At 64.9% G+C, this 52,302-nt stretch carries 50 protein-coding genes, 1 tRNA gene and 1 rRNA gene (1 of these 52 only partly in view); 19 read left to right on the forward strand and 33 right to left on the reverse strand.

From position 1 onward, the window contains the following. A protein-coding gene (locus KVX96_RS15940; RefSeq protein ID WP_261195712.1) for an SDR family NAD(P)-dependent oxidoreductase crosses the window boundary here: on the forward strand, positions 1 to 256 show its 3' end. It extends 551 nt beyond the left edge of the window; the window shows 256 of its 807 coding nt (coding positions 552–807); the start codon falls outside the window, past its left edge; the stop codon is at positions 254 to 256. A 12-nt stretch (positions 257 to 268) separates the two neighbouring features. On the opposite strand, the gene KVX96_RS15945 is transcribed toward KVX96_RS15940, so the two are convergent. Beyond that, a complete protein-coding gene (locus KVX96_RS15945) occupies positions 269 to 658 on the reverse strand; it encodes a hypothetical protein (protein ID WP_261195713.1) in 390 nt (129 codons plus the stop codon). A gap of 145 nt (positions 659 to 803) precedes the next feature. Between KVX96_RS15945 and hemF the strand changes: the two genes are divergently transcribed. Further along, positions 804 to 1,697, forward strand: coding sequence for an oxygen-dependent coproporphyrinogen oxidase (hemF, locus tag KVX96_RS15950; protein ID WP_261195714.1), 894 nt, complete (start codon positions 804 to 806; stop codon positions 1,695 to 1,697). A gap of 10 nt (positions 1,698 to 1,707) precedes the next feature. Here the strand turns inward: hemF and KVX96_RS15955 are convergent, their stop codons facing one another. From KVX96_RS15955 to KVX96_RS15965, 3 genes are all read right to left on the reverse strand, one after another. After that, a complete protein-coding gene (locus KVX96_RS15955; RefSeq protein WP_261195715.1) occupies positions 1,708 to 2,232 on the reverse strand; it encodes a GNAT family N-acetyltransferase in 525 nt (174 codons plus the stop codon). Further along, entirely contained in the window at positions 2,229 to 2,798 is a 570-nt protein-coding gene (locus tag KVX96_RS15960; RefSeq protein WP_261195717.1) for a helix-turn-helix domain-containing protein, read from the reverse strand. The genes KVX96_RS15955 and KVX96_RS15960 overlap by 4 nt, the downstream gene beginning before the upstream one ends. A gap of 327 nt (positions 2,799 to 3,125) precedes the next feature. Beyond that, a complete protein-coding gene (locus tag KVX96_RS15965; protein ID WP_261195718.1) occupies positions 3,126 to 4,154 on the reverse strand; it encodes a helix-turn-helix transcriptional regulator in 1,029 nt (342 codons plus the stop codon). 196 nt (positions 4,155 to 4,350) lie between these two features. Here KVX96_RS15965 and KVX96_RS15970 point away from each other — a divergent pair, with 196 nt between their 5' ends. After that, positions 4,351 to 5,202, forward strand: coding sequence for a hydroxymethylglutaryl-CoA lyase (locus tag KVX96_RS15970; protein ID WP_261195719.1), 852 nt, complete (start codon positions 4,351 to 4,353; stop codon positions 5,200 to 5,202). 2 nt (positions 5,203 to 5,204) lie between these two features. Then, positions 5,205 to 5,996: a crotonase/enoyl-CoA hydratase family protein gene (locus tag KVX96_RS15975; RefSeq protein WP_261195720.1), complete on the forward strand. Its 792-nt coding sequence runs from the start codon at positions 5,205 to 5,207 to the stop codon at positions 5,994 to 5,996. 164 nt (positions 5,997 to 6,160) lie between these two features. Here the strand turns inward: KVX96_RS15975 and KVX96_RS15980 are convergent, their stop codons facing one another. The 3 genes from KVX96_RS15980 to KVX96_RS15990 are packed head-to-tail and all read right to left on the reverse strand — an operon-like array spanning position 6,161 to position 9,766. Further along, entirely contained in the window at positions 6,161 to 7,126 is a 966-nt protein-coding gene (locus tag KVX96_RS15980; protein ID WP_261195721.1) for a 2-hydroxyacid dehydrogenase, read from the reverse strand. Then, positions 7,119 to 7,967, reverse strand: a complete 849-nt coding sequence (locus tag KVX96_RS15985; RefSeq protein ID WP_261195722.1) for a fumarylacetoacetate hydrolase family protein — start codon at positions 7,965 to 7,967, stop codon at positions 7,119 to 7,121. Before KVX96_RS15985 ends, KVX96_RS15980 begins: the two co-directional genes overlap by 8 nt. Positions 7,968 to 7,975: 8 nt before the next feature. Next, positions 7,976 to 9,766 (reverse strand): IlvD/Edd family dehydratase, encoded by a 1,791-nt coding sequence (locus tag KVX96_RS15990; protein ID WP_261195723.1) that lies wholly within the window; start codon positions 9,764 to 9,766, stop codon positions 7,976 to 7,978. A gap of 321 nt (positions 9,767 to 10,087) precedes the next feature. Here KVX96_RS15990 and KVX96_RS15995 point away from each other — a divergent pair, with 321 nt between their 5' ends. After that, complete coding sequence (locus KVX96_RS15995; RefSeq protein WP_261195724.1) at positions 10,088 to 10,969, forward strand: NAD(P)-dependent oxidoreductase; 882 nt, start codon at positions 10,088 to 10,090, stop codon at positions 10,967 to 10,969. Between the two features lies 1 nt (position 10,970). Next, a complete protein-coding gene (gene denD, locus KVX96_RS16000) occupies positions 10,971 to 11,981 on the forward strand; it encodes a D-erythronate dehydrogenase (RefSeq protein ID WP_261195725.1) in 1,011 nt (336 codons plus the stop codon). Here denD and KVX96_RS16005 read toward each other — a convergent pair. Then, the gene (locus tag KVX96_RS16005; protein ID WP_261195726.1) at positions 11,960 to 12,607 is read right to left on the reverse strand and encodes a GntR family transcriptional regulator; all 648 of its coding nucleotides are present in this window, start codon (positions 12,605 to 12,607) and stop codon (positions 11,960 to 11,962) included. The two genes, denD and KVX96_RS16005, sit on opposite strands and share 22 nt — an antisense overlap. Before the next feature lie 225 nt (positions 12,608 to 12,832). Here KVX96_RS16005 and KVX96_RS16010 point away from each other — a divergent pair, with 225 nt between their 5' ends. From KVX96_RS16010 to KVX96_RS16045, 8 genes are all read left to right on the forward strand, one after another. Continuing rightward, a complete protein-coding gene (locus KVX96_RS16010; RefSeq protein ID WP_261195727.1) occupies positions 12,833 to 13,849 on the forward strand; it encodes a TRAP transporter substrate-binding protein in 1,017 nt (338 codons plus the stop codon). Positions 13,850 to 13,966: 117 nt separating this feature from the next. After that, a complete protein-coding gene (locus KVX96_RS16015; protein ID WP_261195728.1) occupies positions 13,967 to 14,851 on the forward strand; it encodes a TRAP transporter small permease subunit in 885 nt (294 codons plus the stop codon). Further along, the gene (locus KVX96_RS16020; protein WP_261195729.1) at positions 14,851 to 16,476 is read left to right on the forward strand and encodes a TRAP transporter large permease subunit; all 1,626 of its coding nucleotides are present in this window, start codon (positions 14,851 to 14,853) and stop codon (positions 16,474 to 16,476) included. Before KVX96_RS16015 ends, KVX96_RS16020 begins: the two co-directional genes overlap by 1 nt. Before the next feature lie 179 nt (positions 16,477 to 16,655). Beyond that, a complete protein-coding gene (locus tag KVX96_RS16025) occupies positions 16,656 to 18,161 on the forward strand; it encodes a UxaA family hydrolase (RefSeq protein ID WP_261195730.1) in 1,506 nt (501 codons plus the stop codon). A gap of 15 nt (positions 18,162 to 18,176) precedes the next feature. Further along, a complete protein-coding gene (locus KVX96_RS16030; protein ID WP_261195732.1) occupies positions 18,177 to 19,028 on the forward strand; it encodes a shikimate dehydrogenase family protein in 852 nt (283 codons plus the stop codon). A 67-nt stretch (positions 19,029 to 19,095) separates the two neighbouring features. After that, complete coding sequence (locus KVX96_RS16035; protein ID WP_261195733.1) at positions 19,096 to 19,983, forward strand: NAD(P)-dependent oxidoreductase; 888 nt, start codon at positions 19,096 to 19,098, stop codon at positions 19,981 to 19,983. A 9-nt stretch (positions 19,984 to 19,992) separates the two neighbouring features. Next, complete coding sequence (locus KVX96_RS16040) at positions 19,993 to 20,928, forward strand: DMT family transporter (protein ID WP_261195734.1); 936 nt, start codon at positions 19,993 to 19,995, stop codon at positions 20,926 to 20,928. Positions 20,929 to 20,953: 25 nt separating this feature from the next. Next, the gene (locus KVX96_RS16045) at positions 20,954 to 21,547 is read left to right on the forward strand and encodes a LysE family translocator (RefSeq protein ID WP_261195735.1); all 594 of its coding nucleotides are present in this window, start codon (positions 20,954 to 20,956) and stop codon (positions 21,545 to 21,547) included. A gap of 7 nt (positions 21,548 to 21,554) precedes the next feature. Here the strand turns inward: KVX96_RS16045 and KVX96_RS16050 are convergent, their stop codons facing one another. After that, complete coding sequence (locus KVX96_RS16050; RefSeq protein WP_261195736.1) at positions 21,555 to 22,373, reverse strand: hypothetical protein; 819 nt, start codon at positions 22,371 to 22,373, stop codon at positions 21,555 to 21,557. Between the two features lie 248 nt (positions 22,374 to 22,621). Between KVX96_RS16050 and KVX96_RS16055 the strand changes: the two genes are divergently transcribed. Further along, complete coding sequence (locus KVX96_RS16055; protein ID WP_261195737.1) at positions 22,622 to 23,458, forward strand: bifunctional allantoicase/(S)-ureidoglycine aminohydrolase; 837 nt, start codon at positions 22,622 to 22,624, stop codon at positions 23,456 to 23,458. Here the strand turns inward: KVX96_RS16055 and KVX96_RS16060 are convergent. The 4 genes from KVX96_RS16060 to puuE form a co-directional block, all read right to left on the reverse strand. After that, a complete protein-coding gene (locus KVX96_RS16060) occupies positions 23,455 to 24,354 on the reverse strand; it encodes a LysR family transcriptional regulator (protein WP_261195738.1) in 900 nt (299 codons plus the stop codon). The two genes, KVX96_RS16055 and KVX96_RS16060, sit on opposite strands and share 4 nt — an antisense overlap. Before the next feature lie 255 nt (positions 24,355 to 24,609). Continuing rightward, the gene (locus KVX96_RS16065) at positions 24,610 to 26,028 is read right to left on the reverse strand and encodes a uracil-xanthine permease family protein (RefSeq protein ID WP_261195739.1); all 1,419 of its coding nucleotides are present in this window, start codon (positions 26,026 to 26,028) and stop codon (positions 24,610 to 24,612) included. 43 nt (positions 26,029 to 26,071) lie between these two features. Beyond that, on the reverse strand, positions 26,072 to 26,575 hold the full coding sequence (locus tag KVX96_RS16070) for an ureidoglycolate lyase (protein WP_261195740.1): 504 nt from the start codon (positions 26,573 to 26,575) through the stop codon (positions 26,072 to 26,074). Continuing rightward, positions 26,572 to 27,984, reverse strand: a complete 1,413-nt coding sequence (gene puuE / locus KVX96_RS16075; RefSeq protein WP_261195741.1) for an allantoinase PuuE — start codon at positions 27,982 to 27,984, stop codon at positions 26,572 to 26,574. The genes KVX96_RS16070 and puuE overlap by 4 nt, the downstream gene beginning before the upstream one ends. Positions 27,985 to 28,129: 145 nt before the next feature. Here puuE and uraH point away from each other — a divergent pair, with 145 nt between their 5' ends. Then, positions 28,130 to 28,486, forward strand: coding sequence for a hydroxyisourate hydrolase (gene uraH / locus KVX96_RS16080; protein ID WP_261195742.1), 357 nt, complete (start codon positions 28,130 to 28,132; stop codon positions 28,484 to 28,486). Here the strand turns inward: uraH and KVX96_RS16085 are convergent. Further along, positions 28,483 to 29,391, reverse strand: coding sequence for a LysR family transcriptional regulator (locus KVX96_RS16085; RefSeq protein ID WP_261195743.1), 909 nt, complete (start codon positions 29,389 to 29,391; stop codon positions 28,483 to 28,485). The two genes, uraH and KVX96_RS16085, sit on opposite strands and share 4 nt — an antisense overlap. Positions 29,392 to 29,490: 99 nt before the next feature. Here KVX96_RS16085 and KVX96_RS16090 point away from each other — a divergent pair, with 99 nt between their 5' ends. Next, positions 29,491 to 30,723 (forward strand): urate hydroxylase PuuD, encoded by a 1,233-nt coding sequence (locus KVX96_RS16090; RefSeq protein ID WP_261195744.1) that lies wholly within the window; start codon positions 29,491 to 29,493, stop codon positions 30,721 to 30,723. 11 nt (positions 30,724 to 30,734) lie between these two features. Here the strand turns inward: KVX96_RS16090 and acnA are convergent, their stop codons facing one another. The 9 genes from acnA to KVX96_RS16135 all read right to left on the reverse strand — a co-directional run bounded on the left by acnA (position 30,735) and on the right by KVX96_RS16135 (position 40,696). Continuing rightward, positions 30,735 to 33,287 carry an aconitate hydratase AcnA gene (gene acnA / locus KVX96_RS16095; protein WP_261195746.1) on the reverse strand — a complete coding sequence of 851 codons (2,553 nt, stop codon included), beginning with the start codon at positions 33,285 to 33,287 and terminating at the stop codon, positions 30,735 to 30,737. Positions 33,288 to 33,327: 40 nt separating this feature from the next. Beyond that, positions 33,328 to 33,801, reverse strand: a complete 474-nt coding sequence (rraA, locus tag KVX96_RS16100) for a ribonuclease E activity regulator RraA (RefSeq protein ID WP_261195747.1) — start codon at positions 33,799 to 33,801, stop codon at positions 33,328 to 33,330. A gap of 5 nt (positions 33,802 to 33,806) precedes the next feature. Continuing rightward, complete coding sequence (otnC, locus tag KVX96_RS16105) at positions 33,807 to 34,445, reverse strand: 3-oxo-tetronate 4-phosphate decarboxylase (protein WP_261195748.1); 639 nt, start codon at positions 34,443 to 34,445, stop codon at positions 33,807 to 33,809. Continuing rightward, a complete protein-coding gene (gene otnK / locus KVX96_RS16110) occupies positions 34,442 to 35,725 on the reverse strand; it encodes a 3-oxo-tetronate kinase (RefSeq protein ID WP_261195749.1) in 1,284 nt (427 codons plus the stop codon). Before otnK ends, otnC begins: the two co-directional genes overlap by 4 nt. Positions 35,726 to 35,728: 3 nt before the next feature. Beyond that, complete coding sequence (locus KVX96_RS16115) at positions 35,729 to 36,400, reverse strand: aspartate/glutamate racemase family protein (RefSeq protein WP_261195750.1); 672 nt, start codon at positions 36,398 to 36,400, stop codon at positions 35,729 to 35,731. A gap of 123 nt (positions 36,401 to 36,523) precedes the next feature. Then, the gene (locus KVX96_RS16120) at positions 36,524 to 37,609 is read right to left on the reverse strand and encodes an isocitrate/isopropylmalate dehydrogenase family protein (RefSeq protein ID WP_261195751.1); all 1,086 of its coding nucleotides are present in this window, start codon (positions 37,607 to 37,609) and stop codon (positions 36,524 to 36,526) included. A 54-nt stretch (positions 37,610 to 37,663) separates the two neighbouring features. Further along, complete coding sequence (locus KVX96_RS16125; protein WP_261195752.1) at positions 37,664 to 39,208, reverse strand: tripartite tricarboxylate transporter permease; 1,545 nt, start codon at positions 39,206 to 39,208, stop codon at positions 37,664 to 37,666. A gap of 9 nt (positions 39,209 to 39,217) precedes the next feature. Then, a complete protein-coding gene (locus tag KVX96_RS16130) occupies positions 39,218 to 39,649 on the reverse strand; it encodes a tripartite tricarboxylate transporter TctB family protein (protein WP_261195753.1) in 432 nt (143 codons plus the stop codon). A 66-nt stretch (positions 39,650 to 39,715) separates the two neighbouring features. Beyond that, on the reverse strand, positions 39,716 to 40,696 hold the full coding sequence (locus KVX96_RS16135) for a Bug family tripartite tricarboxylate transporter substrate binding protein (RefSeq protein WP_261195754.1): 981 nt from the start codon (positions 40,694 to 40,696) through the stop codon (positions 39,716 to 39,718). Between the two features lie 386 nt (positions 40,697 to 41,082). On the opposite strand from KVX96_RS16135, the gene KVX96_RS16140 reads away from it, so the two are divergent. After that, on the forward strand, positions 41,083 to 42,009 hold the full coding sequence (locus KVX96_RS16140; protein WP_261195756.1) for a GntR family transcriptional regulator: 927 nt from the start codon (positions 41,083 to 41,085) through the stop codon (positions 42,007 to 42,009). On the opposite strand, the gene KVX96_RS16145 is transcribed toward KVX96_RS16140, so the two are convergent. From KVX96_RS16145 to KVX96_RS16180, 8 genes are all read right to left on the reverse strand, one after another. Continuing rightward, entirely contained in the window at positions 42,006 to 42,857 is an 852-nt protein-coding gene (locus KVX96_RS16145) for an ABC transporter permease (RefSeq protein WP_261195758.1), read from the reverse strand. The two genes, KVX96_RS16140 and KVX96_RS16145, sit on opposite strands and share 4 nt — an antisense overlap. A 4-nt stretch (positions 42,858 to 42,861) precedes the next feature. After that, the gene (locus tag KVX96_RS16150) at positions 42,862 to 43,719 is read right to left on the reverse strand and encodes an ABC transporter permease (protein ID WP_261195759.1); all 858 of its coding nucleotides are present in this window, start codon (positions 43,717 to 43,719) and stop codon (positions 42,862 to 42,864) included. Beyond that, entirely contained in the window at positions 43,719 to 44,804 is a 1,086-nt protein-coding gene (locus KVX96_RS16155) for an ABC transporter ATP-binding protein (RefSeq protein ID WP_261195761.1), read from the reverse strand. Before KVX96_RS16155 ends, KVX96_RS16150 begins: the two co-directional genes overlap by 1 nt. A 59-nt stretch (positions 44,805 to 44,863) precedes the next feature. Next, positions 44,864 to 45,925: an extracellular solute-binding protein gene (locus KVX96_RS16160; protein ID WP_261195763.1), complete on the reverse strand. Its 1,062-nt coding sequence runs from the start codon at positions 45,923 to 45,925 to the stop codon at positions 44,864 to 44,866. Between the two features lie 257 nt (positions 45,926 to 46,182). Then, complete coding sequence (locus KVX96_RS16165; RefSeq protein ID WP_261195765.1) at positions 46,183 to 46,959, reverse strand: IclR family transcriptional regulator; 777 nt, start codon at positions 46,957 to 46,959, stop codon at positions 46,183 to 46,185. Between the two features lie 10 nt (positions 46,960 to 46,969). Next, positions 46,970 to 48,328: a TRAP transporter large permease gene (locus KVX96_RS16170; RefSeq protein WP_261195766.1), complete on the reverse strand. Its 1,359-nt coding sequence runs from the start codon at positions 48,326 to 48,328 to the stop codon at positions 46,970 to 46,972. Continuing rightward, on the reverse strand, positions 48,328 to 48,990 hold the full coding sequence (locus KVX96_RS16175) for a TRAP transporter small permease (RefSeq protein ID WP_261195767.1): 663 nt from the start codon (positions 48,988 to 48,990) through the stop codon (positions 48,328 to 48,330). The genes KVX96_RS16170 and KVX96_RS16175 overlap by 1 nt, the downstream gene beginning before the upstream one ends. 111 nt (positions 48,991 to 49,101) lie before the next feature. Next, entirely contained in the window at positions 49,102 to 50,331 is a 1,230-nt protein-coding gene (locus KVX96_RS16180; protein WP_261195768.1) for a TRAP transporter substrate-binding protein, read from the reverse strand. Between the two features lie 108 nt (positions 50,332 to 50,439). Here KVX96_RS16180 and KVX96_RS16185 point away from each other — a divergent pair, with 108 nt between their 5' ends. Beyond that, positions 50,440 to 52,032 carry a GMC family oxidoreductase gene (locus KVX96_RS16185; RefSeq protein ID WP_261195769.1) on the forward strand — a complete coding sequence of 531 codons (1,593 nt, stop codon included), beginning with the start codon at positions 50,440 to 50,442 and terminating at the stop codon, positions 52,030 to 52,032. Positions 52,033 to 52,068: 36 nt separating this feature from the next. Here KVX96_RS16185 and KVX96_RS16190 read toward each other — a convergent pair. Further along, a tRNA-Met gene (locus KVX96_RS16190) sits at positions 52,069 to 52,145 on the reverse strand. A gap of 67 nt (positions 52,146 to 52,212) precedes the next feature. Beyond that, positions 52,213 to 52,302, reverse strand: a 5S ribosomal RNA gene (rrf, locus tag KVX96_RS16195); the annotation flags it as partial.

Below are 52,302 nucleotides of genomic sequence, written 5' to 3' on the forward strand. Positions count from 1 at the left end.
GGACAAGATCCGCGTGAACGGCGTGGCCTTTGGCAGCGTGATGAGCGCGAGCCTGCAATCCACCCTGAAAGACACGCCGGACTACCGGAACACCATCATCGCCTCCACCCCGCTCGAACGCATCGCCTCGGCGAGCGAAGTGGCGGAGGCCGTGCAATTCCTCGCCTCGCCGGCGGCGGATTTCATGACGGGCCAGATCCTGACGGTGGACGGCGGGCGCACGCTTCTTGATCCGGTGGCGGCGGCGGCGCACTAAGCGCTGCGCGGCTTAGCCTTCTGGCGGGAACTGCGCGTTGCAGGCCGCCACGGGGGCCTCGGCCTCTTTCGCTAGGCGGCGGCGCTGCTCCTGCAGGGAGGCAAGCTTGGCCTTCTCCGCATTCACGTCGATCGCGACGGGCCGTGTGACGGGTACGGAGCGCGGCACGGTGCAGGTGTACATGCGCCCGAAGCGGTCATAGCACCAGTCAAACCCGGTGGTGATGCGGTAATCCGTTTCCACACCAAAGCCGCGCTGGATGTTGGCCTCGGTCTGCGCGATCAGCTGCTCCACGGTGCGTAGGTTCTCAGTGGCCGCGTTCAGACACCGCTCGCGCGGCGTGCTGCAGGCGGCGAAGGCCAGCGCGGGAAGCAGAAGAAGGGCGGCGCGTGTACGAGTCATGGCGCCATCCTATCTGACCGCGCTGAAAGGACAATCCCGCGCGCACTGCCACCCGCGTCCTTTGACGCACTGGCCCTTTGCCTTTGATCAGGTTAGGCACAGGGCAAGCAAGCGCCCGGCGCGCCGCAACAGGAAAGGCCCTGCCATGAGTGACAGTTTCGACGATCAGAAAGCCCGCGCCGCCGCCTGGTTCCGGGAGTTGCGTGATCAGATCGTGGCCGCCTTCGAGGCGCTGGAGGACAGCCAGAGCGAAGGCCCCTTCGCCAGCCTGCCTGCGGGGCGTTTCGAAGTGAGCGAGACCCGCCGCGCCGCGCCCGATGGGGGCGATGCCGGTGGCGGGCTGATGAGCGTGATGCGCGGCGGGCGTGTGTTTGAGAAGGTCGGAGTGAATGTCTCCACCGTCTACGGCACGCTCGGCGAGCGGGCGCAGGGCGCGATGGCTGCGCGCAAGGATCTGCCTGGCATCAAGGAAGATCCGCGCTTCTGGGCCTCGGGCATCTCGCTCGTGGCGCATATGCAGAACCCCCACACCCCGGCCGTCCACATGAACACCCGCATGTTCTGGACGCCCCACGGCTGGTGGTTTGGCGGCGGGGCCGATCTGAACCCCTGCATCGAATACGCCGCCGACACAGAGAGCTTCCACGCCACGCTGAAAGCCCACTGCGATCCCCACGGCACCGAGATCTACCCGCGTTTCAAGGCCTGGGCGGATGAGTATTTCTACATCCCGCACCGGGGCCGCGCACGCGGCGTGGGCGGGATCTTCTACGACGATCTGAACACCGGCGACTGGGAAGCCGATTTCGCCTTCACGCAGGACGTGGGCCGCGCCTTCCTGCCCGCTTTCCTGCCGACGGTGGAAGCCCACCGAAACACACCCTTCTCTGAGGCGGACAAGGACACGCAGCTTGTCCACCGTGGGCTCTACGCGGAATACAACCTCGTCTATGATCGCGGCACGAAGTTCGGGCTGGAAACCGGCCATGATGCCAATGCCGTGCTGATGAGCTTGCCGCCTTTTGCGAAATGGGTCTAAAGCAGGGCCGCTAAAGCGCCTTGTACATGTAGGTCGTGCCATCGAGCCTCTCGCTCTCGGGCGCGCGGCAATAGCCGGGGATCACCCCGGCCACCTGAAACCCGAGGCTTGCATAAAGCGGCTCTGCACTGTCGCCGGTGCGGGTGTCGAGCGTCAGCAGCCCCTTGCCACGCGTCCGCGCCTCAGCCTCCGCCGCCGCCATCAGCGCCCGCGCCACGCCCCTGCGGCGGGCTTTGGGATGCACCAGAAGCTTGGAGATCTCGGCCCGATGCGGCTGGTTCGCAGGCGTGTCCACCACGAGCTGAACGGTGCCCAGAACTCGAGAACTGTCCCGCGCCACGAAGAGCACACGCCCGCCCGACGCAACCGCTGGCGCGATGGTGCCGGTGAAGAAGGCCAGCGCCTCGTTCCGCATGAAGGGCAGGATGAAGCCGACGCTCGCGTGATCCTGCACGCAGGCCCAGAGCACCTCGGCCAGCGCCTCCTGCACCTGTGCAAACCGCTCGGCCCCGATCTGTTCCACGGTATAGCTCATGCGCCACCTCCCGGCTGGATGATGGAGAGCACGTATCGCGCGCCGTCCGGCCCCGGCGCCTCAAAGCGGCTGCCCCCGTAAAGCCGATAGCGCAACGCGTCGCCCGCGTTCATCTGATGCGCTGCCTCGCCCAGAGTGACGCGCAACTGCCCTTCCAGCAGATACAGATGATGCTCAAGCCCCGGCGTCGGCGGGCCGTCATAGGCAATATCGGCCCCCGGCTGCAGGGTGCACTCCAGCATCTCCCCCCGAAAGCCCGCCGCCGGAGGCGACACCGCGCGGCGCAGGAACCCCGCGCCCGGATCCTCCCACAGCTTTTGGTTTGCCCGCGGAACATAGGCCTGCGGCTGCTCTTCCACCGCCATCAGCAGGGCCGACATCGGCAGGCCGTAGAGCCGGCACAACCGCCCCAGCGCCTCCGCCGTTGGGCTGGTTTCCGCCGTTTCCATCCGCGAGAGCGTGGCGCGGCTCACGCCGCACTGCGCCGCCGCCGCTTCCAGCGACAGGCCAAGCGCACTGCGCTCCTGCCGCAACCGTGCGGCCAGTCTGGGTCCGAAGTCTTCCATTGCAATATCTCAAATACGGGAATCATTCTCTAAAATGAGATTACCGCCATGCAGCGCGCGCGCAAGGAAAAAGGCCCGGTCACCAAAGGTGATCCGGGCCAATCACATCTTGCGATGCAAAAGTCAGGAGTGTGCTGGCCTTGTTGTTTTAGGTCAGCGCCCGTCTCGACGCCTGTTCTCCCCAGAAACCTGGCGGAGATCGTGGCGCTAAGCCCTTATTGGCGGCCTCTCCTCCATGACGCCCTTCTAGGGGAATCGCAGGCAAGAGGATTTTGCCAAACGGCCAAAAAATTTCGAATAGTCGCCAAAGAGCGTTGGCAGAGCCTGTTATGCTGCGGAAGCCTGAAGCGCGAAAGCCTTGGGCGTCAGCCCCGTCCAGCGCTTGAAGGCCGTGGTGAAGGCTGCCTGATCGGAGTAATCCAGCACATAGGCCACCTCGGAAATCGCCAGCCCGTCGCGCAAATAGCTGCGCGCGATGTCTTCGCGCAGCCCGTCGACGATCTCCCGGAAGGAGATGCCGTTGTCGCTCAGGCGCCGCGCGAAGGTGCGCCGGCTCATGCCGAGGTTCGCCGCAACCTCATCTGCCGATGGCAGCCGCCCGGGCAAACCGTCCAGCAGCAGTTTCTCGATCCGGGCGCGCAGATCCATCTTGCCGCCGCCAGAGCGCGACAGCAGCAGGTTGCCATAATCGGTCAGGTGATCGCGCAGCGCCGGATCAAAGGTCGGGATATCAAGGTTCAACGTGGAAGGAGCGAGGATGATCTCATCCATGCCAGTGGCAAACTCCACGGCACAGCCCGCTTTGCGCTGGATGGCCTCCGCCGAGGCACCGGCAGCGTGGCGAAAGCGGATTTCCAGCGGAAAGAACGAGACCTGCGTGATCTGGCGCATCGTGGCCAGCGCGGAGAACAGCAGGAATTCGCGGTGATGATGCATCCGCGCGATTTCGCCGTCTTCCGCGCGGGTCTGGAAATGCCCGGCGCTGCTCGTGGTCTGCAGCCAGTAAACCGTCGTTGGGTCCACCAGTACGTGATAGCGCGAGGCAGCTTCGATCGCAGTTTTCAGGTCCTTAGAGTATTTGGCGATATAGACCGTCAGCGATTGGGAGTTCTGGAAACAGAGACCGGCGCGCACGGCAAAATCGGCCATGCCTTCCAAGGCACAAGCCATCTGGCAAAACCGTGCTTCACTCAGGGTTTCGACCTGCCCGTCCCGGATGCGCAAGGCCTCACGCTTCACATCAAGCTCATCCAGAATGGCCTGCGCGGCGCGAGGGGAACCGGTGAAATCATCAAGACAGCTGACCAGATGTGCAAGGCGTTGAACCGGGACAGTCGGCTTTGAATTTTGTGCCATAGAAACCACTTACTGAAAACGATGGCGTAATCTTTCCGCGTTGCGGCGAATAAATCAACTCCCCGCGCGCCGATTTGCAACGCTTTGTGAACAATGGATCACAACGCCCGACCCCTTCCCTGCTGCCCCGCTGCCGTGTAGGAATGCGCGCGGGAGGCGCGGCCCCATCGGGGGGTGCGTGGCAAGGGGAGAGGCCATGACAGACACCGCCACGATTTTCGAGGTCGGCCCGCGCGACGGGCTGCAAAACGAGAAGGCGCAGATCGCCACCGCCGACAAGATTGCGCTGGTGGACATGCTTTCGGAAAGCGGGCTGCGCAAGATCGAGGTGACGAGTTTCGTCTCGCCGCGCTGGGTGCCGCAGATGGCCGATGCCGCCGAAGTCATGGCCGGGATCACGCGACAGCCGGGCGTGGATTACGCGGTGCTCACCCCCAACGCCAAGGGGCTTGAGGGCGCACGCGCGGCACAGGCCGACGAGATCGCCGTCTTCGGCTCTGCCTCGGAAGGTTTCAGCCAGAAGAACATCAACTGCTCAATCGCCGAAAGCCTCACGCGGTTTGAGCCGGTGATGATCGCGGCGCTGGAGCATGGGCTGCCGGTGCGGGGCTATGTCTCTTGCATCACCCATTGCCCCTACGATGGTGCTGTTGCACCCGAGGCGGTGCTTGCGGTGGCGCAGAAACTCTTGGCGATGGGCTGCTACGAGGTGAGCCTCGGCGACACCATCGGGGCCGCCACGCCGGAAACGCTTGCGCCGCTGCTTGAGGTTTTGCTGGCGGAGATCCCGGCAGCGAAGCTCGCGGGCCATTTCCATGACACCCACGGGCGGGCGCTGGAGAACATCGGCCTTTGTCTTGACGCCGGCTTGCGCGTCTTTGACGCCGCTGTGGGCGGGCTGGGCGGCTGCCCCTATGCGCCCGGTGCGGCCGGGAACGTGGCCAGCGAGGCCGTTCTGGCGCTGCTCACCGAGCGCGGCTTTGACACCGGCATTGATCCTGACCGCCTCGCGGATGCCGCGCGGTTTGCACGCAGCCTGAGGGCCTGAGAATGACCAAATACCAAACGCTTTCCGTCGCCACCGATGCCCGTGGCGTCGTTTCACTCACCCTGAACCGCCCCGAGGCGCGCAACGCGCTCTCGGCCGAGATGATCGGCGAGCTGACCGATTTTGCCCACACGATCGGGGCCGCGCCCGAGACGCGCGCCGTTGTGCTTTCGGGCGCGGGGAAGGTCTTTTGCGCAGGCGGTGATCTGGGCTGGATGATGGATCAGATCCGCGCCGACCGCGCCACAAGGATGCGCGAGGCGCGCAAGCTCGCCGAGATGCTGCAGGCGCTCAACGAGATGCCGAGCCCGTTGATCGGCAGGATCCACGGCGGGGCCTTTGGCGGTGGCGTGGGGATGGCGAGCGTTTGTGATGTGGCGATTGCCGAGAGCGGCACGAAGTTTGGCCTCACCGAAACGCGGCTGGGGCTGATCCCCGCCACCATAGGGCCCTACGTGATCGCGCGGATGGGCGAGGGCAAGGCGCGGCGGGTGTTCATGTCGGCAAGGCTGTTTGGGGCCGAAGAAGCGCAGGCGCTGGACCTGATCGCGGGCCACGCGGCAGCCGAGGCACTGGACGCCCGCATCGAAACCGAGGTCGCCCCCTATTTGGAGGTCGCCCCCGGCGCGGTGGGGGCCGCCAAGGCGCTGGCGCGGGTACTTGGGCCACGGATCGACGATGTGGTGATCGATGAAACCATCACCCGCCTTGCGGACACGTGGGAAACGCCGGAAGCGCGGGAGGGCATCGAGGCCTTCCTGAACAAGGGCGTGCCCAGCTGGCGGCAGGCTTGATCAGAGCGCCATCGCCGTCCCGCGGGGTGGCGAGCCGAGGTTTGTGCTGAGCAGGTTATCTGGCAACCTCCGCGCATGGCTTGAACGGAGCACCCAGTCCAGCCAAATCGCCAGCCCGTCCGGGCGGGCCGGCGATGGCGCGGCGCCTTCGGCTTGTCCCGCGCCTAACCGTTCAGCGCCTTGCACTCGGGCACCGGCGTAAGCACAGTGCCATCCTTCAGGAACTGGCTGAGGTTGTCGCAGGTGAGATCGCCCATCGCCTGACGGGTTTCCACCGTGCCTGAGCCCACATGCGGCGTGAGCACCACGTTGTCCATGCCTTTGAGCGCATCCGGGATCTTCGGCTCCTGCTCAAACACATCAAGCCCCGCCCCGCCGAGTGCGCCGCTTTCCAAAGCGGCCACCAGCGCGGCCTCATCCACAACAGAGCCGCGCGAGACGTTGACGAGGATGCCCTCAGGCCCCAGCGCCGCAAGCACCTCGGCGTTCACCAGATGCTGCGTGGCCGCGCCGCCGGGCGTGATGCAGACCAGCACATCGCAGCGCTGCGCCATATCCACCAGATCGGCGCAATAGGTGTAATCCACCGGCTTTTCCGAGCGGCTGTGATAGAGGATCTCGGCCCCGAAAGCCTTGGCGCGCTCGGCAATCGTCTGGCCGATGCGGCCCAGCCCGAGGATGCCCACGCGGCGGTTCTGCACCGAGCGGGTGAGCGGGTACGCGCCCTTGGCCTCCCAATCGCCGCTGCGCGCCCAGCGCTCCGAGGGCACCAACTGGCGGGAGACGGCAAGCCAGAGCAGGATCGCCGTGTCGGCCACCTCATCGTTCAGCACATCCGGTGTGTGGGCCACCAGAATGCCTTTCGCCGCCGCGCCATCGGCGTCGATCGCGTCATAGCCAACGCCGTAGCTCGAGATAACCTTCACGTTCGGACAGGCCGCCATCACGTCTTCCGGCACCCCCCAATGGCCATCGGTGGCAATCGCATGCACCGACGGGCCGACTTCGGCCAGAAATTCCGCGCGGTCTTCGCGGCCGAACAGGCGGTGCACGGTGAACTCGGCTTCAAAACGGGCGGTCATGCGCTCCGTCACCTGGCCGACCTGCAGCAGAACCGGTTTCTCAGACATCAGCCTTCACCTCTTGCCGCTGGCGGCCCAGCCCTTCGATCCATACGTCCATCACATCGCCTTCCTTCAGGTATTTCGGTTCGGGTTTCATCCCCATGCCCACGCCCGGAGGCGTGCCGGTGGAGATCACATCGCCCGGGTGCAGGGTAAAAAGCTGGCTCAGATGAGAGATGATCTGCGCCACGGTGAAGATCATCGTCGCCGTATTGCCCGACTGCATCTGTGCGCCATTCACCGCCAGCCCCATGTCGAGCCGCTGCGGATCGCCCACTTCGTCGGCCGTCACGAGCCACGGCCCCGTGGGGCCGAAGGTGTCGCAGCTCTTGCCCTTGGTCCACTGGCCGGTGAGCCCGGTCTGGAATTCACGTTCGGAAACATCATTGCAGATGCAATAGCCCGCCACGTAATCCAGCGCCTCGGCCTCGCTCACGTATTTCGCCGCGCGCCCGATCACCACGCCAAGCTCCACCTCCCAATCGCTGCGCGTGGAGCCGCGCGGCAGGATCACATCGTCATTGGGGCCGGAAATCGCGGAATTGGCCTTCATGAAGAGGATCGGGTGTTCGGGGATCGGCAGGCCGCTTTCGGCGGCATGATCGGAGTAGTTGAGCCCGATGCACATGAACTTGCCGATGCTGCCCACGCAGGGGCCCAGCCGGGTTCCGGGGGCCACTTTGGGCAGCCCCGCGGGATCGAGCGCCCGCAGGCGCGACAGCGTGCGGGCCGACAGGTGCGGCCCGCTGATGTCGGGCACATGGGAGGAGAGATCGCGGATCCCCCCTTCCCGATCGACGATCCCGGGTTTCTCGGCCCCGGGCGCACCGAAACGCACCAGTTTCATGGCAGCTCCTAGTGGTTGTCGCGCGGGAGCGGCCCCTGCGCGAGGCGTTTGTATTTGTCCGCACCTTCCAGCGTCATGCCTTCAGAGAGCGGGCGCACGCGCTCGCGGAAGATCTCCTGCCAGGGGGTTTGGGACTCTGGCGTATAGGGGCGCTCGCCCAGAGTGGCGCGGCGGGCCTCAAGCTCGGCCTCGTCCACCAGCATGTTGGCGGTGCAGGCGTTCAGATCGATGCGGATGCGATCGCCGGTTTTCACCAGCGCCAGCCCGCCACCAGCCGCCGCTTCGGGCGATGCGTTCAGGATCGAGGGTGAGCCGGAGGTGCCGGACTGGCGGCCATCGCCGACGCAGGGCAGCGCGTGGATGCCCTTTTTCAGCAGGTAGGCCGGCGGACGCATGTTCACCACTTCCGCCGCACCCGGATAGCCGATAGGGCCCGCGCCGCGCATGATCAGGATGCAATGCTCATCCACGCCGAGGCTCTCGTCGTCGATCCGCTTGTGGAAATCCTCCGGCCCGTCAAAGACGATGGCACGGCCTTCCCAGGCGTTGGGGCTCTCAGGGTTGGAGAGGTAGCGATCGCGGAACTCGGTGCTGATCACCGAGGTCTTCATGATCGCGGAGTCAAAGAGGTTGCCCGACAGGTTGATGAACCCGGCCGCCGGGACGAGCGGTGCCGAAACGGGCATGATCACGTCATCGTTCTCGGTGCGGCGCTCGGCGCAGTTGTCGCCCATCGTCTTGCCGTTGGCGGTGATCGCATCGGGGTGCGGCAGCAGCCCGGCGGCGATCAACTCGCCCACCACGGCCGGCACGCCGCCTGCGCGGTGGTAATCCTCGCCCAGATATTTGCCCGCCGGCTGCAGGTTCACCAAGAGCGGCACCTTGTGGCCCAGCGCCTGCCAGTCGTCGTTGTTCAGCTCCACGCCCAGATGGCGGGCGATGCCGTTCAGGTGGATCGGCGCATTGGTGGAGCCGCCGATGGCGGAGTTGATCACGATGGCATTCTCAAACGCCTCGCGCGTCATGATGTCGGTCGGCTTCAGATCCTCGCGCACCATGTCCACGATGCGTTTGCCGGTCTCGTAGCTGATCTGGCCGCGCTCGCGGTAGGGCGCGGGGATGGCGGCGGAGCCCGGCAGCTGCATGCCCAGCGCCTCGGCCAGCGAGTTCATCGTGGTGGCGGTGCCCATAGTGTTGCAATAGCCCACGGACGGCGCAGACGAGGCGGCCAGTTCCATGAAACCGTCATCGTCGATCTCGCCGGTGGCCAGCAGTTCGCGGGCCTTCCAGATCACCGTGCCGGAGCCTGCGCGCTCGCCCTTGTACCAGCCGTTCAGCATCGGGCCAACCGAGAGCGCGATGGCGGGAATGTTCACCGTCGCCGCTGCCATCAGCAGGGCCGGGGTTGTCTTGTCGCAGCCGATGTTGAGCACTACGCCGTCGATCGGGTAGCCGTAGAGCGTTTCCACGAGGCTCAGGTAAGCGAGGTTGCGGTCAAGGCTCGCTGTGGGGCGCTTGCCGGTTTCCTGAATCGGATGCACCGGGATCTCGATCACCGTGCCGCCGGCGGCGATGATGCCGTCGCGCACGCGTTTGCTCAGCTCGATATGGTGGCGGTTGCAGGGGCTCAGATCGCTGCCCGTCTGGGCGATGCCGATGATCGGCTTGCCCGATTGCAGCTCTTCGCGGGTCAGCCCGTAGTTCAAATAACGTTCGAGATAGAGCGCGGTCATCTCGTGGTTGTCGGGGTTGTTGAACCATTGCTGGCTGCGCAGCGGGCGTTTGGTGTCTTGCGTCACGCTCAAATTCTCCTGGTCCGGGCCCCGACTCAAAATAGCAGGCACCCGATAAGTGGCACTTGTTTCGATCGTCCCGAAGCCGCGCAACGCCGGGAGGGACGGCGCGGGATCCGAGGTGTCAACTAATTGGGAATGCTTTCCTTTTCCTTCCCTTTCGTCCGGAGCCCCGCCACGCGAACACTCGAGTGCACGCTATTTTGGTGCTGCTCGAAGCTTGGCGAAAATGGGTCTGGCCGCGGGCGAGCCTAGTCTCTAGGCTTCGCCGAAATCAAGGGCGGAACCGCTGCGCAGGCCCCTGCGCCGCGCCAGGAGGGACACATCATGACGAAACCGACAATCGCACTTTTGGGCACCGGGCTGATGGGCGCGCCGATGGCGGCCAACCTCTGCCGGGCCGGATACCCTTTGCGGGTTTGGAACCGCACCCGCACCAAAGCCGAGCCGTTGGCGGCCCAAGGCGCGCAGGTCTGTGACAGCGCAGCTGAGGCCGTTGCCGGGGTCGATATCGTGATCTCGATGATGGCGGACGGACCAACCACCGCTGCCGTGCAGGCCGAGCCCGATCTGCGCGCCGGGCTGAAGGCGGGGGCCCTCTGGATCGAGATGGCCTCGGTCAAACCCGAAGAAGCCCGCGCGCAGGCCGCCGATCTGGCCAAGCTCGGCCTGCGCCACCTCGATGCGCCGGTCTCCGGCGGCACCAAGGGTGCGGAAGGGGCGAAGCTCGCGATCATGGTAGGCGGTGAAGCCGAGGTCTTTGCCGAAGCTGAGCCTGTGCTCTCTGCCATGGGCCGCCCGGTGCATGTGGGGCCGTCGGGCAGCGGAGAGCTGTCCAAACTGGCCAACCAATCCATCGTTGCGATCACCATCGCCGCCGTGGCCGAGGCCATGCTTCTGCTCGAAAAGGGCGGCGCCAACCCGGCTGCCGTGCGCGACGCGCTGAAGGGCGGCTTTGCGGATTCCACGATCCTGCAACAGCACGGCCAGCGGATGACCGAAGGCAATTTCGTGCCCGGCGGGCTGACGAAATTTCAGGTCAAGGATCTGGACAACGTGCTGGCAGAGGCCGCCGGGCTGGGCCTGACCCTGCCCACGACCCATGACGTGAACGAACGCTTCCGCCACCTGTGCGACGCGATGGATGGTGGCGACATGGATCACTCCGCGCTCTACCTCGAACTCAAGCAACGCAACGGGCTGGTGTGAGATGCGTGACATCGAGGAAATCCTGATCATCGGCGGCGGTGGCATGGTGGGCCAGAAGCTCGCCCATGCCCTCGTGCAGGCACCGCTGACGCCCGATACCACCTCCGCCCTCACCCTGATGGACCTCGGCTTCCCGCCCGAAAGCCCAATGGGCGCACGGCAGATCATCGCCAATGTCTCCGATCCTGCGCCACTCAAGGCGGCGCTGGCCGAGCGCCCGGCGGTGATCTTCCATTTCGCCGCCATCGTCTCCGGGCAGGCGGAGGCCGATTTCGATCTGGGCTGGGAGGTCAATCACATGGCCTTCTGGCGTTTCCTCGAAACGGTGCGCCACGAGCATATCGCCAGCGGTGGCAGCTACTGCCCGCGCGTGGTGTTCACCTCCTCCATTGCCGTCTTTGGCGGCCCCTACCCCGAGGTGATCGACGACGGCTTCCCGCCCGCGCCGCTCACCTCCTACGGGGCACAGAAGGCGGCCTGCGAACTGATGCTGGCCGATTTCTCCCGCAAGGGGTTTCTGGACGGGATCGCCATCCGCCTGCCCACGATCTGCGTGCGGCCCGGCAAGCCCAACAAGGCGGCCTCGGGCTTCTTCTCGGGCATCATCCGCGAGCCGCTGAACGGGCAGGACGCGGTGCTGCCCGTCGGCACGGACGTGCGCCACTGGCACGCCTCCCCCGCCTCCGCCGTCGGCTTCCTGCGCCATGCCGCGCGGCTGGATACAGGCCAACTCGGACAGCGCCGCGCGCTGAACCTGCCCGGCGTTTCCTGCACGGTGGAAGAGCAGATCGAAGCCCTGCGCGATGTGGCCGGGAATGATGTGTTGGCACTGATCAAACCGCAGCCTGATCCGACCATTGAGGCTATCGTGGCCGGCTGGCCGCGCAATTTCGCCCCCGAACGGGCGCTGGCGCTTGGCTTCACGGCGGATGCAGACTTCCGCAGCATCATCGAAGCTTACATCCGTGACGATCTCGCGCCTGAACAGGCTCAGAGGTTGCGCTTGAGGTGATCGTGGATCGCCTTGCGGCAGGCGGCTTCATCGCGGCCCAGAGCGGCGTCGAGGATCGTCTGGTGCTCACCGATGATGGCGCGGAAGTAATCGCCGCCGAAATCCCGTTCCAGCGCGAACATCTGCTGGCGGAACTGAAGGTAGATGCTGTCGAAGCTGTGCAGCAGGATCGGCGAGTCACAGGCCGAGATCAGCGTGCGGTGAAAATCATACTCCGCCGAACTCCAGAGCGCGCTGTCCTCGCCCGGCGCTCCTGATTCTCGCGCGATTCGGGTTTCGATATGCACAAGTTTATGATGCGCGGCCGTGAGTTGCGCCTCCCATGCGACGCCGCCAAGCTTCATCGAGCGCGCGGCGCCCTCCTGTTCGAGCATGATTCGAAACCGGGTCACGTCAGCGCGAATCGACTGTGAGCAGGGCTGTGTACGAAAGCCGCGCTGCAACTCGAAGGTGACGAGCCCCATCGATGACAGCCGCAGCAAAACATCCCGGATCGTATTGGCCGAACAGCCGTATGCGCCTTGTAACGTGCCGGGTTTGAGCTTTGCTGCAGCGCCGAAATAGCCGTTGATCAGCTTGTCCTGAAGGTCGCTGTAGATGGCTGCGGTGTCGGCGCTTTTGACCATGATCTGCTCCCAAGGCTTGCCCGCACGCTCCCCCGCGCGGGCCTCAACCTGACCGGAATCCGTAGCATGAGCTTCCGCAAGATTTCCAGAAATTTCAAAATTTTTTTCTTTTTCAAATTATTGTTGGCACATCGAAAAGCCGTTGCTAGGCTCCCCCTGCGTCAATCCGGCACGGCCAGGGAGGAAGGCTTTCGGACGCGCAACGACAACATTGGGAGGAACACCATGAAACTCAGGAAACTGGCTGCGGCCTTGGCCGGTGCGACGGCACTCATCGCGGGCACCGCGATCAGCGCGGACACCACGAAGCTGCGCATCCAGACGCACTACGCCCCGGAAACTGTCTCCGGCAAGCTGGCCGCACAATACATGGAAGACATCCAGGCGATGTCCAACGGCGAGATCGAAGTAGAGATGTTCTACTCGTCCTCCGTTGTGAAATCGGTGGAAACCTTCGACGCTGCCGCTACCGGCATCCTCGATTGCGACATGACCGGCGGTGGCTACCAGACCGGCAAAAACTCCGCCTTCCAGTTCGTGGGCGACATCATGGGCGGCTACGACACCCCCTACCAGCAGCTGTCCTGGCTGTATTTCGGTGGCGGCAAGGAAGCAGCGGCTCCGCTCTACAACAAGTACGGCATGGAGCTGATCGGCTGGTGGGTCTACGGCCAGGAGAGCTTCGCCTCCTCCAAGCCCATCGAGAAAGTGGAAGACTTCAAGGATTGGAAATTCCGCTCCCCTCCGGGCATGCAGACGATCATCTTTGAGAAGCTCGGCGCATCCCCGATCGTGATGGATTTCACCGAGATCTTCACCGCGCTTGAAACCGGTATCATCGACGGTGCAGACGCCTCCGGCCTTGCCAACAACGTTGGCCTTGGTCTCTACGACATCGTGAAATACGCCAACTTCCCCGGCTTCCACTCGATGCCGTCCGACCACCTCGCCTGCAACAAGGCCGTGTTCGACGCGATGCCCGAGCATCACCAGCGCATCATGAAAGTTGCGATGGAAGCTCTGGCCCTGCGCACCGCGCTGACCTTCGAGAAAGCCAACGCCGAAGCCGCCGCCAAACTGCGTGCCGATGGCGTGACTCTGTCTCAGTGGTCCACCGAGGAGCTCAACAAGTTCCGCGGCGCGGCCCAGGCCGCCTGGGGTGAGTTCGCCGATACGCCGGAAGCCAAGGCTCTGGTGGAATCGCACCTTGCCTACCTCGAGCAGCTTGGCTTGAAACAGTAAGCCAACCCACAGACAGACCCCGCCCGCATTGGGCGGGGTCTTTTTTTGTCTTTGCAGCAGGGCAAAGGCAAACACCTCTGGAGACATGGGGACAACATGCCGGAAAAATCAGGGAGCTTGGTCGAGTGGCTTGTGCCGCTGGCCTTCATATTCTGCGCGGGCTGGGTCATCTGGCACATGCCAGCCTTCACGCTCACCTTGGCGACGCCCGAAGATCCTTCGCAATACGACAAGCTTCTGGCTCTGTTCAAACGCGCAGACATCACACCCAATCTGCCCGGCCTCTTCGGCGGCTATGCGGATATCATCGACTGGCTGGCCCTGCTGATGATCCCGGCGCTCGCCTATGTGGGCATGCGCACGGTGCGCCGCGCGCCGATGGAATTTGAAAGCTGGCGCGCGATTGACCGCCTGTCGGTCTTCATCGGCCGTGTCACCATGATGCTGATCGTCGTGCTCTGCTGCGTGATGATCTACGAGGTGATCCTGCGTTACATCTTCGAGGCCCCAACGCTCTGGGCCAACGAGCTTTCGCTCTGGCTTGCAGGCTTCGTTTTTCTTTGCGCCGGGCTCTACGCCATGCAACAGCGCAGCCACATCCGGATTTTCCTGATCTACGACATGCTGCCGCGCAACCTGCAGCGCACCTGCGACGTGATCTCCACTGTCCTGATCGTGACCTTCGCCTTCTTCCTATTCTATGGCGGCTATGGCGAAGCCTTCGACAAGTTCTACCGCTGGGAGACCTTCGGCACCGTTTTTGACCCGCCGATCCCCGCCACCCTGAAACCCATGGTGCTGATCGTGGTGACGCTCGTGGCCTTCCAGGCCATCGTGAACCTGATCTCCGACTGGAACGCCGAGCCGGTGGTACACACCGCCGCCGATGACATCGACGAAGACGAACTCGCGCGCCTGCGCGCCGCTGTCGGCCATGATGGTGTCGGCGAGTTGGACGTCACGCGCGGCTCCATTCAATCCAACGAATACGAGAAACGCTGATGGATATCGGAACGATCTCTCTGGTCCTGATGCTGGGCCTCATCCTGCTTCTGGCCATCGGCATGCCCCTGGGTTTTGCCTCGGCCATCCTTTCGGTGCTCGTCCTCGTGATGAAATTCGAGCCCACCCTGCTGACGGCCCCCTGGACCTTCGGCGACGGCATCCTCACGGGCCGCCCCGGTTCGGGGCCGCTCAACATCCTGGCCCAGCGAATATACGGATTGCTCACGGACTACGTGCTCATATCCATTCCGCTGTTCATCTTCATGGCCGCGCTGCTGGAGCGCTCGGGCATCGCGAAGGACATGTATTCCTCGCTCAACGTCTGGCTCAACCGCACCCGCGGCGGCATCGCCATCGTGACCTCGATCATGGCCGTCATCATGGCGGCGATGTCGGGGATCATCGGCGGCGAAGTCGTGCTGCTGGGCTTGATCGCTCTGCCGCAGATGCTGCGGCTGGGGTATAATCAGAACCTCGCCATCGGCACGATCTGTGCCTCAGGCAGCCTTGGCACGATGATCCCGCCCTCGATCGTTTTGATCATCTACGGGCTGATCACCGAAACCTCGATCAAGGCGCTGTTCACGGCCTCTTTCATTCCGGGCTTCATGCTCGCCTCCTTCATCATCATCTACATCATCATCCGCACCCAGATGCGGCCCGAGGATGCCCCCCTGCCCGAGCCCATCGAGGGTGAGCCGGAGGGTTTCGAGAAGTTCAAGCTTTTCGCAGGCTTCCTCTGCATCCTTCTGGCAGGCTTTGCCTCCGTGCTCTTCCTGCGCGCGCTCTTCTTCGAACTGAGCGGTCAGAACGCGACGAACACCGGCGACGCCTATGCTTACGGCACAGCCGAATGGCTGCCGCGCTTCGGTGGGGCCGTGGTGTTTGCCTTCGTGATGATGTTCTTCGTGTTGGGCCGCGCGCGTACAGCGCTCGGGTGGCAGATGGGCAAGGGCCTCGTGGCCCCCATCGTGGTGATCGGCGTGGTGATGGGCTCGATCTACGGCGGCATCACCGGGATTACCGAGGCCGCTGGCATGGGCGCGCTCGCGGTGCTGGTGATCGCGATCTTCCGGGGCGAGGCCTCCTTCGATCTCGTCTGGGACAGCCTGATGCGTACCCTGAAATCCACCGGTACGATCATCTGGGTCACGATCGGCGCCACGGCGCTGGCCGGGGCCTATACGATCGCGGGCGGGCCCACCTATGTGGCGGATTTCATCGTCGGCTCCGAGCTGCCGACGATGGGCATCATCCTGATGATGATGGTGATCCTGCTGTTCATGGGGGCCTTCATGGATTGGGTCGGCATCGTGCTGCTGATCATCCCCGTCTTCCTGCCCATCGTGCAGCGCCTGCCCATCGAAGAGATCGGGCTCATCGGCCAGCTTGAGCCGCGCTACGTGGCGATCTGGTTCGGGGTGGTGTTCTGTATGAACATGCAGGTGAGCTTCCTGTCGCCCCCCTTCGGCCCCGCGGCCTTCTACCTGAAATCGGTGGCCCCGCCGCATATCTCGCTGACGGATATCTTCAAAGGCTTCCTGCCTTTCATCGGCATCCAGCTGCTGGCACTCTCGGTGCTGCTGATCTGGCCGCCGATCGTGGAAATCCTGCTCAAGTGATCTCCGGTCCGGGCCGCCCAGCGGCCCGGACCTCCGCATTTTGTTCGAAAATGCCAAAAAAACATTGAATTCAATTGCACAGCCTGCCGCTTTGCCTGCTGATGTTAAACGCTGCCGGATGAATGATTCGGTGGCCAGCGCGGGCAGGTATCGCACCGCCCCACGCCGCAGGAGACCACATGCCCAGAACCGTGCGCCTTGATCCGTCCGACAATGTCGAGACAGCCGTGGAAGCCATTGCCGCCGGCACGCAAGCCGCAGGCGTGACAACGCTGCAGGCGATCCCCTCTGGCCACAAGCTCGCCACGCAGGACATCGCGCGCGGGGATGCCATCCGCAAATACGCCCAGATCATCGGCTATGCCGCCGAGGACATCCCTGCCGGCAGCCATGTGCACACCCAGAACGTCGAATTTCGCAACACAGACGTCGCCTATGATTTCGCCACCGATCTGCGCCCGGCTCCGGCGGCGCAGGCCAGCGAAAGTTTCATGGGCTACCGCCGCGAAAACGGCAGCGTCGGCACCCGCAACTACATCGCCATCGTCACCTCGGTGAACTGCTCGGCCACCGCAGCCCGCCGCATCGCCGATGCCTTCGGGCCGGAGGAACTTGCCGAGTACCCCAACGTCGACGGAGTCGTGGCCTTCGTGCACGGCACCGGCTGCGGCATGGGCGGGGATGGCGAAGGCTTCGAGGCACTCCAGCGCGTCATGTGGGGCTATGCGCGCCACCCCAACCACGCCGGCGTGCTGATGGTGGGGCTGGGCTGCGAGATGAACCAGATCGACTGGCTGCTGGAGGCCTATGGGCTGAAGCAGGGCCCGCTCTTCCAGACGATGAACATCCAGAACGTCGCCGGGCTGCGGCGCACGGTGGAAATGGGGATCGAGAAGGTCCGCGCGATGCTACCCATCGCCAACACCGCGCAGCGCACGCCGTGCCCTGTGTCGGAGCTGAAAGTGGCCTTGCAATGCGGTGGCTCGGACGCGTGGTCCGGCATCACCGCGAACCCGGCGCTTGGCTATGCCTGCGATCTGATTGCAGCGCAGGGCGGCACCGGCGTGCTGGCCGAAACGCCTGAGATCTACGGCGCCGAGCACCTGCTCACCCGCCGCGCCAAGGATGAGGCCACCGGCCAGCGGCTGATCGGCCTGATCAAATGGTGGGAGGATTACACCGCCCGCAACCGCGGCTCGATGGACAACAACCCCTCCCCCGGCAACAAGAAGGGCGGGCTGACAACGATCCTCGAAAAATCCCTCGGCGCGGCAGCGAAGGGCGGCACCACTCCGCTGAACGGTGTCTACAAATACGCCGAGCCCGTCACCGCCCAAGGCTTCACCTTCATGGACAGCCCCGGCTACGATCCGGCCAGCGTGACAGGCCAGATCGCGGGCGGCTGCAACCTGGTCTGCTTCACCACCGGGCGCGGCTCGGCCTTTGGCAGCAAACCCGCCCCGACGATCAAAATTGCCACCAACGCAGCGCTTTATGCCAAGATGCCCGAGGACATGGACATCAACGCAGGCACCATCCTGACCGAAGGCGTCAGCGTGGAAGAGAAAGGGCGCGAGATCTACGAGATGTTCCTGGCCGTGGCCTCCGGCCAGCAAAGCAAATCCGAGGCACAGGGCCTCGGGGATTACGAATTCGTGCCGTGGCAGATCGGCGCGGTCATGTAAGCGAACAAGACACAGATGAAGACACTACGCATTGGACTGATCGGCGAACACATCGGCGCCTCACGTTTCTCGGCAGCGATGGAGGCGCTCTGCGGATTGCACGGGCTGACCCTCGACTTCACCGCCATCGACACCGCTGAGGATCCGGGGTTCAGCCTGCCCGACACACTCGCACGGCTGCAGGCCGAGGGCTGGGACGGCGTCTCCGTCACCCATCCCTACAAGGGGGCTGCAGCGGCCTATGCGGGCGCGGCCGTCACGCAGGATGTGGCCGCGATCGGAGCCAGCAACCTCGTGATGTTCAAGCCCACACTGATGGCGCACAACACCGACGCCCCCGGTTTCCGGGCCGCCTGGCACGATGCTTTCGGCTCCGCCGCGCCGGGGCAGGTGGCCATGGCCGGTGCGGGCGGCGTGGCCCGCGCGGTGGCTGCAGCGCTACTGTCGCTCGGAGCCGACGAGATCACCGTCTGGGACAACGACGCCGCGCGCGCCAAGGCCTTTGCCGATAGCTTTGGCCCTTCCGTGAAGGCCATCCCCATCGCCAGGGCGCCCGACGCCGTACGCGAGGCCGACGGGTTGGTGAACGCCACGCCGCTGGGCATGGGGCGGGACAAGCGCAGTGCCTTCACCGCCAATTTCCTTGGCTCCCAAAGCTGGGCGTTTGACGCCGTTTACACCCCGCCCGACACGCCCTTCCTGCGCGACGCCGCCGGGCGGCATCTTTCGGTGCTTTCCGGCGTGGCCCTGTTCCGCTTCATGGCGCTGGCCTCTTTCGCCGTCTACACCGGCCTCACCCCCGAAGAAGACGCCGCGCTGGAGGCCCTCGCCCCGCTCGCCCCGGATTTCCCACCGGCCCGTCGCTAAGGCGCGGACGCGCCCGGATCCGTTCTCACCCTCTTTCCAACATCCGTTTTTCTGCAAGGAGCACATCATGTCCAAACCCAAAATCGGCTTTATCGGCCTCGGCCTCATGGGCTCTGCCATGGTGCAGCGCCTGCTGGATTGCGGCTATGAGCTGACCGTGCTCGGCAACACCGATCGCACTGGCGTGGAGGCCGCGCTGGCCCGAGGCGCGGCGGAAGCCGCCACCGCGCGCGAGTTGGCCGCAGCGAGCGACATCGTGATGCTCTGCATGGGCACCTCGGATCATGTGGAGGGGCGGATGCGCGGACCGGATGGCGTGATTGCGGGCCTCAAGCCGGGCGCCGTGGTGATCGACTACGGCACCTCCCTGCCCTCTTCCACCATGGCGCTTGGTGCGGAAGTGGCGGCGGCCGGGGGCACGCTGCTCGATGCGCCGCTCGGGCGCACCCCGAGCCATGGGCGCGAAGGCCAGCTCAACATCATGTGCGCCGGCGACGAGGCCGCCTATGCCAAGGTCAAACCGGTGCTCGATGATCAGGGCGAGAACGTCTTCCACCTCGGCCCGCTTGGGTCGGGCCACACGATCAAGCTGATCAACAATTTCTTCGCCATGACAACCGCCAACGCCATGAGCGAGGCCTTCGCAATGGCCGACAAGGCCGGCATCCCGCGCCAAAACCTCTATGACGTGATGAGCGCAGGCCCGCTGCGGTCGGGGATGATGGATTTCGTCACCGCCTATGCGCTGGAAGGCGACGCCCAGAAGCTCGCTTTCTCGGTGCGCAATGCCGCCAAGGACGTGGGCTACTACGGCACAATGGCTGAAGGTCTAGGGGTGGAGTCCATCATGTCCAAAAGCGCGCGCGAAGCCCTTGGCGCGGCGCTGGAAGATGGCCGGGGCGACGATCTGGTGCCCCAGATGGTCGAGTTCTATTCCGCCCGCTTCGGCAAATAGGCGCGCCGCGTGAGCACGGCCTCTCCGCTCGGTGCGCCGCAGGTGCGCCTCGGCATGGGGCTGATGACCCTTGCGTGGTTCTTCTTTGCCTGCACCGACACCACGGTGAAATGGCTGGCCACGCTAGGCCTTCCGGCGCTGCAACTGGCTTTCATGCGCTACTTCGTGGCGCTGGTGCTCACGGTGGCGGCCCAGAGCGGCGTCGCGCGGCAGAACCGGCGCAAGCGCGCCGCGCTTCTGGCGGCTGGCGGCACGCCTCAGGCGCTGCTGCGGCTCACAAGGCCGCAGATCACGATGCTCACCTTGCGCGCGCTGCTGCTTGTCTCAGCCACGGTGGTGAACTTCATCGCCATCCGCTACCTCTCGCTCACGCTGATCGCGGCGGTGATGTTCTCCGCCCCGATCTTCACCTGCGCACTCTCCGCGCCTTTGCTGGGTGAGAAGGTCGGCCCGTGGCGCTGGGGGGCGATCCTGCTGGGCTTTGTTGGCGTGATGATCATCGTGGCCCCGTGGAGCGAATCCTTCCACTGGGCGGCGGCGATGATCGTCTATAACGCGCTGGCGATGGCCTTCTTCTCGATCCTCACGCGCAAGCTTGCCGGCCATGTGCCTGCGCTCACCATGCAGATGTTCCTGAACGTGCTGGGCGTCTGCGTGTTGCTGCCCTTCGCGATCCTCACGTGGCAGAACCCCGAAACGATGCGCGACTGGCTCCTGCTCTGCATCTTCGGTGCCTTCGCCTGGACGGGGCACGAGCTGTTCAGCAACGCCCACCGCTTTGCCGAAGCCTCGGTGCTGATGCCGTTTCAGTACTCCTACATCCTGTTCATGTCGGCGGGCAGCTTCTTCGTGTTCGGCGATGTGCCGGGGGTGAACACGCTCACCGGTGCGGCGGTGATCATCGTTGCGGGGCTCGTGATCTGGTGGCGGGAGAACCACGCATGAGTGCCGCCCCTGAAAGAGAGACGCCATGCTGACCTTCGCCGCCGCCGTCTTCTTCCTGATCATCACGCCGGGGCCCGGCGTGCTCTCGACCGCCGGGGTCGGCTCAGCCTATGGCGCACGCGCGGGCACGCGCTACGTGTTCGGCCTCTGGATCGGCAACAATGCCGTGGCGCTGGCGGTAATCTCAGGCGTGGCGGCCGTGGTGCTGGCGGCCCCTGCGGTGCGCAACCTGCTCTTCGTGCTCTCCACGGGCTATCTGCTCTACCTCGCCTTCCGCATCGCGGCAGCAGGCTCGAAACTCGCCTTCATCGAGGCCCGCAGCGCGCCGGGGATCGTGAACGGCATCGCGCTGCAGGCGATCAACCCGAAGGCCTATGCGGTGAACACCGCGCTGTTTTCCGGCTTTTCCTTCTTGCCGGGCAACCTCGCGGCGGAAACCGCGCTGAAACTGGTGATCTTCAACGCGATCTGGATCCCGATCCATTTCCTCTGGCTCGCGCTTGGCATCCGCCTGCACGCGCTGGATCTCTCGCCCAAGGCCCACCGCGCGATCAACATCGCGATGAGCCTGTCGATGCTGGCCGTGGTGGCGCTGGCCGTGGTGGCCTTCCTGCGATAGAGCCGCGTCAGAAGCTGAAGGTCAGGCCTAGATAGGGGCCGTGCTGGTCCACGTCATAGGCGAAGCGGCCGCCGGGGCGGTCGGTGGCGAAATCGATCCCGTAGAACTGGTAGCCGAACCGCAGGGAAGTGTTTTCCCATTTCTGCCAGTTGAAACCGACCAGCGCGAGGTAAGAGAGATCGTTGCCGTTCACGCCAAAGCCGCTCAGCTCGGCGCGCGCGCCGAAGATCCAGTCGTCCGCGATCTCCACCGAGTAGCGCGCCGTGACAACCGGCTCAAACCAATCCTCCGTGCCGCCGATGGTGGCCGTGCCACCGCCAGCCCCAGTGCCGGTGACCTCCTGCTTCAGGCGGTTCCACTTGGCGCCGAAGGCCAGATCGGTGGCAAAGGGACGGCCTGCGGCATTGACGCCGGCGTTCACGCGATAGGCCCCCTGCACCGCGACGAAGGCCTGCCGGGCGTCCACTTCCACGCGGGTTACCGCAGGGCCGGGCAGGGACTGATCCAGCCCGAGGTTCGTCCAATAGCCTTCCACGATGATCCCGTAGCGCCCTTTCCAGCCCTCGTAGCGGATCGAGGCCGCGCCCTGCAGCAGGTCGAAAATATCGCCGAGGTCCAGATCCAGATCGGTGCTGGTGCCGTCGATCGTCGAGGTGCCGGTGGTAGAGAGCGGCAGGAACAGGAACGGTGTAATCGAGTGTTGCCAGCTGTCGGCGCTCAGTTCACCGGGCAGCGGTTGCGCCTCGGCTTGCGGGGCGGCCAAGGCGAGCCCGACACAGGCCGCCGCGGCCAAAGCCATCCGGTTCAGATATCCAGTCACACCCATGAAACTCTCTCCCTCTTGCCAAAGCCGCCCCTGCAGCACAGGGGCCGTTTCGCCAAGGGTTCCACAGTGCAGGCGTTTCACCAAGTGTTTTCAAAGCCGCATTGCGCCATCCAGCGCAATCTGCGGCCATTTTCAAACGGTTTCGAAAGCACTCTTCGCCGCAATCCCGGTGGCAGGGAGCGATCCAGCGGCCCATAGTTGGCCTCTGTTTCTTTTGTCCTGTCCCTTTGCCCCGCCAAGGAGCCCCGATGCCCGCCCCCACCTACTATGCCCCCCGTGGCGGCCTGCCCGGACAAGATCAGCTCCTGACCGACCGCGCCATCTTCACCGAGGCCTATGCGGTGATCCCACGCGGCACGATGCGTGACATCGTGACAAGCTACCTGCCCGGCTGGGAGGCCACGCGGCTCTGGGTTCTGGCGCGCCCGATGACGGGCTTCGCCGAGACGTTTTCGCAATACATCATGGAGGTCGCCCCCGGTGGCGGTTCTGATGCGCCGGAAAGCGATCCGGAAGCGCAAGCCGTGCTTTTCGTCGTGGACGGCGAGGCGCTTTTGACGGTGAATGGCACGCTGCACAGGCTGGTGCCCGGCGGCTATGCCTACCTGCCCCCCGCCTGCGACTGGACGCTGAAGAACGAAAGCGATGCGCCTCTGCGCTTCCACTGGATCCGCAAGGCCTATGAGCCGGCGGAAGGCCTCTCTGCACCCGAGCCGCTGATCCTGAACGAGCAGGACATAGCCCCCACCCCGATGCCGGGCACCGACGGCAAATGGGCCACCACCCGCTTCGTGGACCCGGCCGATCTGCGCCACGACATGCATGTGACCATCGTCACCTTCGAGCCCGGCGGCGTGATCCCTTTCCTTGAAACCCATGTGATGGAACACGGGCTCTACGTGCTGGAGGGCAAGGCTGCTTACCGGCTCAACGGCGATTGGGTCGAGGTGGAAGCAGGCGATTTCATGTGGCTGCGCGCCTTCTGCCCGCAGGCCTGTTACGCAGGGGGGCCGGGCAAGTTCCGCTACCTGCTCTACAAGGACGTGAACCGCCAGATGCCCCTGCGGCTCAGCCCACGGCGTTAAGCCAGCAGCTTCGCGCGCCGTGCCACCACGAAATCCACCAGCCGCCGGACCTTCGGGTCCAGCAGCTTCTTGTGGGGGTAGAGGCAGCCGAAGATCGAGGGCACCGGGCGGTGTTCGGGCAGCACTTCCACCAACCGCCCGGCCGCGAGATGATCGGCCACGTCAAAGCGCGGCTTGTTGACGATCCCCCGCCCCGCCAGCGCCCAATCCGTCAGCACGTCGCTGTCGTCTGCATCGTAGCGGCCCGAGACCTCCAGTTTCTGCGGCCCCCGCGCGGTTTGCAGCATCCAGAAGTATTCCGGCGAGCGCGGGAAGCGCAACAGCAGGCAGTTGTGCCCGGCGAGCAGATCCTCGGGGCGCTGCGGGGTGCCGGCCTGTTCCAGATAGGCCGGGGCCGCGCAGAGCACGCGCTCCACATCGGCGATCTTGCGCATCTTCAGGCTGGAATCCGGCGGCGTGCCCACGAAAAAGGCCACGTCCAGCCCTTCAGCCAGCAGATCCACCTTGCGATCCGACATCCGCATACGGATCTGCACCTCGGGGTTTTCGTCGACAAACTCCGGGATCAGCGGCGCGATCACCCGGCGCCCTACGCCCAGCGGCGCCGTCACCCGCACCACGCCGCGCGGGGTGTCGGAAAACTCGGATACCACCGTCTCCGCCGCGTCCACCGCCTCCAGCACCTTGCGGGCTTCCTCGTAGAAGCGCTGGCCCACTTCGGTCGGGCTGATCGAGCGCGTGGTGCGGTTGAAGAGCCGCACGCCGAGCTTCTTTTCCAGCTCTTTGATGCGCTTGGAGGCCACCGCCGGGGTCAGCCGCAGATCGCGCCCGCCTGCCGTGATGCTGTTCAGCTCCACAACGCGGGTGAAGACCCGAAGGCTTTCGATATAGGGCATGGCTTGGCTCCGGGCTGGTGTTGGGCGGAGGGTAGCTTTTTCAACGTGCTGCGGAAAGTGGCTTTGGATTGTCAACAAATTCGTAAGGGATCGGAAAAAACGGTAGCGCCGTCCCGCGGGGTGGCGCAATCGCGCCGCCCCATGGGGGCGGGACGGCGCGGCCCGACAGTGCCTGTCGGGCGGGGGGGGGGCGAATGTACCAACAAAAAAGCGCGCGGGGCTGCCCCCACGCGCCTTCCAGTCGTTTCCGGTAGCCTACTTGCTGCTGCCCAGCGAGCCGGAGCCATGGCCCTGCATACCGCCCGAAACTTCCTCGGTCGCTTCACCGGAAAGCTCCTCCGGCAGCACGAGGTTCAGCACGATGGCAATCAGCGCCGCCGGCAGGATGCCCGAGGTCGCCAGCACTTTCAGCGTGCCCGGCAGGTACTGCAGCGCGCCCGGCTCCAGCTGCAGCCCGAGGCCCAGCGACAGCGAGATGGCGAAGATCACCATGTTGCGGCGGTTCCAGTTCACGTCCGACAGCATCGAGATACCGGCGGCCACAACCATACCGAACATCACGATCACACCGCCACCCAGCACCTCGATCGGCACCGAGGAGATGATGGCACCGATCTTGGGCACGAGGCCGCAAAGGATCAGGAACAGCGCGCCGATCGTCACCACGTGGCGGCTCATCACGCCCGTCATGGCAATCAGGCCCACGTTCTGGCTGAAGGAGGTGTTGGGCAGCGCGCCGAAGAGGCCCGCCACGGCAGAGCCGATCCCGTCCGCGAAGGTCGCGCCCTGGATTTCTTTGTCGGTCGCCTCGCGGCCCGCGCCGCCCTTGGTGATGCCCGACACATCGCCCACGGTTTCAACCGCCGATACGAAGGCCATCAGGCAGAAGCCGACAATGGCGGCCACGCTGAACTCGAGGCCAAAGTGCAGCGGGTTCGGCAGTGCAAAGCTCGCCGCGCGGCCGACGTTGCCGAGGTTCACCTCGCCGAGCAGGAAGGCCACCACATAGCCCGCCACGAGGCCGAGCAGCACGGCGGAGACCGACAGCATGCCACGGGTGAAGAACTTCAGCCCCAGCGTGACAAGGATCACGACGCCGGCCATCGTCCAGTTCAGGGCCGAGCCGTATTCCTCGGTGCCGATGGCCGGAACGCCGCCGGCGGCATACTGGATGCCGACCTTCACCAGTGCGAGGCCGATCATCGTCACCACGAGGCCGGTGACAAGCGGCGGCAGCGCGAAGCGGATCTTGCCGATGAAGAGGCCAAGACAGGCGTGGAAGATGCCGCCCACCAGAACGCCGCCCATGACGACGGCCATGGCGTCCACCCCCTTGCCCGCGACGAGCGGAATCATGATCGGGATGAAGGCGAAGGAGGTGCCCTGCACGATGGGCAGCCGCGCGCCGACAGGGCCGAAGCCGATGGTCTGTAGCAGCGTGGCCAGCCCGGCGAAGAACATCGACATCTGGATCATGTAGATCATCTGCGGGAAATCGGGGCTGTTGGAGCCGAAGCCGAAGCCCGCCGCGCCGCAGATGATGATCGCGGGCGTCACGTTGGAGACGAACATCGCCAGCACGTGCTGGATGCCGAGCGGCACCGCCTTGGCCAGCGGCGGGGTGTAATTCGGATCGCGGAGTTCCTCCGGCGTTCCGATGGTTGAATCTGTCATGTCTGTTTCCCTCTGTCCTGTTGATTGGGGTGGCCCGCCTTATTCAGCTGGCGGGTCCGGCTTCACCTGTGATGGTGAATGGGGTGTCGAACCAGTGCTCCTCAAGGTTGGCGCCGCTGCCGATCCTGTCGACAACGGCAAAGAGCGCGGGTTGGGAAAGGGGGGTGAGCACACCGTGCCAGGTGCCGCGATGGTAGTTCACGCCCTGCCCCACCTCGGTGAAAAAGGCGCGCGGGCGGCCCGGCTGGCCGGCGTCATCGGGTGCGACCACGACAAGGAAGGGCGCGCGCTGCATCGGCAGGAAAGCCTGGCTGCCCTCCGGGTGGCGCTCCACCATCTCAAGGCGCAGCGGCAGTTGGCGGGCCTGCGCGTTGAACAGGCTGATGCCCGCGCGGCCCTCGGCAAAATCGAGCGACGCGCGATCATGGTAGCGGCCGCAGAGGCCCTGATTGATGAGCTTGTCGGGATCGCCCGCGATATCCAGCACGTCGCCGAACGGGGCGAAGGCCTCTGCCGTGAGCGGCTCTATGACGATCACGCCACTCACCCGCCCAGCTTCTCCAAGAGCCGCAACTCGGCGATGCGCTCCACCTGCCTGCAGGCCTCCGCAAACTCGGTGGCGCGGTCATTAGCGATCCGGCGCTCGAAGGCGGCAAGGATCCCGGCCTTGTCGTGATCGCGCACGGCGATGATGAAGGGGAAGCCGAACTTTGCCGTGTAGGCATCGTTGAGCTCGGTGAAGCGCGCGCGTTCGGCGTCTGTCAGCGCATCGAGCCCGGCGCTCGCCTGTTCCGAGGTGCTTTCGGCTGTAAGCCGCTTGGCCTGCGCGAGCTTTCCGGCCAGATCCGGGTGCGCGGTGAGCACGCCGAGGCGCGCCTCCTCGCTTGCGGTGCGGAACACGCGGGCCAGCGCGGAATGCACGCCCAGCGCGCTGTCATGCGCGGGGCCGAGCTCCAGATCGTGGGCAGCCTCGGCAATCCACGGGCTGTGCTCGAAGATGCCGCCAAAAGCCTCAACGAAAGTGGCCTTGTCCATCTCTGAGGGGCGCTCCGTGGCAACCGGTGGGTGGGTTATGGCCCAGTGGTCGGCGATCTGCTCGCGCGTGGCGAACCAGACGCCCTCATGCCCGGCCATGTAATCCAGCGCGCGTTTCAAGGCGGCGGCGCGGCCCGGACGGCCAATCAGCCGGCAGTGCAGCCCGATCGAAAGCATCTTCGGCGCACCCGCCTGCCCTTCGGCATAGAGCACGTCAAAACTGTCTTTCAGGTAGGATTCAAACTGATCGCCCGCCGTGAACCCGGCCTGAATGGCGAAGCGCATGTCGTTGCAATCCAGCGTATAGGGCACGATCAGCAGATCCTTGCCGCCCGCTTTCACCCAATAGGGCAGATCATCGGCGTAGCTGTCGGCCACATAGGCCAGATCGCCCTCTTCCGCGGCCAGATCCACCGTGTTCATTGAACAGCGCCCCGTGTACCAGCCGCGCGGCGGGCTGCCGGTGACTTCGGTATGCAGGCGGATCGCCTCCCGGATCTGGGCGCGCTCCTCCTCGGGCGGCATGTCCTTGTGTTCGACCCATTTCAGCCCGTGGCTCGCGATCTCCCAACCGGCGGCTTTCATCGCGGCGACCTGCTCGGGCGAACGCGCCAGCGCCGTGGCCACGCCGTAAACGGTGATCGGCAGATCGCGCATCATCCGGTGCAGCCGCCAGAACCCGGCGCGCGCGCCGTATTCGTAGATCGACTCCATGTTGAAATGCCGCTGACCGGGCCAAGCTTGCGCGCCGGTGATCTCCGACAGGAAGGCTTCCGAGGCCGCATCCCCGTGCAGGATGTTGTTCTCGCCACCTTCCTCGTAATTGAGCACGATCTGCACGGCGATCTTTGCGCCGTTTGGCCACTGCGCCACCGGCGGCTCTGCGCCGTGGCCCTTCATATCGCGCGGATAGCGTTGCACGTGTCTTGCCCTCTTGTTTTACCCCAAGATAAACCAGAAGATCGCCCAAGGTTTTCAAATAATGCCAAAAAGAGCCTTCTGCCCCGAAACGCTCGCAACCGGGTAAATTTGCGCCCTAAAAACAGGCACAGTGTAGGAGAGAGAGATGACCGGCTACCTGACGACCCATGTTCTGGACACCGCCCGCGGCTGCCCGGCGGAAGGCATCCGCATCGCGCTCTACCGCGTGTCGGGCAACAGCCACCGCAAGATCGCCGAAACGGTTACCAATTCAGACGGGCGCACCGATGCGCCGATCCTGCCGGAAAGCGCCTTCAAGACGGGCACCTATGAGCTGGTGTTCTTCTGCGGCGACTACCTGCGCGCCACAGGGCAAGCCGAGGGCGAGGTGCTGTTTCTGGACGAGGTGCCGATCCGCTTTGGCATGAGCGATGCAGACGCCCATTACCACGTGCCGCTGCTGCTTTCGCCCTTCGGCATGAGCACCTATCGCGGCAGCTAAGTGCCCCTCACCGCGTCCGCGATCCGGTCGATCACGAAATCCATGAAAAGCCGGGTTTTCGGATCCTGCCCGCGCCGGTGGGTGAAGAGGCAGGCCATCTGGATCGGCACCGGCGGCGTGGCCTCGGCCACGGGCAGAAGGGCACCGCTGGCCAGATGCTCGGCCACCTCGAAGCGCGGTTTCAGCACGATCCCTTGGCCTGAGAGCGCCCAGTCGGTCAGCACGTCGCCATCGTCGCTCTCATAGCGCCCCGCCACGCGGAAGCGTTTGGGGCCGTCCTGCGTGGAGAGCCGCCACTGAAATTCCGTCGCGCCGGGAAAGCGCAGGTTGAGGCATTCGTGCCCCTCGCTCACCAGTGCTGCGCCATCCTCCGGCATGCCGCGCGCCTCGATATAGGCGGGCGCGGCGCAGAGCACGCGCTCCACATCGGCGATCTTGCGAATACGGAGCGTGCTGTCGGTGGGCTCGCCAAGGAAGAAGGCCAGATCCAGCCCCTCGGTTGTCAGGTCCACGGTGCGGTCGGTGAGCCGCAGGCGCAGGCTCACTTCGGGGTAATGGCGCAGGAACTCCGGCACCAGAGGCGCGATCAGCCGCCGCCCGACGCCCAGCGGCGCGGCCACGTAGAGCGCGCCGCGCGGGTTCTCGGTGATGTCGGCGATCTGGGCCTCGGCACTTTCCACCGCCGCCAGAATATCGGTTGCGCCTTTGTAGAAGGATTTCCCCTGCTCCGTGGGCGTCAGGCTGCGCGTGGTGCGCTGGAACAGGCGCACCCCGAGGTGCTCCTCCAGCTGCGAGATGCGCGAGGAGGTGACTGCCGGGGAAATGCGCAAATCCCGGCCAGCGGCCGACATGCTGCCCAATTCGTAGACACGCACGAAGGTGCGGATATTATCGAAGTAGGACATTCTTCCGATATTTTTGATGGTGCTTGATAAAGGCAAGCAATAGCAGAAGAAACCCGCCTCGCCTAGGCTGGCGGGAACGCGCGACAGCAGGAGAGAGCGATGTATGATCTGGCGGTGATCTGGGATTGGGTGGCCTTCGCGGTGCGCTGGCTGCATGTGGTCACGGCCATCGCCTGGATCGGCTCGTCCTTCTATTTCGTCGCGCTTGATCTGGGCCTGAAGAAAGTGCCGCATCTGCCCCCCGGTGCCCATGGCGAGGAATGGCAGGTGCACGGCGGCGGCTTCTACCACATCCAGAAGTATCTGGTGGCCCCGGAAAACATGCCCGAGCACCTCGTCTGGTTCAAATGGGAGAGCTACGCCACATGGCTCTCCGGCGCCGCACTTCTGATGATCGTTTACTGGGTGGGGGGCGAGCTGTTCCTGCTCGATCCCACCAAGGCCGAGCTTGCGCTCTGGCAAGGGGTGCTGATCTCAGCCGGCTCGCTCACCATCGGCTGGCTGTTTTACGATTTCCTCTGCAAATCCCGGCTTGGCGAAACGCCCACGGCACTGATGCTGCTGCTCTTCGCGCTGCTTGTCGCGATGAGCTGGGGATACAACCAGATTTTCACAGGGCGCGCCGCGCTGCTGCACCTCGGGGCTTTCACCGCGACGATCATGACGGCCAACGTCTTCTTCATCATCATCCCGAACCAGAAGATCGTGGTGGCGGATTTGAAGGCGGGCCGCGCGCCGGATCCGAAATACGGCAAGATCGCCAAGCTGCGCTCCACCCACAACAACTACCTCACGCTGCCCGTCGTCTTCCTGATGCTGAGCAACCACTACCCGCTCGCCTTCGCCACGGAATACAGCTGGATCATCGCCAGCCTGATCTTCCTCACCGGTGTGACGATCCGGCTCTTCTTCAACACGATGCATGCCACGGGCAAGAAGCTCTGGTGGACATGGGCGGTGACGGCGATGATCATGCTGGTGATCGCCTGGCTGTCCACCGTGCCGGGGCATGGCAGCTATGACGAGGCCGAGGCTCGTGCACTTACCCCTGCAGAGGAACGTTTCGCCGCCGCGCCGGGGTTTTCCGACGCCTATGACACGGTGATCGGCAATTGCTCGATGTGCCACGCGCGCGAGCCGGTGTGGGAAGGCATCCGCTGGGCGCCCAAGGGCGTGCTGCTGGAAACCGAGGCCGATGTGGCGCGCCACGCGGGCCAGATCTATCTGCAGGCCGCCGCCAGCCACGCGATGCCGCCGCCGGGTGCTTTCGAGATGGACGGTGAGGCCCGCCGGGTGATCGAAGGCTGGTACAAGGGCGCGAAAGGCGGCTGAGCGCCGCGGGCCTAGCGGCCCAGCCGCGCCGTCAGGATCCCCGGGAGCACACCGCCTGCCCGCAGAAGCGCCACCTCCTGCTGCGTTTCCACTGCCGCACGGCAGCTCAGGGGCTCCGTGGCGCCGCTGGCCCGTTGGATCGCCACCTCCACCGCCCCACCCATCGACAGCCTGTCCGCCGATGCGTCGATACGGATCGCATCGCCCGCAGAAAGCCCGGCGCGGTCGGGCAGGAAGCTGCCGGTGATCTCCAGCGGCAGGATGCCCATGCCGATCAGGTTGCTGCGGTGGATCCGCTCGAAGCTGCGCGCAAGGATGGCGCGCACGCCGAGAAGCGCGACGCCCTTGGCCGCCCAGTCCCGGCTGGAGCCCATGCCGTAGCGGTCGCCGGCAAGGATCACGCTGCTGCGCCCCTCGGCGGCCAGCCGTTGCGCCGCTTCAAACAGCGGCAGCACCCGGCCATCCGCCAGCACGGTTTCATTCGGGGCCAGACCGGGCTGCAGGTGGTTTTGCACCAGACGGTTGGTGAACAGCCCGCGCAGCATCACCTCCCAGTTGCCCCGGTAAGACGCGTAGACATTGAGTTCCCCTGCCTCCGCCCCACGTTCGATCAGCCAGCGCCCGGCGAGGCTTTCTGGCGCGATCGCGCCCGCAGGCGAGATGTGATCGGTGGTGATGTCATCGCCCAGCACCATCAGCGGCTGCGCGGTGTACCGCCCGAGCCGCGTGCCCTGCCCCGCCGAGGCAAAGACAGGGCGGCGCAAGGTGCGCGAGGCCGGATCCCACGCGAACCGGGGGCCGGCGGCGGCGGCCACCGCCGCCCATGCAACGCTCTGGGAGGCCTTGGCAAAGGCGCGGGGCACATCCTCAGAGCGCTGCCCCTCCGCCAGCGCGGCTGCGATTTCCGACGGGCTCGGCCAGATGTCGGCCAAGACCACCGGCGCACCGTCTGGGCCGTGGCCCAGTGCATCGCTTTGGATGTCGCCTTGGATATGGCCCTTCAGCGCATAGGCGATGACGAGCGGCGGCGATGCGAGGAAGGCCAGATCCAGCGCCGGATGCACGCGGCCAGGAAAGTTGCGGTTGCCCGAAAGGATCGCGGCCACCGCCTTGCCTGCGCCCAGCGCCGCTGCAACGGCCTCGGGCAGTGCTCCGGAGTTGCCAATGCAGGTCGTGCAGCCGTGGCCAACGATGTCAAACCCCATCGCAGAAAGCGGTGCGAGCAGGCCTGCCCGTTCCAACAAGCCACGCGCTGAAGGCGAACCGGGCGCGAGCGAGGTCTTGACCCACGGCTTGGGCGCAAGCCCCAGTGCATGGGCTTTTTGCGCCAACAGGCCGGCGGCGACGAGCAGCGCCGGATCGCTCGTGTTGGTGCAACTGGTGATGGCCGCGATGCCCACGGCGCCGTCGGGCAGGCCGGGCTCGGTCGCGGACGTGGCAAGCGCGCGGCCCAGCGCCTGCGCCACGCGCGGGGCGGCCTCTGCGGGGGCGCAAGTGTCCTGCGGTCGGCGCGGACCAGCGATCTGCGGGGGGATCGCGGAAAGGTCAACCGCCATTTCTCTGTCGAACCGGGGCCGTGCGGCTGGATCGAACCAGAGTCCCATGGCGCGAAACGCAGGCTCGATGGGGGCCACGGCCGCGTGGCTCCGCCCGGTGCGGCGCAGGTAGGCAAGCGTCTCGGCATCCACTGGGAAATAGCTGACGGTCGCGCCATACTCCGGTGCCATATTGGCCACCACGGCGCGCGCATCGGCGCTAAGCTGGCTGACGCCCGGTCCGAAGAACTCCACGAAACAGCCGGTGACACCCAGCGCGCGCAGCTTTTGGGTGAGCGCCAGCGCCAGATCCGTCGCCAAAGCGCCGCCACGAAGGGCCCCGTGCAGAAAGACTCCGACCGTGCGCGGCAAGGCAAGCGCAACGTCCTGCCCGAACATCACGCTCTCGGCCTCCAGCCCGCCGATGCCCCACCCCAGAACGCCGATCCCGTTGATCATCGGCGTGTGGCTGTCGGTGCCCAGCATCATGTCCGGGTGCGCAGAGCCATCGGGCCGCACCACCAGCACCTGCGCCAGCTGTTCAAGGTTGAGCGTATGCATGATGCCGGTGCCAGGCGGATGGACACGCACGCCGGGCAGCGCATCGGCGGCCCATTTCAGGAAGCCGTAGCGCTCCGCGTTGCGGGCGTATTCATTGCGGGCATTCTGGCGGAAGGCCCCCGGCGCGCCGAAGGCATCGACGGCGAGCGAGTGATCCACCGAGACATCCACCGGCAGCACCGGCGCAAGCCCGGCGGGATCGGCCCCCGCCTCCGCCAGCGCATCGCGCAAACCGGCCACATCCGCCAACGCCGGGGTGCAGGTGGTGTCATGCATCAGCAGGCGGTTGGGGCGGAAGGTGAAGGCAAACGGCGCGGCGCTTTCGGCGCGCCCTTGGGCCAGAGCCTGCAACAACTCCCCCTGAGCCCCGCCAGCCCGCAGATGATTTTCGCAGAGCAAGCGCAGGCTGTGGGGCAAATGCGCCAGCCGCTCCCCCAGCAGCGCGGGCAGGTCCGTGACCCGGAGCACCGCGCCCCCAACGCACACGTCCCGGTGCAACACCCCCATGTCAGACAAGCCGTACCTTGCTGTGCAACACACCATCGGCGTCCCCATAGGCCCAATCGCCGGGATCAAAGCGCACACCTCCGACCGAGACGGTGCCCCCGGCCCGGCCCCATCCGGCCTTGGCACTTTTTACAGGGCTCGTGCCCAGCGCGAACACAAGCGTGTCCATCGCGGAGATTTCGCGGCTGTCGCGCAGGGCGGCGTTCAGGATCACCCCGGCCCAGCCATTTTGGATGGCCAGCCCGGCGAGCATGTCGCCCAGAAGGGCCACGCGGGTCGAGCCGCCGCCGTCCACCACCAGAACGCGCCCCTCGCCCGGAGTTTCAAGCTCGGCCCGCAGGGCGCTGTTGTCTTCGAAACATTGCACCGTCTGCACCGGCCCCGCGAAGAAGGGCCGGGTTCCAAAGCGGCGAAACGGCAGGTGGACAAAGCTCAGCGCAGGCGCATGGGCGTCGATCAGGTCAGCGGTTTTCATCGTGGTCAGATCCTTCCGAATGTCTGGTTTAACTCGGCCACTTGTGCACCAGTCAGATACCGCGTGTCGCGCCCCTCAAGCGCCACGAGGAGCCGGGCGGTTTCCTCCAGTTCTTCCGCCGCACAGACGGCCGAGAACAGATCGCGGCCACTGACGACGGGGCCATGATTGGCCAGCAGCACTGCCGCGCAGGCCCCGCCCAGCGCGCGGATCATCTCGCCCGCGCGGGGATCGCCGGGGCGCACGTAGGGCAGAAGCTTCACCTGCCCCACCCGCATCACCACATAGGGTGTCAGCGGTGGCACGCAGTTGTCCGGATCGGTAGAGCGCAGGCAGGCGAGCGCCGTGGCCCAAGTGGAATGCAGATGCACCACCGCGCCCGCCTCAGGCCGGGTGTCGTAAAACGCCCGGTGCAGGAAGATCTCCTTGCTGGGGGGATCGCCGCTGAGCAGAATGCCGTCCGGAGCGATCTTGGAGATCCGCTCAGGGTCGATCGCGCCAAGCGTGCTGTTGGTGGGCGTCATCAAGAGGCCGTCGGGCAGGCGCGCCGAGACATTGCCCGCCGTGCCCACGGAGAAGCCGCGTTGAAACAGCGAGGCACAGAGCGCCGACATCTGGGCGCGCAGTTCACCTTCCGCGCTCATGCGCCCTGCTCCATCACCCGCAAGGCCTTGGCGAAGAAATCCGGCGCGCCGAAATTGCCGGATTTCAGCGCCAGCGCCACCCGGTTGCCCGGCCCGCCCTGAAGCCCGAGCACGGGCACGCCGGGGTCGATCTCCGGCCCGATCTCCATGGCCGGAACCCGCAGCGCTTCCGTCACCGCCTGTGCCACCGCGCCCGACGTCTCACCCCCGGCGATCACGAGCCGGCGCAGGCCCGCGCCGAGCAAGGCCCGCGCGGTTTCGGCAAAAAGCGCATCCAAGCGCGCCGCCACGGCCGCGCGCCCGAAACGGGCCTGAAGCGCGGCCACTTCCTCGGGCGTGCCGGAGGAATAGGCCAGCGGGGCCTTCCCCTCATGGGCCAGGCAGAAGGCCACCAGATCCTGTGCCGTTACCGCCCCCGCCATCACGCCCGCCACATCAATGGCCAGCACGGGGTGGCTGCGGGCGTGATGCGCCACCTGCCCCCGCGTCGCGCCGGAGCAAGACCCGGCAAGGATCGCGGCGGGCCCGGACACCCCGAATTGGCCCATCGCGGGGGCCGGGCCCATGCGCTGGCGCACGTGGTTGCGCGCCAACCCCAGCGCGATACCGGATCCGCCGGTCACCAGCGGAGCCGCCGCGAGGGCCTCCCCCAGCGCCAGAAGATCCGCATCGCTCGTTGCGTCCGCGATCAGGAAGGGCTCCGTCACTGCTGCCAGCTGCGCCGAGATCGCCGTCGCGCCGCCCGCCACGACCTGTGCAGGCAGAAGCCCCACAGCCTGCGCCGTCTGGCGGGCGAGCCAGCGGCGGATGTCGGGATCCGTCATCGGCGTCAGCGGATGGGATTGCATGCCGCATTCGTTCAGCAGCCTGTCATTGACGAAGAGATGCCCCTGAAACACCCGCCGCCCTGCGCCGGGAAAGGCGGGGCAGAAGATCACCTGTTCGGCACAAAGCGCCTTGGCCAGCGCCTCGGAGACGGGGCCGATGTTGCCCTTCGGCGTGGAATCGAAGGTCGAGCAATATTTGAACACGATCTGGCTGCAGCCCTGTGCCTGCAACCAGCGCAGCGCTGCGAGGCTTTCTTCCACGGCCTGCTGCACAGGCGCGGTCCGGCTCTTGAGCGAGATCACCCCGGCCTCGACTGTTTCACAGGCCGGGCCCTCGGGCACGCCCGAAAACTGCGCCGTGCGGAGCCCACCCTCGGGCCCCGCGCCGCGGGCCAGCGTGTTGGCAATGTCGCTCGCGCCGGTGAAATCATCGGCAATCACCCCGATCCGCATGGCTCAGACCTCCTGCCCGGTTTCAACGCGGCGGCGCATCTCCGTGATGGCGGCCTCCGGGCTTGTGAGCACCGGCAGATCCTTCACCGCGCGCACGGCAGGCGCGGCGGCGGCCATGGAGAATTGCGCGAGAAGGATAACGCTTGCGCCGGTGATCCCGGCAGCGGTTTGCGCGATCAGGCGATCGTGGGTGGCACCGTCCCCGGCCTGTTTGGCGGCCAGCGCGCCTTCGGCGTAATAGCTCGTCAGCCGCGCAGGGCTGCCACGCCGGGCGGCGGCCTCCCGGAATTCGGCCTCCATCCCGGCAGCGGCGGGGGCGAAGCTGTAGATCATCGCAACCGGCCCCCCATGGGCGAAGGCGGCTTCGAACATGGCCTCGTTGGGCTTCAGGATCGGGATGGCTGCGGCGCGCGCGGCGGCGTCGATGGCGGATCCGAAGGCGGAACAGGTAAAGAGGATCCCGTCGGCCTCGGCTGCCGTGGCGTAGGCGCAGAGGCTTGCGATCCGCGCGTGCAGCGGTGCGGTCAGCCTTTCGCTCTTCTGGCGATCCACAGGCAGGCCCTCCTCAAGGATCGAGACCGTCTCAGCCTCGGGCCAAAGCCTGCGGGCGGCGGTTTCGATCGGGTCTATCGCCACACGGGTGGCATGGATCAGGGCAATGCGGGGAGGTGTCATGGCGGGCTGGGCTCTTGAACTGTCGGCAAGGGCGGTGGCGCCACGGTGCAGGTGGCGCCACCGGAAGGGACGGGCCCGGAGACAGGCCCGCCGGGAGTGACGGAGGCAGTGGGCGGCGTGGCCTCAGGCGGCCACGGCATCCGCCATGAGCTGCTGCGCGACGAGCGTGCCGAAGGCATCGGTGTTCACCGTGCCGCCAAGATCGCGGGTGCGGTTGGCTGGAGTGTCGATCACGGTATCAACTGCCGTGGCGATGGCCTGCCCGGCCTCCATCAGCCGCGCCTCGCCCCGCTGCTCGCCAAGCCAGCTGAGCATCATCGCCGCCGAGAGGATGAGCGACGTGGGGTTGGCGACGTTCTTGCCCGCGATGTCTGGTGCCGAGCCATGCTGCGCCTGAGCACAGCAGAGGCCGGTTTCGGCATTGGCATTGATCGACCCGGCCAGCCCGAGCGAGCCGGATAGTTCCGAGGCCAGATCCGAGAGGATGTCACCGTAGAAGTTGGTGGCCACCACCACGTCATATTTTTCCGGCTGGCGCACCAGCAGCGCCGCGAAGGCGTCCACGATCAGCTCTTCGGTTTCCACCTCGGGATACTCCTTCGCGACCTCACGGAAGCATTCAAGGAACAGCCCGTCCGTCATCAGGAAGGAGTTGGCCTTGTGGATCGCCGCCACCTTGCGCTTGCGCTGCATGGCCAGTTTGAAGGCCTCCCGGCAGATCCGAAGCGAGCCGTGCCGCGTGATCTTGCGGACCGAAAGCGCCATGTCGGGGTCGGGCATCATCTCCCCCACGCCACGGTACATGTTGCGGTCCGGGTAGAAGCCCTCGGTCGCCTCGCGCATGATGACAAGATCCATCCCGGCGGCCTTGTTGGGCAGGAAGGCGCGACTGCGCGCCGGGCGCACGTTGGCGTAAAGATCGAGCCCGATACGGAACCCCGCCGAGACGTTGCGCCCGCCTTCGGCAACGGGCGGATAATCCATATGGGACTGCGTGCCGAGGATCACTCCGTCAAATTCGGTCCGGGCGCGCTCCAGCACCTCTTCGCGCAGGGTGATGCCATGGGTGCGCAGGCTGCTGAAGCCCGACTCTTCTTCGTGAAAGCTTAAGCCAAGGCCAAAGCGCTGGTTGGCGGCCTCGACGACCTCAAGTGTGGCCGCCATGATCTCGGGGCCGATCCCGTCGCAAGGCAAGGTCATGATACGCATGTGTTTTCTCCTGTTCCGGCCGATGCCGGATGTCTGTTTGGAATGGCGGTGGGCTCAATCGCCCACCGAAACCTCGTCTTCGGGCCGCTGGGCTTCCATGCGGGACTTCACGCGGCGGCCAACGAGCATCGGCAGCACGAAACCGGCAATGGCCACGAGCCAGAGGATGATCGCCAGCGGGCTGCCCACGAGGATGAGCCAGTCGCCGTCGGAGATCGTCATCGCGCGGCGCAGGTTCACCTCCATCTGGTTGCCCAGAAGGATGCCGAGGATCACCGGCACCAGCGGCACGTCGAGCTTGCGCAGCACCCAACCGGCAAAGCCGAAAGCCACCATGAGCATCACGTCGAAGGTGGAGCCGGTGATCGAATAGATCCCGACGAAGGAGATCATCGCCACCACCGGCATCAGGATCCGCGTCGGCACCAGCAGCACCCGCGTGAACAGGCCCACGAGCGGCACGTTCATCAGCAGAAGGATGATGTTGCCCACGAAGAGCGCCGCGATCAGGCCCCAGACGACATCCGGGTTCTTGGTGAAGAGCAGCGGGCCGGGGGTGATGTTGAGCTGCAGCAGCACCGCCAGCAGCACCGCCGTGGTGCCCGAGCCCGGCACGCCGAGCGACAGCATCGGCACCAGCGCGCCACCGGCCGCGGCGTTGTTGCCCGCCTCCGGCGCGGCCACACCACGCGGATCGCCCTTGCCGAAGGTCTTGCCATCCCGGTCAACCGCCTGTTTTTCCAGCGAATAGGCAAGGAAGGAACCCAGCGAGGCCCCGGCCCCCGGCAGCACGCCGGAGAAAAAGCCAAGCCCCGTGCCGCGCGCCATGGAGGGCAGGCAGCGCCGGATCATCGCAAAATCCGGCAGGATCCGCCCGACCTTCGTGGCGCCCGAGGTGCCAACCGCACCGCCGCGGTGGTGTTCGAGGAAGATCAGCACTTCGCTCAGAGCGAAAAGCCCGACGATGGCGATGAGGAAATCGATGCCGTCAAACAGGTGGATCTCACCGAAGGTGAAGCGCTGGGAGCCCGTCTGACTGTCGGAGCCAATCATCGCGATCCCAAGCCCGAGCGCCGCGGCAAAGGCCGATTTCGCCTGATTGGTGGACGACACACCGCCAAGGGTGGCGAAGGCCACGGTGAAGAGCACGAAATACTCCGCCGGCCCGAACAGCAGCGCGATTTTAACCAGTTGCGGCGCGAGGATCACAAGCCCGCAGGTGGAGACGAAGGCCCCCACGAAAGAGGCCACGCCGCCCAGCGAAAGCGCCTCGCCGGCCTGGCCCTTCCGGGCCATCGGATAGCCGTCGAGGCAGGTCATCATTGCCGGCTCATCGCCGGGAATGTTGAGCAGGATAGAAGAGATCCGCCCCCCGTACATCGCCCCGTAGTAAACGGAGGTCAGCAGGATGAGCGAAGGGATCGGCCCCAGCCCGAGGGAAAAGGCGATCGGGATCAGGATGGCGACCCCATTGGCGGGTCCGAGGCCCGGCAAGGCCCCCATCAGCGTGCCGAGGAAACAGCCGATCACAGCCAGAAACAGGTTCTGGGGCTGCAGCGCGACGGCAAAGCCATCCATGAGGAGAGATAAGGTTTCCATATGTGCCTCTCAGAAGCCAAGCGGCCCTTCAGCCAGAGCGAGGCCGAGAAGGAGGTGGAACACCACATAGATGCCGACAGCCGTCAGCACGCCGACAACCAGCGACCAGAGCGGCGCGGTGCCGAGGCGCCATGTGAGATAGGCCGTGGCGAACGTGGTGCAGAGGATGAAGCCGAGATCCGACAGGAACCAGGCGTAGAGGAACATCACCACCGTGGCGGCGAGGATCTCCAGCAGGTCGCGTGCGGCGGGCCATTCCGGCTCATCGTCCGGGCGCAGGATGAAGTAGATCGAGGTGATCGCCAGTACCGAGCCGACGATATAGGGAAAGGCGCGCGGGCCGATCACGTCCACCATGAAGCTGTCTTTGATGATCGAAGCGGCCCAGATGTAGAACAGCGCAAGCGCCAGCCCAAAACCGCCGAAGATGCGGTCACTCATAGCGTTCTCCAATGTGCGTTGAAGGGTGTGGGGGGCCAGCCGGACGACCCGGCCGGCCCCGCGCTGTTACTGGATGATGCCAATCTCGCGAGAGAGCTTCTCGACATCCGCGATGCTGCCCGCCACGAAGTTGTACATGTCGTCTCCGAAGTTGTTGAACGGCTCGATCGCCGCGGCTTCAAGCTCGGCTTGGAAGCCCGGATCTTCGGTCAGCGTGCGGATCGCATCGGACCAGAAGGCCTTGGACTCATCAGTCGCGCCGGCCGGCATGTAGAGGCCGCGCCAGTTCGCGCCGACAACATCGTAGCCCTCTTCGCGGGCGGTCGGGATGTCGGGGAAGTTGGCGAGCCGCTCCGGGGCGAGGATCGAGATCACGCGGATGTCGCCGGATTCAAGGAAGCCCAGCATTTCGGAGAAATCGCCCGAAAGCGCTTCGACAGCGCCCGAGAGCAGGCCGGTCATCGCCTCGCCGCCGCCATCGAATGAGACGTATTTCAGATTGGTCACGTCCTCAAGGCCGGCTTCACGGGCCACCAGCATGGGCTTGATGTGATCGAAGCTGCCCACCGAGGAGCCGCCCGCGATGCCCACGGATTTCGGATCGGCGAGGATGTCGTCCATCATCTGCTTGAGCGAGGTGTATTCAGAATCCGCCCGCACGGCGATAGCCCCGTATTCCGCGCCGAAGGTGGCGAGGAAATGCACGTCGTCCTGCTTGGCCCCGGCATAGATGCCCTGAGCAATCCGCGCGCTGGTGCTCATGGAGGCGGCGACGATCAGGCTGTTGTCCTCGTTGCGCTTCTTGGTGACATGGGCAAAGGCCACGCCGCCACCGCCGCCGGACATGTTTGTCACCTGCATGGAGTCCTCGATGAGGCCCAGATCGAACAGGTATTTCGCCGTGGTGCGGCAGATGAAATCCCAGCCGCCGCCTGGATTGGAGGGGGCGATGCACTGCGGGTTTTCCGCCTTGAACTCGGCAGCGGCTCCGGTGGCACCGGCGAGCGTCGCGGCGATGGCCAGAGCGCCAAGGCGATTGAATGTCATGAACACGGAAGATCCTCCCTAGATGGTTTGTGCTCCGTCGCGCCATGCAGCGCTGACGACTCGCTTGATTGCATATTAAAGCTTATAAATCCAATACTGATTTGCATTTGTGAGGCGGTAAAAGCAATACACTCGCTGCCCACATGCCCTCTTCCCATTGAAAAAATTGAATTAATCTTCTTAATAGGGTGCCCTCAAAAAAACCTTCTGCTGATGCTCGCGGTCATGAAAACCTCTTTCCGCTTCGACTGAAACGGCGTGAGTGGCCTGAGTCGCATGTCAGAGAAAGCAATATCTTTGGTTTTTAGGCTTGAAAAAATCAAACGCCCCAGCATAGCCTTGGCCCGCCTGCCCCCGTAGGCCCGGCTCAAGAAGGATGCGATGCAATGGTTGCGAGCCCCCTCGCCACACGGATCACCACCCGCCTGATCGGCGAGATCACGGCCGGCAGCCTGCCGCCGGGCCAGCACGTCGGCGCGCAGCAGGTGGCCGACCGCTACGGCGTTTCACGCACCCCCGTGCGCGAGGCGCTGGCCGCTCTGGAAGAGGCCGGGGTGCTCGTCCGGCAAGCGAACCGCGGCTTCTTCGTGGCCGAAACCCTACCCGAGGGCCTGCTCGAGTCCCTGCCGTCCGAACCGGATGCCGACAGCGCCGATTACCAGCGGCTTGCCGATGACTGGCTGACGGACAAGCTGCCCGAGGAGGTGACGGAACAGCATCTGCGCCAGACCTACGGCTGGACGAAATCCCATGTTGCCGATCTGCTCGTGCGGGCCGCGCGCGAGGGCTGGGCCGAGCGCAAGGAGGGCTACGGCTGGCGCTTCCTCCCTGTCGCCAAGACGCCGGAAGCCTTTGACGAGATCTACCGCTTTCGCATGGCGATCGAGCCGGTCGCCATGCTGGAGCCCTCTTTCGAACTGGATCGCGAGGTGCTGAGCCAGCAGCGCCGGATTCAGGAAAACATGCTGGAGATCGACATCAACTCCGTGCCCGCCGAGCATCTGCTGCAAAGCGGCGCGCTCTTCCATGAAGAGATCATCAAGCTCTCGCGCAACCCGTTCTTCCTGATGGCACTGCAGCGGGTCAACCGGATGCGGCGGCTGATGGAATACCGGGCCGAGGTCAACCGGGACAGGCTGGTGGAGCAATGCAGCGAGCACCTCGACATCCTTGCTCTGCTGGAGCGCGGCGAGGTGGTGGATGCCTCCTACCTGATGCGCCAGCATCTGAGCGGCGCGCTGAAGCGCAAATCCCCGCTGGCGTGGAACTGGGCCGCCGACAGCGGCCCTGCCTCCGGCGAAACGCGCCGTTAGGTCCGGCGCTGAAACAGCACCGCCATCAGCGCCAGCAGGGAAGAGCCCAGCATCAAGAGCAGCGAGACCGCGTTCAGCAGCGGCGTGGAGCCCTCTTTCAGCCGGTCAAACATCGCGATGGTCAGCGGCGCATCGGAGCCCACGAGCATCAGCGTGGTGTTGAAGTTCTCGAAGCTCATCAGGAAGGCCACCACCACCGCGCCGATGATCGCGGGCGCAAGGAAGGGCAGCGTGATGGTGCGCACCGCCGTCAAGTGATCGGCGCCAAGGTTCAGCGCGGCTTCTTCCAGCGTGCGGTCGAACTTCTGCAGCCGGGCCGAGATCACCAGCGTGGCGATCGTGGTGATGAAGCTGAACTGCCCGAGGATCACCAGCAGAAGGCCCGGTCGCAGGGCCTCAATGTCCATCTGAGCGATGTCCCAGATGCCATTGGCCAGCGTTGAGGAGAAGACGAGGATCGAGATGCCCAGCACGATGCCGGGGATCACCAGCGGCAGCAGCATCAGCACGTAGAGCAGGCCTTTGCCACGGAACTCGTAGCGGTTGAACAGGAAGGCGTTGGTGGTGCCCACAAAGACCGAAAGGGCCGCCACGCAGGCCGCCACGAAGGCCGAGGTGCCCACCGCGCGCAGGATGCCGCGTTCATGGAACACGCCGATCTGCGGGCGCTCGTCGCCAAAGAACCAGTTCCACGTGAACCCTTCCCACGGAAGCGAGGGGAACTGGCTGTCGTTGAAGGCGAAGACGGCCACCACCGTGAGCGGCAGGGCGAGGTAGATGAAGAACAGGATCACATAACCGCCGTAGACGGCGCGGAAAGCGCGGGATTGGGGGATTGTCGGGATCATGGCGCTACCCCATCGTTTCTTTCAGGGTGCGGCCGGTGAGCCGCAGCATGCCCCAGACGATCACCGAAGAGAGCACCAGCAGCATGAAGCCGAAGGCCGCGCCCAGCTCCCAGTTGGAGCGCACGATGAACTGGTTGTAGATCATCTCGGTGAACCAGAGGCTGTCTTTCCCGCCGAGCATCGTCGGCGTCAGGTAGTTGCCGAGCGAGAGCATGAAGACCACGATACAGCCGGCCACGATGCCGGGCATGGCGTGGGGGATGATGATCTCCCGCAGCACGGAGAGCCCGCTGCCGCCCAGATCGTAGCCCGCCTCGATCACGCTATCATCAAGGCTTTCCAGCGTGGTGACGAGCGGCACCACCATGAAAAGCATCGACGTGTAAACAAGCCCCACCATCATCGTGGCGTCAGTGTAGAGCAGCTCCACCGGCTGATCGGCCAGCCCGACCCATTGCAGCAGGTTCGAGATGATGCCGGTTTCGCGCAGCAGGATCATCCAGCCGAAGGTGCGTACCAGTTCGGAGACGTAGAAGGGGATCAGGCAGAGCATGAACAGGATCTGCTGCAGCCGCCCCTTGGCCATCTTGGCGATGTAATAGGCCACCGGAAAGGCGATCAGCAGCGTGATCACCGTGGCCAGCACCGACATCACCGCCGTGCGCGCGAAGGTGCGCAGGTAGAGCGGCTCTGTCAGGGCCTTCTCATATTGCACGAAGCTGCGTTCATAGACGCCGAAGCTGATCCGCTCGCGCAACGACAGCAGCAGCATGTCAATATGCGGAATGATGATCAGCAGGCCCAGCCACAGCACGAGCGGCGTGAGCAACAGGAGAAACGCGATGCGGGACTGGTTGCGCATCAGGTGGCTCCGAAACAGGTGGCCTGATCCGCGCCCCAGCCGATGTGCACGGTATCGCCGCGCTTGAGGCTGGCAAACTCGCCCGATTGCGGCAGGGTGACTTCCAGCGTCTCGCCCACACCGTCCTGCACCAGCACGCGCGAGGCCGCGCCGTTGAACAGCAGGCTGGTGACGGTGCCCTGCAGGCGGTTGTCGAATTGCGAAAGCGCCTCGGCGGAGGCCGCAAGGCGGATCGCCTCGGGGCGCACGAAGATCTCGGCCGGCGCGCCTTCGGACAGCCCGGCGCCCGCGGCGCGCATGGCAAGGCCGCTGTCGGTGCGCAGTTGCAGCGTGCCGGCCTCGGAGCGTTCGACGCGCCCCTTCCAGCGGTTGCTCTCGCCGATGAAGCCCGCCACGAAAGCGGTTTCGGGGCGGTAATAGAGATCCTGCCCGGTGCCGACCTGCTCAAACCGCCCGGCGTTCATCACCGCGATCTGGTCAGACATCACCAGCGCCTCGGATTGATCGTGGGTGATGTAAACGAAGGTCGTGTCAAAGGCCGCCTGCAGCGCCTTCAGCTCCACCTTCATATGCTCGCGCAGCTTCAGATCGAGCGCGCCGAGGGGTTCGTCCAGCAGCAGCACATCCGGCTCCAGCACCATGCAGCGGGCAATCGCCACGCGCTGCTTCTGGCCACCGGAAAGCTCATCGACCTTACGCCCCCCGATGCCCGGCAGGCCAATGCGCTCCAGCGCCTCATCCACCTTCCGGGCAATCTCGGGTTTGGCCATGCCCCGGCGGCGCAACCCGTAGCCGATGTTCTCGGCAATCGTCATCATAGGAAACAGCGCCAGATGCTGGAACACCATGTTCACCGGGCGCTTGTTGGGCGGGGTATCGAGCACCGAGCCACCCTTGATCCGGATATCGCCCGAGGTGGGCTCCAGAAAGCCCGCGATCATGCGCATGATCGTCGTCTTGCCGCAGCCCGAGGGCCCGAGGATCGAAAAGAAGCTCCCCGGCGGCACCGAGAAAGAGACGTTATCAACAGCCGTCGTTTCACCAAACCGCTTCACGAGGTCGGCGCATTCCAGATCAGGAGTCATGGGTCTTCCGTTGTGTGGGGCGGCCCCCGAAAGGGAGCCGCCCGTAGGCATCACTTGGTTCAGTTGGCGGCCTGAACGCGGTCCAGCACTTCGCCTTCGATGGCTTCAAGGCCAGCCGGAACCGGCGGATACCACTTGATGTTGTCGATGGCTTCCTGCGGGAAGCTGGCCTGATACTTGGCTTTCAGGCTGTCCTCGGCAAACTCGTCAGCGCCAGCGGAGGCGGTGAAGTTGCCAGCCGCCGCCGTGATCATCGCCGCGATCTCGGGCTGCATCACGAAGTTGATCCACGCGTAGGCCGCATCATCGGCCTGCCCCTTGGCGGGGAGCACGAAGGTGTCGATCCAGCCCAGAGCGCCCGAGGCCGGGGCCACGAAGGTGATGTCGGCGTTGTCGTCGTTGAGCTTCCAGCCGCCGGTGTCCCAGGCCATGGAGGCCACCACTTCGCCGGAGCGCACGAGGTTCATCAGCTCATCGCCGCCACCCCAGTAGGTTTTGACGTTGGCCTTGCACTCGGTGAGCTTGGCTTCGACCTTGCCCATAATTTCCTTGTACTTCGCCTCGTCGCCATAGGCGGCGAAGGGATCTTCGCCCATGGCGAAGGCAAAGCCGATCAGCGTCGGGCGTTTCAGGCGGTAGGAGACCTTACCAGCCACTTCCGGCGCGCAGAGATCGGTGTAATCCTTCACCACGTCGCCAGCCATGGCGGTGTTCATCACCAGCCCCGAAGTACCCCAGACGTGCGGCACGCCGTACACATCACCGCCCACGGTGGTGTTGGCCATCGTGGCTTTCAGCATCGACGGGATGAAGAGATCCTGATCCAGCTTGGACACATCGATGGGCTTGTAGATGCCGAACTCCATTTGCGGGCCCATGATGCGGTCTTGCGAGGGCTGCGCCAGATCGAAGCCGCCACCGCCGGTGGCGCGCAGTTTGGCGATCATCTCTTCGTTGTTGGATTTGGTCACCTCGACGGTGTGGCCGGTTTTCTCTTCGAACATCGCCACCACGTCGTCGGGCGCGTAACCGCCCCAGGTGAGCAGGCGCAGGGTGTCGGCTTGGGCCACGGAAACGAGGCCCGCCAGCATGGTGCCGGCCAGCAGGAATGTCTTGGTCATGGGGAATCCTCTCTGTTGTCTTTTTGAAATTGCCACCAACATGCGCGTTTCCGACCAAACGGTCAAATTCTCTTTCAGCGCGCAAGGGGCTCTTTTTCATGCAACCATGACGGCTGCATGACAGTTGAGCCGGTCGAGGCAAAGACTACGCCTGCCTAGAGCGTTTCAGATAAAACATGAATCGCTTCTTCGCTGCCTCTCCCTTCGGTCGAACGCGAAAAGCGATGCAGATTGTGTCAGGTTGAACCCGAAACGCTTCAGATCAAACGGGCCATCTGTTCGGCCGCGTCTTGAAGTGGCGCGAGGTTATCCACGAGGCTCGCCACCGAATGGCGCTGAGTGGGCGCGTGGATGGAGAGCGTCGTCAGCAGCCGGCCTTCGTCGTCCCGGATCGGCACCGCCACGGCCACCATGCCCGCCATGAACTCCTGATCATCCGTCGCGTAGCCGCGCTTGCTGATGGCGGCCAGATCGGCCAGCAACCGGGCCTCGTCCTGAATGGAATGTTCGGTATGGGCTTGCAGATCCAGCCATTTCAACAGCCGCGCCAGCTTGTCGGAGCGCAGCGAGGAGAGATACATCTTGCCGCTGGCGGTGCAGTGAAACGGCACCTGCGTGCCGATGGGCAGTTGGATGCGCAGGGGCCAATGGGTTTCCACCCGGTCCAGATAAACCATGCCCGAGCGCCCCGGCGCGGCGAGGTTGCAGGTCTCGCCCACGGTGGTGGCCAGATGGCGCATGATGAACAGCCGTTCCGTCCGGATCCGCTGCGACGACAGCGTGTTGGACGCGAGCTTGCGCATCCGGTGGCCCGGCCCGAAGGAGCGGCCATCGGCATCGCGTTGCAGAAAGCCCTGCTCCTCCGCCGTGGCCAGCAGCCGGTGCATTGTCGCCTTGGGCAGATCCAGCGCCTCGGCCAGTGCGGCAGGCGCGACCGGCGTGCCCTGCCGGGCCACCTCCTCGAGCAGGAGCAGGAGCCGCACGTTCGGCGGGACCTGCCCTTTTGCGTCGGGGGAAGTGGCGTCTTCCGGCATATGTCACGTCCTATCTGTTTGGCAGCAGCGCTAGTGCAAGCTCCGGGGTCAGGGCAACCAGCACCCAGACACTGATCAGCGCGATGAGATAGGGCACGGTATAGCGCAGCAATTTGAAATAGGGCACTCCCGTTACGCCGGATGCGACATAGAGGTTAAGGCCGTAGGGCGGCGTGATGAATCCGATCGACGCGCCGACGAGGAAGATCACCGAGAAGTGGATCGGATCCACCCCCACATCCGCCGCAATCGGAGCAAGGATCGGGGCGAGGATGATCGTCACCGGCAGGGATTCCAGCACCATGCCGGAGAAGAAGACGATGATCATCGCGGTGAAGAGCACCGCGTAATAGCCGCCCATGGAGGTGACGAAATCACCGATCACCTGCTGGGCCCCCAAGAGCGACAGGATCTGCTGCATCACCACCGATACCGCGATCAGCGGTGCGAGGATGCCGGTGATTTCGGCGGAGCGCATGGTGATGCCGGGGATCTGGAACAGGGTGAAGCCTTCCACCACCAGCTGTTCGGCATAGCTCTTCTCTTCCCATGTCTTGTCCTGCCGCAGGCGCAGGGCGCGGGTGATCACGTAGGAGACAAGCCCGGCGATGATGCAAAAGCCCACTGTCACGCCCGCGGCTTCCGTGGGGGAGAACTTGCCGGTGTAGATGCCCCAGAGCACCAGGCCGATGGCGAAGAAGCCGAGCCAAGCGCCGAAGGCGGTTTTCAGCACGCGGTTGAGTTGCAGCGGGATCAGGTAGCCCCAGCCATTGATCCGGCAGATGATCCAGCAGGCCACCTGCATGCCGATCACCATCAGCGCGCCGGGCACGATGCCCGCCACGAAGAGATCGGAGATCGGCAGGTTCATCAGGAAGCCGTAGACGATGAAGATGATCGATGGCGGGATGATGATGCCCACGGTGCCGCCGGCCGCCGCCGTGGCGGCCGAGAAGCGCTCGTCATAGCCGCCCTTCACCATTTCCGGGTGCAGCATCGAGCCGATGGTGGCCGTGGTGGCGGAGTTGGAGCCGGAGATGGCGGCAAACAGCCCGCAGGCTCCGAGGCTCGCCATCGCCAGCCCGCCCCGCAGCCAGCCGAGGCAGGCATAGGCGAAATCCGACAGCCTGCGCGCGATGCCGGATTTGTTGATCAGGTCGCCCGTCAGGATGAACAGCGGCATCGCCAGCAGCGCGAAGCCCTTGTTGAACACGTTCAGAAGCTCCGCGCCCATGTTGTCGAGGGTGAGGCCGAGCACGAAGGAGCAGCCCACCACCCAATAGGCGATCACCAGAAACACTGGCACGCCCAGCATGAACAGGAAGGTGACCCCGACCGAGATCAGCGTAACGAGGGTGCTATCGGCCATCACACATCCCCCCCGATCACGGCCTGCTTCAGCAGCGGCTCACCGGAGCGCCAGTTGGCGATGTCCTCGCGGATGTTCTCGATCGCCCGCGCCGCCATCAGCAGAGCGGCCACCGGGGCAGTGATGAGGAACCACCAGAGCATCGTGTTGTCGGTGCCAAGCACGATGGCGAAGTTCGAGGCCGACAGCGCGGCCTGCCGGGCAGTTGTGACAAAGAGGATCACGGCAAAGCCGAACCAGAGCGCCGCATCCATCCAGAGGCAGGCAAACTGCGCCCCGCGCGGCATGGCGGTGCGGATTTCGGAGAAGCTCAGATGGGTGCGTTTACGGATGTTAAACGCCGCCCCGAACCATGCCATGACCATGAACAGCAGCGGCGGGATTGTCGTGGACCACGGCTGCTGGTTGGAAAAGACGAAGCGGTCCACCACGCCCCAGAAGATGATGAAAGCGATGGCGAGGTAGCAGGTAACCATCACCGAGCGCTCCAGCAGCGTTTCAATGATCGGCACATGCTCGTAGATCAGCGCCACCAGATAGCCCCCGATCAGGAGCGTGACCGCCCCGAGCCACCACGCCGCATCGCTGCGCAGGGCAGAACGGATCTCGAAACTGTCTCCCGACATCAGCGCCGAGACAATCGCGCTTGCATCAGACCACATTGGCCCCTTCCTCCCATCTGAAAACGCCTCTGCCGGTTTCTTGCTGCCCGTGAGGCAAAAGGCCGGCCCTCCCGCGGGAAGGCCGGCCCATCGCGAAAACCCTTTGCGGGATTACCCTTTCCACCAGCGGCGCGGCTCGACATTCTCTGCAAGGGTGATGTCGTGCTGGCGCACCGTGTCGTAGATCTCCTGGTAGGTGTCGATGCCACCGGCCCAGCCGTTGAGGCGCTCGCGCCACTCTTCCCAGAGCTGCGGCTGGAACTCCGGCGAGCACATTTCCTCGGCCTTGCGGATCTCCGCATCCGACAGCGAGGCCACACGCACGTTGTTCTGGGCGAAGATCGTGTTGGGCATCTGCGGGTTGGAGAAGCCCACGGTGTTCACCAGCGCAGCCTCGTTGGCGGCCTGCACATGCACCTGCGTCAGGTAGGCGGCTTCCATCACCGCATCCTGCAGCTGGCCGTCCAGCTTGTCGAAGCTCGCCGCGTTCATCGCCGTGTGCTCGGTGCCGCAGAAGAAGCGCAGATCCACACATTGGCTGACCACCGGCGACATGTTGGCATAGGCCACGGCGGAGGCCCATGTTTCGGCCCCGTCGATCAGGCCCTGCTTGAGGCCGTCGAGCGTCTCTTCCCAGGCCACCGGCACCGGGTTCAGGTTGAGCGCGTTCATCGCGATGCGGCCAAGCTGGGTGCCCGTCACACGGTTCTTCGTGCCGGCAAGCTGGTCGATCGAGGTGACGGTTTCCTTGTCCTGCCAGGCAAGGCCCAGCTGGATTCCACGCAGCTCTGCATGGGTGAAAAGGAACTTCAGCCCGTGGCGCTTTTCGAAGGGATCACGCAGGATGCGCTGGGATTCCGGCGAGTACATGAAATAGTACTGATCCGCGCGGGAGCGGAACATATAGGCGTAATCCAGAACGTTCAGATAGGGCGCGCCACCGGCAGAGTTCTGCGTTGAGGCGGCGTAGAAATCGACGATCCCCTGCTGGGCTTTCTCCACGCAGGAGAGCTGGCCGCAGATCTGGTTGTTGCCGATGAACTCGATGCGGATCTCGCCGTCGGTGCGCTCTTCGAGGTCGCGCGCGAACTCAAGGCAACCGGCGCGCTCGATCAGCAGGTTTTGCGGGTTGAAGCCCGCCGCGCCGAACTTCATTTCGAACTTCGCGGGCTTTGCGTAGCGCTTGTTGTAGGTCGATTCGGCGGCCCGTGCGAGATTTGCCGCTGTCATCACACCGCCGAAGGTCCCTGCGGCCATAAGCGTAGAGCTCATCCCGTAAGTCCCTGCAATCTTGAAGAAGTCGCGCCGCGACACCCCCTTGATGCGATCATAGACTCCCATTGCATATCCTCCCGTTTTTGCAATTTTTGGTACTTATGATTTCAAAAAACGCTAGACCAGTATTTGCGTTTTGCCTAGTCTTTTTGCAAATCGGTGAGGACCTGGGCGTTGGAAGCAGATTTTGTGATCGTAGGAGCGGGCTCTGCCGGCTGCGTTCTGGCCAACCGCCTGAGCGCGGATCCGCAGACGAGGGTCGTGCTGCTGGAGGCCGGCGGGCGCGATACCAACCCGTGGATCCACATCCCCGTTGGCTACTTCAAAACCATGCACAACCCGGCGCTTGACTGGTGCTACAAGACAGAGCCCGATCCCGGCCTGAACGGCCGCTCGATCGACTGGCCACGTGGCAAGGTGCTGGGCGGATCGTCGTCGCTGAACGGGCTGCTCTACGTCCGTGGCCAGCCCGAGGACTACGACCGCTGGGCGCAGATGGGCAACGCGGGCTGGGCGTGGGATGATGTGCTGCCGCTGTTTCGCCGGGCCGAGAACAACGAACGCGGCGCGGATGCGTTTCACGGGGCCGAGGGGCCGCTATCTGTCTCCGACATGCGCATCAAACGGGCGATCTGTGACGCCTGGGTGGAGGCCGCACAGGCGGCGGGCTACCCGTTCAACCCCGATTACAACGGCGCGACGCAGGAAGGCGTGGGTTATTTCCAGCTCACCACCCGCAACGGGCGGCGCTGCAGTTCGGCGGTGGCCTATCTGAACCCGGTCAAGAAACGGCCCAACCTGCAGATCATCACACGGGCGATGGTGACCCGCGTCACGCTGGACGGCAAACGCGCCACCGGCGTGCGCTACTTGGACGCCAGCGGCACCGAGGTCACGCTCAAGGCGCGCCGCGAGGTGATCCTCTCGGGCGGGGCAATCAATTCTCCGCAAATCCTGATGCTCTCGGGCATCGGCACCCCTGAACACCTGCAGGCCAATGGTATCACGCCGGAACACGCGCTGCCTGGTGTGGGCCAGAACCTGCAGGATCACCTGCAGGCGCGGCTAGTGTTCAAGTGCAACGAGCCGACGCTGAACGACGAGGTCCGCTCGCTGGTCAATCAGGCCCGCATCGCGCTGCGCTATGCCGTGTCGCGCAGCGGGCCGATGACCATGGCCGCGAGCCTTGCCACGGGCTTCCTGAAAACCCGGCCCGATCTGGCCACGCCCGATATTCAGTTCCACGTGCAGCCTTGGTCCGCCGACAGCCCCGGCGAAGGCGTGCATCCTTTCTCGGCCTTCACCATGTCCGTCTGCCAGCTGCGCCCGGAAAGCCGGGGCTATCTGGAGCTCAAGGGCCCTGACCCGCGCCAGCCGGTGCGGATCGTGCCGCGCTACCTGTCCACACCGACGGACTGCCGCACCATCGTCGAAGGCGTCCGCATCGCCCGCACCATCGCGCGGCACACGCCGCTTGCGGGGAAGATCTCCGAAGAGTTCCGGCCAACGTCGGCGTTGGAGATGGAGGACGACAAGGGCACGCTCGACTGGGCGCGCAACAATTCGGTGTCGATCTACCACCCCACGGGCACCTGCAAGATGGGCGAAGGCGAGGGCGCGGTGGTCGACAGCCAGCTGCGGGTGCATGGGCTCACCGGGCTGCGCGTGGCCGATTGCGCCATCATGCCCGAGATCGTTTCGGGCAATACCAACGCTCCTGCGATCATGATCGGCGAGAAGGCGAGCGATCTTATCTTGGGGCCGTAGAACCAAAAAAGCCGCCCCTTTGGGCGGCTGAATGTTTGGTTGCGGGAGCAGGATTTGAACCTGCGACCTTCAGGTTATGAGCCTGACGAGCTACCGGGCTGCTCCATCCCGCGCCAGAGTGATCTGTTTTGATCACGAGGTGCATTTGTATCGTATTGAGAGTTTAAGGCTTTTTATTAGGTTTGGCGGTGACCTACTCTCCCACGTCTTAGGACGCAGTACCATCGGCGCGGCTGTGCTTAACTTCCGAGTTCGGGATGGGGTCGGGTG

The sequence above is a fragment of the Pseudoruegeria sp. SHC-113 genome, from assembly GCF_025376885.1.
GTDB lineage: Bacteria > Pseudomonadota > Alphaproteobacteria > Rhodobacterales > Rhodobacteraceae > Pseudoruegeria.

Coding starts and splice junctions, on each gene's coding strand:
- KVX96_RS15945 (WP_261195713.1), bottom strand. CDS start 658: ATGACTCGTACACGCGCCGCCCTTCTTCTGCTTCCCGCGCTGGCCTTC.
- KVX96_RS16155 (WP_261195761.1), bottom strand. CDS start 44,804: ATGACTCCTGATCTGGAATGCGCCGACCTCGTGAAGCGGTTTGGTGAA.
- hemF (WP_261195714.1), top strand. CDS start 804: ATGAGTGACAGTTTCGACGATCAGAAAGCCCGCGCCGCCGCCTGGTTC.
- KVX96_RS16125 (WP_261195752.1), bottom strand. CDS start 39,208: ATGGAAACCTTATCTCTCCTCATGGATGGCTTTGCCGTCGCGCTGCAG.
- KVX96_RS15985 (WP_261195722.1), bottom strand. CDS start 7,967: ATGAAACTGGTGCGTTTCGGTGCGCCCGGGGCCGAGAAACCCGGGATC.
- KVX96_RS16140 (WP_261195756.1), top strand. CDS start 41,083: ATGGTTGCGAGCCCCCTCGCCACACGGATCACCACCCGCCTGATCGGC.
- KVX96_RS16050 (WP_261195736.1), bottom strand. CDS start 22,373: ATGGGTGTGACTGGATATCTGAACCGGATGGCTTTGGCCGCGGCGGCC.
- KVX96_RS16020 (WP_261195729.1), top strand. CDS start 14,851: ATGGATATCGGAACGATCTCTCTGGTCCTGATGCTGGGCCTCATCCTG.
- denD (WP_261195725.1), top strand. CDS start 10,971: ATGCGTGACATCGAGGAAATCCTGATCATCGGCGGCGGTGGCATGGTG.
- KVX96_RS16135 (WP_261195754.1), bottom strand. CDS start 40,696: ATGACATTCAATCGCCTTGGCGCTCTGGCCATCGCCGCGACGCTCGCC.
- KVX96_RS16085 (WP_261195743.1), bottom strand. CDS start 29,391: ATGTCCTACTTCGATAATATCCGCACCTTCGTGCGTGTCTACGAATTG.
- KVX96_RS16055 (WP_261195737.1), top strand. CDS start 22,622: ATGCCCGCCCCCACCTACTATGCCCCCCGTGGCGGCCTGCCCGGACAA.
- KVX96_RS16060 (WP_261195738.1), bottom strand. CDS start 24,354: ATGCCCTATATCGAAAGCCTTCGGGTCTTCACCCGCGTTGTGGAGCTG.
- KVX96_RS15975 (WP_261195720.1), top strand. CDS start 5,205: ATGACCAAATACCAAACGCTTTCCGTCGCCACCGATGCCCGTGGCGTC.
- KVX96_RS15970 (WP_261195719.1), top strand. CDS start 4,351: ATGACAGACACCGCCACGATTTTCGAGGTCGGCCCGCGCGACGGGCTG.
- KVX96_RS15980 (WP_261195721.1), bottom strand. CDS start 7,126: ATGTCTGAGAAACCGGTTCTGCTGCAGGTCGGCCAGGTGACGGAGCGC.
- KVX96_RS16120 (WP_261195751.1), bottom strand. CDS start 37,609: ATGCGTATCATGACCTTGCCTTGCGACGGGATCGGCCCCGAGATCATG.
- KVX96_RS15955 (WP_261195715.1), bottom strand. CDS start 2,232: ATGAGCTATACCGTGGAACAGATCGGGGCCGAGCGGTTTGCACAGGTG.
- KVX96_RS16115 (WP_261195750.1), bottom strand. CDS start 36,400: ATGACACCTCCCCGCATTGCCCTGATCCATGCCACCCGTGTGGCGATA.
- KVX96_RS15960 (WP_261195717.1), bottom strand. CDS start 2,798: ATGGAAGACTTCGGACCCAGACTGGCCGCACGGTTGCGGCAGGAGCGC.
- KVX96_RS16025 (WP_261195730.1), top strand. CDS start 16,656: ATGCCCAGAACCGTGCGCCTTGATCCGTCCGACAATGTCGAGACAGCC.
- KVX96_RS16035 (WP_261195733.1), top strand. CDS start 19,096: ATGTCCAAACCCAAAATCGGCTTTATCGGCCTCGGCCTCATGGGCTCT.
- otnK (WP_261195749.1), bottom strand. CDS start 35,725: ATGCGGATCGGGGTGATTGCCGATGATTTCACCGGCGCGAGCGACATT.
- KVX96_RS16165 (WP_261195765.1), bottom strand. CDS start 46,959: ATGCCGGAAGACGCCACTTCCCCCGACGCAAAAGGGCAGGTCCCGCCG.
- KVX96_RS16150 (WP_261195759.1), bottom strand. CDS start 43,719: ATGCGCAACCAGTCCCGCATCGCGTTTCTCCTGTTGCTCACGCCGCTC.
- otnC (WP_261195748.1), bottom strand. CDS start 34,445: ATGAGCGCGGAAGGTGAACTGCGCGCCCAGATGTCGGCGCTCTGTGCC.
- KVX96_RS16045 (WP_261195735.1), top strand. CDS start 20,954: ATGCTGACCTTCGCCGCCGCCGTCTTCTTCCTGATCATCACGCCGGGG.
- KVX96_RS15995 (WP_261195724.1), top strand. CDS start 10,088: ATGACGAAACCGACAATCGCACTTTTGGGCACCGGGCTGATGGGCGCG.
- rraA (WP_261195747.1), bottom strand. CDS start 33,801: ATGAAAACCGCTGACCTGATCGACGCCCATGCGCCTGCGCTGAGCTTT.
- KVX96_RS16145 (WP_261195758.1), bottom strand. CDS start 42,857: ATGATCCCGACAATCCCCCAATCCCGCGCTTTCCGCGCCGTCTACGGC.
- KVX96_RS16130 (WP_261195753.1), bottom strand. CDS start 39,649: ATGAGTGACCGCATCTTCGGCGGTTTTGGGCTGGCGCTTGCGCTGTTC.
- KVX96_RS16065 (WP_261195739.1), bottom strand. CDS start 26,028: ATGACAGATTCAACCATCGGAACGCCGGAGGAACTCCGCGATCCGAAT.
- KVX96_RS16030 (WP_261195732.1), top strand. CDS start 18,177: ATGAAGACACTACGCATTGGACTGATCGGCGAACACATCGGCGCCTCA.
- KVX96_RS16170 (WP_261195766.1), bottom strand. CDS start 48,328: ATGGCCGATAGCACCCTCGTTACGCTGATCTCGGTCGGGGTCACCTTC.
- KVX96_RS16180 (WP_261195768.1), bottom strand. CDS start 50,331: ATGGGAGTCTATGATCGCATCAAGGGGGTGTCGCGGCGCGACTTCTTC.
- KVX96_RS15965 (WP_261195718.1), bottom strand. CDS start 4,154: ATGGCACAAAATTCAAAGCCGACTGTCCCGGTTCAACGCCTTGCACAT.
- KVX96_RS16160 (WP_261195763.1), bottom strand. CDS start 45,925: ATGACCAAGACATTCCTGCTGGCCGGCACCATGCTGGCGGGCCTCGTT.
- KVX96_RS16005 (WP_261195726.1), bottom strand. CDS start 12,607: ATGGTCAAAAGCGCCGACACCGCAGCCATCTACAGCGACCTTCAGGAC.
- KVX96_RS16090 (WP_261195744.1), top strand. CDS start 29,491: ATGTATGATCTGGCGGTGATCTGGGATTGGGTGGCCTTCGCGGTGCGC.
- KVX96_RS16010 (WP_261195727.1), top strand. CDS start 12,833: ATGAAACTCAGGAAACTGGCTGCGGCCTTGGCCGGTGCGACGGCACTC.
- KVX96_RS16175 (WP_261195767.1), bottom strand. CDS start 48,990: ATGTGGTCTGATGCAAGCGCGATTGTCTCGGCGCTGATGTCGGGAGAC.
- uraH (WP_261195742.1), top strand. CDS start 28,130: ATGACCGGCTACCTGACGACCCATGTTCTGGACACCGCCCGCGGCTGC.